A 57,071-nucleotide genomic window follows, 5' to 3' on the forward strand; every position below is an offset into this window, starting at 1 on the left:
CACCGGTCGCCGTCGTCTCCGGCGGCGAGATCGGCGTCGAACTCGCCGACCTGCTCGCCGACCGCCTCGGACTGCCCGGCAACGGCACCGCCCTCAGCGCCGCCCGCCGCGACAAGCACCTCATGGCCGAGACGGTCCGCGGCGCCGGACTGCGCGCCGCCCGCCAGCTGTTCGCCACCGACGCCCGGGAACTCGCCGCCTGGCACCGCGACCTCGGCGGCCGGGTCGTCGTCAAACCCCCGCGCAGCGCCGGCGGCCAGGGCGTCACCTTCTGCGACACCCCCCAGGAGTCGGCCGCCGCCTTCCGCGCCCTCGCCGACGCCGACGACGTCTTCGACCGGCCCAACAACGGGGCGCTCGCCCAGGAGTACCTCGCCGGCACCGAGTACATGGTCAACACCGTCAGCCGCGACGGCCGCCACCACGTGTGCGACGTCTGGCGCACCGGCCGCGCCAGCCGCAACGGAGTCCTCGACCTCTGCGACGCGCTCTCGCTCATCGACTCCGCCAGCCGGGTCGTCCAACCCCTCACCGACTACGCCTTCCGCGTTCTCGATGCCCTCGGCATCCGGCACGGCCCCGCCCACCTGGAGATCCGGATGACCCCGGCCGGGCCCTGCCTGGTCGAGGTCGGCGCCCGGATCGCGGGCGGCGGCATCCCCGCCGCCGCGGGCCTCGGCATCGGCGAGTCCCAACTGGAATGGACCGCCGACGCCTTCCTGCGGCCCGAACGCTTCCACGAGAGAGCCGGCACCCCCTACGAGATCCGCCGCTACGCCGCCATCTACGGCATGGTCTCGCCCGTCGAAGGCGTGCTCCGCGGCTACGAGGGGATCGAGGAGATCGAGCGCCTGGAGGGCCTGCACACCCTGACGGCCCTGGTCCAGCCCGGCCAGAGGATCCGGCGGACCGTCGACGACCTCACCTACCCGGTCATCGTGACGCTGCTGCACGAACTCGACGAGGTCGTGCAGCGCGACCTCAACACCATCCGGCACCTCGACGGCACCGGGTTCTACGCCCTCGACGGGGCCCCGACCGCCGCCTGAGGAACGTTCGACCGCCGCCCCGCCGCAGACGAACGTCACACCGGGGCGGCGGCCGGCTCCATCCGCGTCCACGCCGGACACGGCACCCGGTACACGAAACTGACCGCCGTACGCGGCTGCGATACCGTGGTGTTGGGCGCCGAGCGGTGCAGCACCATGCCGTCGAACATCACGGCCGACCCCGCCTCCAGCGGCACCGCGACCGGACCGGCCGTACGCGGCAGGTGCCCGTCCGCCACGTGCGGCTCCACCGGACCCCGCAGCGGCGCCTCGCCCGGCAGCCGCTCCCGGTCCCCGGTGTGCGGGAACAGCCCCAGGACGTGCGAGCCCGGGATGAACTCCAGACAGCCGTTGCGCCGGGTGGCCGGCTCCAGGGCGACCCAGACCGTCACGATGCCGTCCTGCCCGGCGGCGAACCCGGGCGGTGCGAACGCCATGTCCTGGTGCCAGGGCTTCGCCGAGCCCACCACCGGCGGCTTCGCCCACAGGAACGAGTTGACCAGCGTGCCCGTCGCGCCCGAGGCCGCCCGCACAGGACCCTCCGCCAGACCCAGCGCCCGCTGCACGGCGCCGAACGCCGGCTCGTGCACATGGACGCGGCCCGCCGACCGCAGCACGCCGGGCAGCGCACCGGACCCCTGCTGCCAGGCCGCCCAGCCGCCGATGCCCGGTGCCTCCAGGACGAAGTCCCCGCCCGAGGCCGTACGGTCGCGGGCCAGCTCCTCCAGACGCGCCGCCGCACGACGCAGCCCGGCCAGCTCCGCGCCGCCGGCCAGCCCGGGCAGCCGTACGAACCCGTTCTCCCGCATCCCGCGGGAATAGGTTTCCACCATTCTTCCTCCCCTTTCCTCCGCTTCGAATGGCCGCGAACCTACCCGGACGATTCGAGCGCCGTTCATGTTCAACCACGGACTCTCCTTGGCCGTTGCCGCCCGTTCCGGCGGATCCGTAAGCTCCTCGGCCATGAGGGCGACCGCCCCATGCATTCCCCAGAAGAAGGAGTGACCCATGAGCGACCGTGACTTCATCGAGACCCGCGACGCCCAGCAGGAGACCAGCAAGTGGTAATTCGCTGACCCGGCGAATCACCCACGCGCGGCGCGTACGCGCCGCCCGTACGGAACCCGCTTCCGTACGGGCGGCACGTCGTCCGAGAGAGGTTGACATGGTAGGAAATCGCGTTTCACAGGTCATCGACATTCCCGCCGACATGACGGTGATCGACGACTCCACCGACGACCGCTACTGGGCGTCGGTCGAGCGCGTCATCGCACTGGCCGGCGAGAAGGGCCGCACCGCCGGCGGCATCCCGCTCCTGACGAGCATCGCCGTCTCCCACCCCGAGTGGCCCGTCCGCGCCGGCGCCGTCCGGCTCCTGGCCACGCACCACACGGGCGACGAGGCCGCCGGCGCCGCCGTCGCCGCCGCCACCCACGACACCGTCGACTGGGTCGCGTTCACCGCCCTCAAGGCCATCACCGAGCACCGCATCGCCGCCGCCGTCCCCGACCTCATCCGGATCTCCGGCTGGCCCAGCAACTTCACCCGCCCCGACTGGGCCCGTAAGCCCGTCGGCTGCGGCGCCGCCCTCACCAAACGCGCCCTCATCGCCGTATTCGGCACCAAGGACCCCGCCGAACTGCGCCGCCTGGAGGACGAGTACTTCTCCGAGATGCGGTCCCGGATCGCCGCCGCCCGCCAACGCGTCCGCCGCCACGAGGACGTCGTCCTCGTCCCGGCCGGCCCCGCGATCATCGGCGCCGACGAGCAGCCCGACGCCTTCCGCATGGCCCAGGACGACACCACCCTGCGCGCCGTCGACGTACCCGCGTTCCTCATCGACCGGACCACCGTCACCAACGCCCGCTACCGCGAGTTCCTCCAAAAGACCGGCGAATCAGGCGAGTTCGACCACCCCGACCAGCCGCTGGAGCGCTCGCACCGCCCCGCCCACTGGCACGACCCGCGCTTCAACGCCCCGGACACACCCGTCGTCGGCATCGACTGGTACGACGCATACGCCTTCGCCGCCTGGGCCGGCGGCAGACTGCCCAGCGAGGTCCAGTGGGAGAAGGCCGCCCGAGGCACCGACGGCCGCCGCTTCCCCTGGGGCGATGACTGGGACCCCCAACGCGTCAACGACGTGGCGCGGTCCTTCGGCCGGCCCGTCGCCGACCTGGACTCCCTCGAAGCACTCCTCGTCACCATCGAGCAGGGCGAGAACCCGGCCCACCCCGTACTCGCCGCCGACGCACTGCCCGAGGGAGCCAGCCCCTACGGCGCCCTCCAGATGTCCGGCAACGTCTGGGAACTCACCCGCACCAACTTCTACACCGGCCAGGACATGGACCCCTTCTTCAAAGGCCGCCACCCGCTGGACTTCATGAACCGCAAGGACGCCTTCCACGTACTGCGCGGCGGCACGTTCACCTCCCCGCCGGCCTGTCTCACCACCTTCTACCGCGGCAAGGACCTCATCACCGACCGGCACATGGAGATCGGCTTCCGCTGCGTGTACGAGGCGGCCGGCTGATGCGCCTCACCTCCCTCGGCCACGCCGCAGTCCTCGTCGAGACGGGCCAGGAACGGATCCTCTTCGACCCGTGGCTGACCCAGCGCCTCGACCGCTTCTGGGAGCACCACCCGCCCCTGGAGGACGGCCTCGTCCGCAAGGTCCTCGACGAGGGCGTCGACTACGTGGTCCTGAGCCACCACCACTTCGACCACCACCACTTCCCCTCCCTCGGCCTCCTCGCGGACGGCGCCGACGTCGACTTCGACGACAGCCCCCGCCAGAGCACCGGCGTCACCTGCCTCTACCCGGCCGGCCCCGTGCCGCCGACGCTGACCGGCTCCGGCCTCGGCCACCAGGCGATCTCCTGGACACTGCGCCGTTTCGGCTTCGAGCGGCTGCACCCGGTGACACCCGGAGACACCGTCACCCTCGGCGGGGCAACCCTGCGGACCTTCCCCTCCGCCGTCCCCTTCCCCGAGATGAGCGTGCTCGTCGAGACCGAGGACGCCGCCGTCATGGTGTGCGGCGACGCACTCCTGCACGAGGCGACCACTGAGGCCTTCCAGCGCGAGGACGCACCGCACCTCGACCTCGTGCTCGTCCCCACACACAGCATCTCGCCACCCGGCGTCCTCACCGAGCGCCGCCCGCTCACCGACCCGCAGGGCGTCCGCGCCCGCGCCGTCGCCAACTTCGACCGGTACGTCGACTCCCTGCCGGCCGCCCTGACCGTGCCGTCCTCCTTCGGCTGGCGCGTCAGCGGCGACACCGACCGCGACTACGACTGGTGCAACCGCACGATGTTCCCGTTCACCCCGGCCGAGGCCCTCGCACGCCTCACCGAGCGAGGCCGGGCCGGCCTGCTGTGGGGCCCCGGCCAGGTCCTGGAGACCGGCGGAGGCAAGACCACCCTCGTCGACGGGCCGGTCGCCCCCCACGCATACGACTTCGACGAGATCTACGCCGCCGTCCGGCTCGACCCGAAGACACCGGTCCCGCCCTTCGACGCCTCCCTGGACCGCTACGGCCGGCAGAGCCGGCCCGCCGAGCAGATGCTCCGCGAACTCCTCGGCCTGCTCGTCGCCACCGACTACTGGTACCGGGCGCTCGACGACGGCGCCGGACGGCACATCGTCTCCCTCTACGAGGACACCGGCGACGAGACCTCCTACCTCCTCGACCCGGTCACCGACCGGGTGACGAAGCTCGGCGCGGGCCCCGCACGCTCCCACGTCACCGGCGCCGAAGGCTGGACCGAGACGGCCGCCAGCACCCTGGAGGCCATGCTCGGCGCCGACCTCCTCTTCGGCAGCTCCTTCGGCCTGTGGGCGAGCGACGGCGTCCTGCTCTCCGCCGTCTTCCACCACCCCTCCTACTACACCCGCCACGTCCAGCGGCAGCTCCGGGAGGCGACCCGGCCGTGAGCGACTCCGCCAAGACCGTGGTCTTCGACCACGAGAGCACCTGCCTGCGCGACAACCCGCTGGGCGACCCCCACACACGCCGGGTCGAAGTACACCTCCCACCCGGGTACGACGGCGTCCGCCCCTTCCCCGTCATCTACTGGCTGCCCGGCTTCGGCGCCCACCCCAGCCTCTCCGGCAAGGCCCTCGCCTTCGGCAGCACCGTCGCCGACCGGTTCCGCTCAGCCATGGCCGACGGCCGGGTCCCGCCCGCCCTGATCGTCGTCCCCGACGGCACCACCGCCTACGGCGGCTCCCAGTACATCGACTCCGCCCCCTGCGGCCGCTACGCCGGCTACCTCGCCGAGATCGTCGCCGCCGTCGACCGGCGCTTCACCACCCGGCCCGCACCACGCTGGCGCGCGATCGGCGGCAAGTCCAGCGGCGGCTACGGCGCGCTGATCGCCGGCATGACCTGCGACCTCTTCGGCTCGGTCATCGCCTGCTCGCCCGACGCCGGCTTCGAGCACAGCCACCTGCCGCTCCTGCCACGCACCCTCGACACCGTCCGGGCCGCCGGCGGCATGGACGCACTCCTCGCCCGCCGCGCCACCGGCCCCATCGACGTACCGTTCATGGTCGCCATGAGCATCATCACCCTGGGCATGTGCTACGCCGAGGACCCCCGCACCAGCCCGTCCGACGCACTGCCCTGCGACCCGGAGACCGGCGCCTTCCGCGACGAGGTGTGGCAGCGCTGGCTCACCCACGACCCCGTACGCATGCTGGACGAGCACGCCGAGGCACTCACCCGCCTGGACCACCTCCACCTCGGCGTCGGCGAGCGCGACGAGTACGGCATGCACTGGGGCGCCCGCGCCCTGCACGCCGCCCTCGACGCCCACGGCGTCCCCCACCACTACGCAGAGCACGAGGGCGGCCACCACGGCATCGAGCACGTCTACACCGACGCCCTCGCCGGCCTGCAACACCTCTGGTCCGAAAGGACGGCCGGCACGTGTGCGGTATAGCCGGCTTCATCAGCCTCGACGGCCGACGCGACACCGCCCGGCTCGCCGCCCTCGGCCGCACCATGACCGAAGCGATGGCCCACCGCGGCCAGGACTCCCGCGCCCCCTACGTCTCCGAGTGCGGCACCGTCATGCTGTGCGCCACCCGCCTCGCGGTCCGCGACCGCTCCCACGCGGGCGACCAGCCCATGACCGACCCCACCGGACGGATCGTCCTCGTCCACAACGGCGAGGTGTACGGATCGCGTTCGCCGGCCCCACCGCTCTGGCCCCGCCGCACCACCTGCGACACCGAGTTCGTCCTCCAGCAGATCTGCCGCGAGGACGAACCCGGCCCGGCACTGCGGCCCCTCGACGGCATGTTCGCACTCGCCTGGCACGACACCACCACCGGCCGGGTCGTCCTCGCCCGCGACCACTTCGGCGTCAAGCCGCTCTTCTACGCCCACGCCGACGGCGGCCTGATCTTCGCCTCCGAGCAGGGCGTCCTGCTCCGCACCGGCCTCATCCAGGCCGAGGTGGAACCCGAGGAATTCGTACTGCGCTCCTGGATCCGCATGGACGCGGCCGACGACCACACCTGGCTGCGCGGAGTCCGGTCGCTCCAGCCCGCCGAATACCTGGTCATCGACCGGCCGCAACTGCGCACCCACCGCTACTGGAAGCCGGCCTGCACCGACGAGCCCATCGAGGCCGACGAGATCAGGGCCGCCTTCGACCGGGCGATCGAGCAGCGCTCCGTCTCCGACGTACCACGCGCGGCCGTCCTCAGCGGCGGCGTCGACAGCACCGCGATCGTCGCCGCACTCACCGCGCGAGGCACCCCGCTCGACACCTACGTACTCCGCTACCAGGACGGCATCGGCGGCTCCGGCGACGACGTCACCCACGCCACCGAGGCCGCCGCCCGCCTCGGCGTCCCGCTGACCGTCTGCGACCTCGACCAGAACACGGCCGCCGGACTCGTCCCGCTCCTGCCCACCCGGCTGATGCGCCCACTGCTGCACGGCGCCGAACTCGCCATGCACCACCTGTACGGCACGATCGCCGCCGACGGGAACGTGGTCGTCTACTCCGGACACGGCGCCGACGAGCTCTGGGGCTACCAGGACGGCCACTACTTCCCCATCGTCGACCCGCTCGCCCCCACCTACATCCACGGCCGGCACTACCTCACCCACCGGCTGCACGCCGACGAACGGCCCCTCTGGGCCCAGCTCGTCAGCTGGATGGCCCACGAACTCGACGTCGACATGAACGAGGTCACCGACCGGATCTGGACCCGCACGATGGACGAGTACCGGGCCATCAGAACGGCGTCCCCCCTCAAACGCGGCCGCCACCACCTCATGCGGCGCTTCCTCGTGTACGTCAACGACATGGTCGACGCCACCTCGGCCACCCACACCCTGGAGGACCGGCCCGTCTTCCAGGACGTCACCCTCACCGAACTCGCCTTCCGCTGCCCCGAACACCTGAAGGACACCCACCGGCCCGGCACCCACAAAGGCCTCCTGAAGACCGCCCTCGGCGACCTCCTTCCCCAATCCGTGCGGCACCGCCGCAAGCAGGGCTTCCCCAGCCCCGCCGACCCGGGCTACGTCCGCCGGCTGACCGAACTCGCCGACGACCTGGGAACCCCCTTCGCACTGCCCCCCGTCCCGGCCGGACTCCGCGCCGGACTCGGGGCCGGCGAATGGATGTTCCTGGCCTCCACCTCCGCCTGGCTCAACCACATCGCGCAGTTCAGAACCCGACCGAGGAGTGATGGTGAGCAGTTCCCTCCCGCGCTGGCGCCCGCAGGTCCTGGCGAGCGCGTCCGGCCTTGACCCGGTCCCCCCGGCCATCGAGGAGGAACGGGCCCAGGAATGGTGCCCCTTCGTGCTGTGGCGGCCCACCGCCCTGCCCCGGGACTGCGACACCTCCGTCGGAACACTCCGCCGCGAGGCACCCCCCGGACGCGTCGAGGCCCAGGGCCGCAGCCCCTGGAGCGACGCCAACCCCGCCGGATACCGCACCGAGATCTCCGGCGGCGGACGACGACTGCGCCTCAAGCAGTTCCTGTACGACTGGGCGTTCCCCGCCGCCGACCACCCCTGCCTGTGGGGCAGCGCCACCCGGCCCCACGAGATCGGCGACGGCCGGGTGGCCTGGCTCGGCACCGACTACAAGGCCCACCGGGCCGGCAGCGCCCGCCTCGCCGGCACCACCGTCGAACTCTCCGTACTCGAAGGAGAGTTCACCGACCACGAGCTGATCGCCCTCTACGCCGGACTGCGCCCCGCCGTGCCCGAAGCGGTGCCACGCGTCCTCGCCACACCGTTCTCGGAGCTGAGCTACTGGGCCCGGCACCCGGCCGACATGGTCACGGTACCCACCGGCCCCTACCACTTCCACCGGCGCGGCAAGAAGCACGAGGGCGACTGGATCCCCTCGGACCGGGTCACCGCCTTCCTCACCGCACAGGGCGTCCCCGCCACGGTCGGCTCCTTCCGCGCGAACAGCGCCGCCACCTTCGGCGACGGCGACACCGCCCGCGAACTGGACGTCGTCTACACCACACCGACCGGAGACGAACTGCGCCTCACCGTCCAGAAGACCGGCGGCGGACGTCTGGAGTTCCCCCCGAAGCGCGACAAGCACCCGGCCGCGGACGAACTCCACACCCTCACCGACGGACGCCCGCTCCACCTCGCCCACCTCAGCGCCGCGTACGGCGCCTGCGACGCCCTCTGGCAGCACCCCGACGGCTACGAGCTCCGCCTCCTGGGCAGCGCCGGCACCGGCATGGGCCGCGACCCCGTCCTCGCCCTGGCCGCCGCTCTCGACACGGAACTACGCCTGGCCGGCCACGCGGAAGTGCTGGGATGACGAAGATCCCGGACGCACCCCCCGAACAGGGCCGGGCCCGGCCCGGCCCCGCCACCGGGCAGGAGACCACACACACCGCCCACACCGGCGCGCACGGCGCCGACCGCACCGCACCGCACACCGTCCGCGTCGCCCACCGGCCGGGCCGGTAGCCGTGACGGCCATCGCCCCCGAGCCCGTACCCGACCCCCGGCTCGACTTCCGCAGCGACACCCGCACCGTCCCGGACGAACGGATGCGCGCGGCGAGCGCTCTGGCCGAGGTCGGCGACGACGTCTACGGCGACGACCCCACGGCCGCCGCGCTCGAAGCCCGCACCGCCCAACTCCTGGGCACCGAAGCCGCACTGTTCGTGCCCACCGGCACCATGGCCAACCTCCTGGCACCCCTCGCGGCCTTCCCCGGCCCGGCCGGGCCCCGGCTGATCGTCGGGGCCGACAGCCACATGGGATTCCTGGAGGCCGACGGGCTGCGGCGGTTCGGCGGCCTGGACCCCGTCCTGGCCCAGCAGGACGCCGACGGACTCCTGAACCCCGGCCACCTGGAAGAACTGCTCGCCGCCGGAGCCGGCCACCCCACCGTGGTCTGCCTGGAGAACACGAGCATGATGCGCTCCGGCAACGCCCTGGACGAGGCCGCGACCCGCACGGTCGCCCGCCTCGCCCACCGGTACGGCGCCCACTTCCACCTCGACGGGGCCCGCCTCGCCCACGCCGCCGTCGCCCTCGGCGTCCCGCCCGCGACACTCGTCGCACCCGCCGACAGCGTCACCTTCTCGGTCTCCAAGGCCCTCGGCGCACCCATCGGCGCACTCCTCGGCGGCAGCCGCACCTACGTCGCCCGCGCCCGCACGCTGCGCACCGGGCTCGGCGGCTCCCTGCACCAGACCGGAGTGGTCGCGGCGCCCGCGCTCATCGCCCTCGGACGGCTGCCGGAGCTGGCCGCCGACCACGCCACGGCCGCCGCGCTCGCCGCCGGACTCCGGGCCGTACCCGGTGTCGAGGTGCTCGGTCCGGCGTGCCCGACGAACATGGTGATGGCACGCGTCCCCGGACTCGCCCCGGACACCTGCGCGGCACGCCTCGCCCTGCACGGCGTGCGCGTCCTGCCGCTCCCGAACGGACACGTGCGCTTCGTGACGCACCGAGCACACGACATGATCGGTGTGCGCGAGGCCGTGAGGGCGCTGGCGGCCGTGAGGGCCACCGTGCCCCGTACCGGCCGGACAGCACCAGGAGACAACTCCCCGACCGGGGAGGCTCCCTGACAGCGATGGAGGAACCATGACGGACGCGGCACCGCCCCGGACCCTGGACGAGCGGCTCAAGGACACCCGTACACGCCTGGAGAACGACGTCGACCTGTGGCTGTCGACGACGGGCGCCGACGGCGCCGGGGTCCACCTCATCCCGCTCTCGTTCCTGTGGGACGGCTCCGCGATCCTCGTCTCGACCCCGCGCGACTCGGTCACCGGGCGCAACCTGTTCGCCGACGGCCGGGTGCGGATCGGCATCGGCCCGACCCGCGACGTCGTCATCGTCAACGGCGTCGCGGAGCCGGTCGGCACCGAGGAACTCGGCCACGGGACGGGCGACGCCTTCGCGGCGAAGACCGGCTTCGACCCGCGCGAACAGGACCAGCCCTACCAGTACTTCCGCATCCGCCCGCAGCGCGTGCAGGCCTGGCGCGAGGCGAACGAACTGGCCGGCCGCGGCCTGATGCGCGACGGCACCTGGCTCGGCTGAGACACGGCCCGGCCGCGGCACCTCCCGCGCCCCGACGACACCGCCCCCGGCCGGCCGGGCCACCCCCGGCCGGCCGGGCGGAGACGGAGTCCAGCCGTTCTTGACCGGAGCTGCAGAGCGCCTTGCCAGGCTGCGCGGGCAAGGCATCCGTCATTCCTGGAAGGGCGAACATGGAAGCAATCGAGGTTCCGGTCCTGATCGTCGGCGGTGGCGGATGCGGTCTCTCCGCCTCCGTCCTCCTCTCCGACCAGGGCGTCGACCATCTGCTGGTGGAGCGCCACTCGGACACGTCGAGGATTCCCAAGGCCCACTATCTCAACCAGCGCACGATGGAGATCTTCCGTCAGCACGGGATAGCGGACGACATCCTCGCCGAGGCCGCGCCGCTGGAGCTGTTCGGCAAGGTGCGCTGGATGACCACGCTCGCGGGCGACGGCCCGATGGACCGGCGCCTCATCCACGAGATGGACGCGTTCGGCGGCGGTGAGCTGACACCGGCGTACGCGGCGGTCGGCCCGGTCCTGCCGGCCAAGCTGCCGCAGATGTGGCTCGAGCCGATCCTCAAGCGCCACGCGGAGGAGCGCAACCCGGGCCGCGTCCTCTTCGGCCACGAGGTCACCACCTTCTCCGACGAGGGCGACCACGTCCGTGCCGAGCTGCGGAACGCCGAGACCGGCGAGACCACCACGGTCAGGGCCAAGTACCTCATCGGCGCCGACGGCGGGAAGTTCGTCGGCCCGAAGAGCGGCATCCGCATGGAGGGCCCGCCCGGACTGGTCAACACCACCACCGCGTACTTCTCCGCCGACCTGTCCGAATGGTGGCAGGAAGGCACACTCATCACCCACTTCCTCAGCCCGGAGGACCCCGACCTCTCCAGCAACCTCATCGAGATGGGACCGACCTGGGGCAAGAAGTGCGAGCAGTGGGGCCTCCACTTCGCCCCGGGCCCGCCCGGACGCTGGAACGCCGAGACCGTCATCCCGCGCATCCGCGAACTGCTCCGCATCCCGGACCTGGACATCACCGTGCACAAGGTCACCGACTGGATCGTGGACGCGGTCCTCGCCGACCGCTACCGCGTGGGCCGGGTCCTCATCGCCGGCGACGCCGCCCACAAGCAGCCGCCGGCCGTCGGCCTCGGCCTCAACACCGGCATCCAGGACGCGCACAACCTCGCCTGGAAGCTGGCGGCCGTCCTCAGCGGCCGGGCGCCGGAGAGCTTCCTCGACACCTACGAGGCCGAGCGCCGGCCCATCGGCCGCCAGAACGTCGACTGGGCTGGCGCCGCCGCCCAGCACCACCAGGCGGTCATCGACGCCATCGGCGCCGGCCACAACATCCCGGCGGGCCGCCGCGGCCGGCGGCTGGAGGCGTACTTCGACCCCTCCTGGCTCGGCGAGACCACCCGGGCACGCGCCCTGGAGATCTTCCACACCCACCGCGGCGGCTGCCAGTCACTCGACATGGAGGTCGGCTTCGGCTATGAGACGGGCGCGCTCGTCCCCGACGGCAGCGAGCCGCCGGCCCGCGTCCCGATGCGCAACGAGCACACGCCCACCTCCCGCCCCGGCCACCGGCTGCCCCACGCCTGGCTCGCCAAGGACGGTGAGCGCCTCTCCACTCTCGACCTCACCGGCACCGGCCGCTTCACGCTGATCACCGGAGCCCGGGGCGACGCGTGGACCCGGGCGGCGGCGCGGGCGGCCGAGAAGTTCTCGGTGCCCATCACCACCGTCCGGATCGGCGCGGGCTGCGCGTACGAGGACGTGGACGGCGGCTGGGCGGCCGTGCGCGGGACCGGCGAGGCCGGCGCACTCCTGATCCGCCCCGACCAGCACGTGGCATGGCGCGCCACGGACGGCGCCCAGGACGCGGAGCAGGCACTGACGGAGGTGTTCGCCGCCGTCCTGGACCGCTGACGCCCGACCGTAGGCATGACTGGGTGGCCGTACCCCTCGGGGTACGGCCACCCAGTCATGCGTACCGGCTTCCTGGGACATGAAGAAGCCCGGAACGAGAACCCCGTTCCGGGCGGACCTCCTCAGACGGCTGCCGCGACCGGCCGCGCCTGGTCGCCCTTCTTCGCCAGCCAGGACAGCACCTCGCCGACAGCCTTGCGCGCGGTGGCCATGCAGACACCCACACCCACGCCGTCGTACAGCGCGCCGCACACCGCGAGACCCGGCTGGGTCGCCACGGACTCCCGGATACGGTCCACCCGGTCCAGGTGGCCCACGGTGTACTGCGGCAGGGCGTCCTGCCAACGGCTCACCCGGGACTCGACGGGCACACCTCTCACACCGGTCGCCCCGGCGAGCTCCGCCGCGGCCGCCGCGACGAGCGAGGCGTCGTCCCGCTCCAGCACCCGGTCCTCGCCGAAACGGCCCAGGAAACAGCGGACGATCTCCACCTCGCCGGCCAGATGCGGCCACTTCACCGTGGTGAAGGTGACCTCCTTGACCAGCTTCCCCTCCACCGCCGGCACCCGGTACCCCGAGTAGCCGCGGCCCGAGAGCCCGCCGCCGGGGAAGGCCGACTTCGGGTACGCGAGCGTGACCACGACCACGCCCGCGTACCGCACCTCGTCCAGGGCGGCGACGGCCGCGCCGAGCCCCGGGACGCCGCAGAGCAGGCCGCCCGCCGGCCCCGCCGGGGTGGCGATGACGACCGCATCGGCCTCGATCAGCTCCGGCGACCCGGCCGGGCCGACCGTGATCCGCCAGCCGCCGGCGCAGCGCGCCAGCTCGCGGACCGGGGCACCGGTACGGAAAACGGTGCCGGGGGCCGCGGCGAGCGTCTCCCGCACCACGGCCTCGGGCAGCGAGCCGAAACCGCCCTGGAGGGTCGCCACACTCACCGGCGGCGGCTTCTCGCCCGGGGCGAGGACCGGCACCAGGGCGCCCGCCGCCTCCGCGAGGGAGGCCTGGCGCAGGGAGGCCTTCGCCAGCGGCGCCAGCGTCGCCTCGAAGGACAGGTCCTCGGCGCGGCCGGAGAACACCCCCGCGAGAAAAGGCTCGACGAGGCGGTCCACGGCCTCCTTGCCGAAGCGGCCCCCGACGTAGTCGGCGACCGACACGTCCGCGTCCCGGCCGAAGGAGGGCAGGAACAGGTCCTGCCGGGCGCGCTCGACGCCCTCCTCGGACAGGACACCGGACCGGGCCAGGTCCTCCATGTCACAGGGCACGCCCATGAACTGACGGTCCGGCTGGTTACGGATCACACCCCTGGACCAGATCGCGGAGGCGGTCACCCCGGCCGGCCTGATCCGCTCGCCGAGCCCGGCATCCTTGATCAGACCGGTGGTCCTGCGCCGGTTGGCGTACAGCGACTCCGCACCCTCGTCGACGGCGACGCCCGCCACCTCGGAGACCTTCAGCTTGCCGCCGAACCGGTCCGAGCCCTCCAGGACCGTGACCCGCACCGGCTCGTTCCGCAGATGGAACGCCGCCGAGAGGCCCGCGATCCCCCCTCCGACGACGACCACGTGCGGCGTGCCGGCCACCTGGTCCCGTTCGCTGCCAGCCATTCCACCAGCTCCTTCATGGTTACGGTGTAGTCAGCCGCCCGCGGGCGCCGCGATCGGTGCCCGGGGGCGGCTGTGTCCGCAGTCTCGGTGGCGCTCCCGGAACCCCGGTCGAGACCGGCTGGACCCCCGCTCTACTGCCGCTGGGCGGTGCCGAACCAGCGGGTGAGGGTGTCGGTGAGTTCGTCGGTGGTGCCGGGGGAGGTCCAGGCGACGTAGCCGTCGGGGCGGACGAGGACGGTGTCGAGGCCGGGTTCGTAGTCCTGGTTCCAGGTGCCGGTGACGATGTCGAGGCGGTCGTCGAGTCCCTCGGCGAGGCGGGCGAGGGCGGGGTCGGTGGTGATGAGGAGGCCGTGTCCGGTGCGCAGGAGGCCGCTGACCGGGGTCACGGTGCCGTCGGTGAGGGTGAGTTCACGTCCCGGCGGCATCCGCAGGCCGAGCAGCGGGTGCTCGCCCTCGCCGAGCTCGTAGCGGACACCGAGGTTGCTCACCATCCCCGCCAGGTGCCCGGCGGGGCCCTCGTGGCGCACCAGCTCACCCATGATCTCGCGCACCGGGTCCATGTCCTCCCCGGTGAGCCGCAGTTCGATCGCCGCCCGCGCGTTGCGCGCCAACTGCTCGCCCACCGGCCGCCGTTCCGCGTCGTAGGTGTCGAGCAGCCCCTTGGGGGCCCAGCCCCTGACCGTCGCGGCCAGCTTCCAGCCGAGGTTGACGGCGTCCTGCACGCCCACACTCAGACCCTGCGCCATCGCCGGCGGCTGGATGTGCGCGGCGTCGCCCGCCAGGAGCACCCGGCCGCGCCGGTAGACGGCTGCGGACCGCGAGGCGTCGGTGAAGCAGCCGAGCCACCGGCACTCCCCGTGGTGCAGGGACTCCCCGGTCAGCCGCTGCCAGGCATCCGCCAGATCGGTGTACGCGAGGGAGGCACGGTCGCGCGGCGCCATGCCGGCCTCGTGGACGACGACGCGGGTGACACCGTTCTCCAGGTCCATCGCCATGATCATGCTGCCGCCCGGCAGGTTCTCGCCGATACGCCGCCTGCGGGTCTCGATGCCGGTGACGTCGGCACTGAGGAAGCCGCGCCGGCCCTCGGTGCCGGGAAAACCGATCCCGGCCAGCTTGCGGACCGAGCTGCGCCCGCCGTCGCAGCCGACGAGATACGCGGCGCTCTCCTCGGCCGGGCCGTCCGGGCCGGCCGCAAGGACACGCACGGCCTCGTCGGTCTCCTGGAAGCCGGTCACCTCCTGGCCGCGCCGGATCTCCGTACCGAGCCCGGTCACCCACTCCTCCAGCATCCGCTCGGTGCGGAACTGCGGCACGCCCCGGCGCCCGTGGTGGTCCTCGGCCAGCGGCGCGAGGTCGATCGGCACCCCGCCGAAGTGCGCGTCGGCGGGCTCGGTCGGGCCGAGGCCGCCCAGCAGCCCGCGCTGGTCGAAGCATTCGGCGGTGCGCTTGGTGAGGCTGGCGCCGCGCGACTCGCGCGCGGGGGCAGCCAGGCGTTCGAAGACGACGACGTCCGCGCCGCCGAGCGTCAGCTCGCCCGCCAGCATCAGACCGACCGGGCCCGCTCCGACGACGATGACATCCCTGGGCATGTGTGTGCTCCTTATCGGTTCCTGGGTTCGGCGGGAGGTGCCGGTCACCGCTGGGCGGTGCCGAACCAGCGGGTGAGGGTGTCGGTGAGTTCGTCGGTGGTGCCGGGGGAGGTCCAGGCGACGTAGCCGTCGGGGCGGACGAGGACGGCGTCGAGGCCGGGTTCGTAGTCCTGGTTCCAGGTGCCGGTGACGATGTCGAGGCGGTCGTCGAGTCCCTCGGCGAGGCGGGCGAGGGCGGGGCCGGTGGTGATGAGGAGGCCGTGTCCGGTGCGCAGGAGGCCGCTGACCGGGGTCACGGTGCCGTCGGTGAGGGTGAGTTCACGTCCCGGCGGCATCCGCAGGCCGAGCAGCGGGTGCTCGCCCTTGCCGAGCTCGTAGCGGATGCCGAGACCGCTGACGATCCCCGCGACCTGCTCCGCCGCGTCCTTGTGGGCGAGCAGCTCGCCCATGACCTCGCGGACCGGGTCCATCGCCTCCTCGCCGAGGTAGATTCTTCCGGCGGCACGGGCATTGCGGATCAACTCCCTTCCCACCGGGCGGCGTTCGGCGTCGTACGTGTCCAGGAGCCCCTCGCCGGCCCAGCCCTTGACCGTCGCGGCCAGCTTCCAGCCGAGGTTCGCGGCGTCCTGGAGACCGGCGCTCAGGCCCCAGGCCGCCAGCGGCGGGATCTCGTGGGCGGCGTCGCCCGCCAGGAGGACGCGGCCGCGCCGGAACTCCTCGGCCAGGGCAGCGGAGTTACCGGTGGCCCACAGCCACTGCGGCTCGGCACCGTGGATGGACTCGCCGGTCAGCCGCTGCCAGGCGTCCGCGACCTCGGCGAAGGTCAGCGTCTGCGTGTCCGGGGCCGCGGGCAGCGCGAGGTCGTGGACGACGACCCGGAAGCGGCCCTCACCCACCGGGGTGCACACGACCATGGAGCCGCCGGGAAGGCGCTCACCGATCGGCCGCGGACGCAGGGTGACCCCGGCGATCTCAGCGGTGTACATGCCGCGGGTGGCCGCCCACCCGGGGGCCTCGATGCCGGCGAGCCGCCGTACGGTGCTGCCCGCGCCGTCACAGCCGACGACGTACGCGGCGGACCCCTCGCCCGGACCCCCGGGGCTGTCGTACGCGACGACGACGGCGTCCCCGGTCTCCCGGAGCCCGGTCACCTCACGCCCGCGCAGCACCGGCACACCGAGTTCGGCCAGCCAGCCGGCGAGCGCCTCCTCGGTGCGTGCCTGGGACAGGCCGAGCACTCCGCTGTGGTCCTCGTCGAGCATGCCGAGGTCGAAACGGACCCCGCCGAAGTGGCCCATCGGACCCCAGCGGAAGGCGCCGATCCGGTCGAGCACCCCGCGCTGTCCGAGCGATTCGGCGGCACGCCGGTTGAACCCGAGGGCGCGCGATTCCCCGGAAGGGGCGGGCTCTCTGTCGTAGACGGCCACGTCCACTCCGCCGAGACGGAGTTCTCCGGCCAGCATCAGGCCGACCGGGCCGGCTCCGACGACGATGACGTCAATGTTTTCCATGTGAGGGGAAGCTACCCAGCGGCCTGTTCGGTCGCAATGAAAGGAATGCCCGCGCGGGGGAGGGGCGTTCGACTGCGCAATGCACCTGCTTGAACACCGATATCCAATGGTTGAACGCTGAACCCGATGGCAATGTCGGAGGTGCTCCCGGGTTTTGCCACTTACTACCTTCACTCCATGGGTAATTCGGTCCCCGAGAAAAGGGAGAGAGGCACGGACATGCCGGTCGAGAAGATCGCCCTCATCACGGGCGCCAACAAAGGCATCGGCTTCGCCGTCGCACGGCAGCTCGGCGAGCGGGGGACCCACGTGCTCGTCGGCGCCCGCGACGAGGTCCTCGGCAAGCAGGCCGCCGACGCCCTCACCGCCGACGGCATCACCGCACAGGCAATGGTCCTCGACGTGACCGACCCGGCCTCCGTGGCCGAGGCCGCCGCCACGATCGAGCGGCGCTACGGACGCCTGGACGTCCTGGTGAACAACGCCGGCGTCGCCGGCCGCTTCACCGGCACGGCCCCCGGGGCCACCGCCGCCGACCTCCGCGAGGTCTACGAGACCAACGTCTTCGGCGTGGTCACCGTCACCGGGGCGATGCTGCCGCTGCTGCGCCGATCCCCGGCCGGCCGGATCGTCAACCTGTCGAGCCACGTCGGCTCGCTGACACTCAACGCGGACCCGGACTCCCCGCTGGCCGGCCTCGACATGATCGCCTACCAGTCCTCGAAGACCGCGCTCAACGCCGTCACCGTCGCCTACGCCAAGGCGCTGCGCGACACCCCGATCAAGGTCAACGCCGCCCTCCCCGGAGTGGTGGCCACCGACATCAACCACCACCGCGGCCACCGGACACCCGCCGAGGGCGCCGGGATCGTGGTCCGGCTCGCCCTCCTGGACGAGACCGGCCCGTCGGGCGCCTGCCTGGCGGACGAAGGCCCCGTTCCGTGGTAGCGCGGAACGCCCATCCACACAGAAAGAGGCATGGCCTTGCAGCAGATCACGATCAGTGACCTCCAGACCATCATGCTCCAGTGCGCCGGCGAGGCCGAGGACACGCTCTCGCTCGTGGAGGCACCGGACCGCACTTTCGAGGAGCTGGGCTACGACTCGCTCGCGCTCCTGGAGACATACAGCCGCCTCGAGCGGGACTTCGGCATCGAGCTGTGCGAGGACGAACTCGACGCCATCAACACCGCGCGGCAACTGGTCGACTTCGTCAACTCGCTGCTCCAGCTGAAGGTGCTGTCCGCAGCCTGAACCCGCACCACCCCAACGACGCGCACGACCCGATGTCACGCCGTACGCGGACTCGGCGGACCACAGACATGGAGGCAGACAGTGGCGGTTGAAGAGACGATCATGGTGCTGGGCGGTACCGGCCGGCAGGGCGGGGCGGTGGCCCGCGAACTGCTGCGCCGCGGTCACGCGGTGCGGGCGCTCGTCCGCGACCCGGCCAAGGCCGAGGCCAGGGCCCTCGCACAGGCGGGCGCCGTACTCGTCCGCGGCGACCTCGACGACGAGGCCTCGCTGCCGGCGGCGATGGACGGCGTCCACGGCGTGTTCAGCGTCCAGACCTTCCGCGGCCCCGGCGGCTGCGAGGCGGAGGAGCGCCAGGGCAGAGCGGTGGCCGACGCGGCCGTACGGGCCGGGGTGAAGCACTTCGTCTACAGCTCGGTCGGCGGCGCGGACCGGGACACCCGGGTCCCGCACTTCGAGAGCAAGCTGCGGATCGAGAAGTACCTGAAGTCGCTCGGCCTGCCGCTGACGGTGCTGCGGCCGGTCATGTTCCACGACATCCTGCTGGACATCGCCCCGCGCCGGGTCCAGGACGAACTGGTCCTGGGCATGTGGCTGGACCCGGAGACCTCCGTACAGCTCATCGCGACGAGCGACATCGGCGTCTTCGCCGCGGACGCCTTCGAGGACCCGGAGAGCTGGCTCGGCAGGACGGTGGAGATCGCCGGCGACGACCTGACCGGCCCGCAGATGGCCGCGGCCTTCGAAGCGGTCTGCGGAGTCCCGACCCGCTTCCAGCAGCTGCCCATCGAACCGCTGCGCGTGGCCCGCGAGGACCTCGCCAACATGTTCGACTGGTTCGAGCGGGACGGCTACCGGGCCGACCTGCCCACGCTGCGCGGCAAGCGGCCCGGCCTGGTCTCCCTGGAAAGCTGGCTGGCCGAGAACTGGACGGCTCCGACGGCCGGTGCGCACCACTGACCGGGCCCTCAGAAGAAGAGCGGATCGTGGGTGCGGGTCCGCTTGAGCTCGAAGAAGCCGTCGGTCCCCGCCACGGCGAGGACGCCGTCCCAGAGCCGTACCGCGTCCTCGCCCCGCGGGGCGGGAGTCACCACGGGACCAAAGAACGCCACGTCGCCCACCGCGATGACAGGAGTGCCCACATCCGGGCCGACCCGGCCGACACCCTCGTCGTGCGAGGCGCGCACCGCGTCGTCGAACGCCTCGGACCCGGCCGCATCGGCCAGGCCGGGATCGAGACCTGCGGCGGCCAGCGCCGCCGCGTAGGTGGCCCGCTCCTTGGGCGCCTTGGCCAGGTGGAAACGGGTGCCGAGCTCGGTGTAGAGCCGGCCCAGGACCCCGTGCCCGTACCGCTCGCCGGCGGCGGCACAGACCCGTACGGGTTCCATGCGCAGCGCCAGATCGCGGTGCCAGCGCTCGTCCAGGTCGGCCCGGCCCTCGTTGAGGACCGTCAGGCTCATGACGCGCCAGCGCACATCGAGATGCCGGTGCGCCGCGACCTCCAGGACCCAGCGGGAGGTCAGCCAGGCCCAGGGGCAGCTCGGGTCGAACCAGAAGTCCACCGGGGTCGGAATGGTGTGCGGCACGTCGGCCTCCTTGATGTCTCTGCCGCCTCGGCGGATGCGGTCAGAAGTTGCCGAGGCCGCCGCAGACGTTGAGCGCCTGCGAGGTGATGGAGGCGGCGGTGTCCGAGGCCAGGTAGCCGACGAGACCCGCGACCTCCTCCGGCGTGGAGTAGCGGCCGAGCGGGATCTTGGCCCGGAACTTCTCCAGGACGGCGCCCTCGGAGGTGTCGTACGCGGCCGCGTAGCCCTGGCGGACGCGCTGGGCCATCGGCGTCTCGACGTACCCCGGGCAGACGGCGTTGACCGTGATGCCGGTGGGGGCGAGCTCGTTGCCGAGAGCCTTGGTGAAGCCGACGACACCGTGCTTGGAGGCCGAGTACGGGGCACCGAGGACGACGCCCTGCTTCCCGGCCGTGGAGGCGATGTTGATGATCCGGCCGCTCCGCCTCTCGCGCATGCCGCCGGCGGTGAGGACGGCACGGGTCACCAGGAAGACACTGGTGAGATTGGTGTTGATCACGTCGTACCAGAGCTCGTCGGTGATCTCCGCGGTCACACCGCCGCCGCTGCGGCCGGCGTTGTTGACCAGGATGTCGATGCCGCCGTAGCGCGCGACGGCCGCATCGACGAGACGGGTGACGTCCTCCGGCTTGCTGACGTCGGCGGCCGCACCGTCGGCCTCGTAACCCTCCGCGCGCAGCTTGCCGACCGTCTCGGTGACGCTCCCGGCGTTCCGCGAGCAGATGAAGACGCTGTGGCCCCGGCGCGCGAAGTCCTCGGCGACGGCCAGGCCGATGCCGCTCGTGCCGCCGGTGATCAGCGCTACCTGCTGTCCCTTGTCCGCCATTCCGCCTGCTCCTTCTCGGGGTGTTGTGGTGCCGGGGCAGCCTGACAAGAAAGGCCGGATTCCCGGTCGAGACAGGGTGGAGGTAGCGGCGTCCGGCACATTCGCGCAGAAGGACCCCCACCCGCCAGCCACCTGCCGCACCATCAGATAACGAACCCGGCCGCAACCTTCCGAACCAATACCGTTCAACCGCCCGAATTCTCCGGTCGAACGTTCAAGTCAACAAATTCAAAAAAGCATGGTTGCGAGACCGAGAAGGGCAGACCTATCGTCCAGGAATCCACGGAAGAAGCACTTCGAAAGGAAAATACATGTCCGCGACGCCAGAGATCCGCGACCAGTCCGACTCCTACGCGCTGCTCAATCTCATCCAGGGTGCGGTGATCACCCAGGCCCTTTCCGTCGCGGCCAAGCTCGGCATCGCGGATGTCCTGGCCGACGGCCCGCTCACGGTCCAGGAGATCGCCAAGCGCGTCGGCACCGACGCCAAGTCGACCCGCCGCGTGCTGCGCGCCCTCGCCGGCCACCGCGTCTTCGCGGTCCGCGAGGACGGCTCCTTCGAGAACACCGCGCTCTCCGACAAGCTCCGCGAGGACGCCCCGGACACCATGCGCGGCTTCGCCGTACTCATGAACCACCCGGTCCTGCACGAGGAGTGGGGCCACCTCCTCACGGCCGTCGAGACCGGCGAGCCGAACCTGCCCAAGCTGCGCGGCATGGGCGCCCTGGACTTCTTCCACGCCAACCCCGAGTACGCGCAGGTCTTCTTCCACGCGTTCGGCGGCCTCTCCGAGTCCGAGACGGCCCCGCTCGTGGAGGCGTACGACTTCTCGCAGTTCAACACCGTCGTCGACGTCGTCGCGGGCCGCGGCAACCTGCTCGCCGGCATCCTCCAGAAGGAGCCGGACCTCAAGGGCGTCCTGTACGACTCCGAGGTCGCGACCGCCGACTCCCAGGCGTACTTCGAGGCCGCCGGTGTCGCGGACCGCTTCACCATCGAGCACGGCGGCTACCTCGACAAGCTGCCCCCGGGCGGCGACGCCTACCTCATCAAGCACATCATCCACGACTTCTCCGAGGAAGACGCCATAACGGCGCTGAAGAACGCCCGTGAGGCGATGGGCCCCGAGGGCAAGCTGCTCGTCATGGAGTACGTCCTGCCCGAGGGCAACGACCACCACCTCGGCCAGGCCATCGACCTCTGGCTGATGCTGATGCTGGGCGCCCAGGAGCGCACGCTCACCGAGTACCGCGAACTGTTCGCGAAGGCCGGCTTCACCCTCACCCGTGTCGTCCCCACCTCCGCACCGATCTCCATCATCGAGGCCGTTCCGACCGCCTGAGGCCGATCCGCCCGGACGCGACGCCCGCTCCCCTCCCATCGCAGAAGCCGAGGACCAGGACAGGAAGCAATGAATACCGATGTCATAGTTATCGGGGCAGGGCCCGCAGGCCTGACGCTCGCGGCCGAGCTCCGCCTCGGCGGCGCCGACGTCGTCATCTTCGAGCAGCGGACCGAGCGGAGCTGGGAGTCGCGCGGAATCGGCTTCACCGCCCGCGCCACCGAGATGTTCGAGCAGCGCGGCATCCTCGGACGCCTGGAGAACATCGAGATCACCCGCCAGGGCCACTTCGGTGGCATCCCGATCGACTACGGGATCCTGGAGGGCTCACACTTCGGCGTCCGCGGCACCCCCCAGTACAAGATCGAGGAGATGCTGGAGGACCGGGCCGCCGAACTCGGCGCACTCCTGCGCCGCGGCTACGAGTTCACCGGCCTGGCCGAGAACACCGACGGCGTGACCGTGACCGTGAACGGCCCGGAGGGGCCCGAGGAGCACACCGCCCGATACCTGGTGGGCTGCGACGGCAGCCGCAGCACCGTCCGGCACCTGGCGGGCTTCGAGTTCGCCGGCTCCGACGCCACCCGCGCGATGTACCTCGCGGACGTCAAGGGCGCCGACATCAAACCCCGCATGATCGGCGAACTCCTCCCCGACGGCATGGTCATGGCCGCGCCACTGGAGGAGGGCTACACCCGGATCATCGTCTGTGAGAACGACACCCCGCCGGACCGCGGCGAGGTCACCTTCGCACAGGTCGCGGACGCCTGGCAGCGGCTCACCGGCGACTCCATCCACCACGGTCAGACGCGCTGGGTGAGCAGCTTCACCGACGCCACCCGCCAGGCCACCGAGTACCGGCGCGGCCGGGTACTGCTCGCCGGCGACGCCGCGCACATCCACCTGCCGGCCGGAGGCCAGGGCCTCAGCATCGGAGTCCAGGACGCCTGCAACCTCGGCTGGAAACTGGCGGCGACGATCGCGGGCCGCGCCCCCGACGGACTCCTCGACACCTACCACTCCGAGCGGCACCCGGTCGGCGCCCGCGTCCTGCGGGGCACACTCGCCCAGGGCACGCTCAACCTCACCGGCAGCTCGGTGCAGCCGCTGCGGACCGTCATGGCCGAGCTCCTCGCCATCCCGGCGGCGGCCCGGCACATATCCGGCATGGTCAGCGGCTTCGACCTCGCGTACGAGGTCGGCGACGGCGCCGAGAGCGCCGGCCACCCGCTGCTCGGCGGCCGGATGGCCGACCGCGAGCTGGAACTCGCCGACGGCGGCACCGACCGGATCGCCAGGCTGCTGCACCCGGCCCGCGGCGTCCTGATCACGGCGGACGCGACCGGCGCCACCGCCGCGACGGCCGCCGGCTGGTCCGACCGGGTCGACGTGGTCCACGTCCGGACCTTCCCCGCCGGACCGGAGGAGGGCGGGGCCACGACCGAGTCGGTACTCGTCCGCCCGGACGGCTACATCGCCTGGACCGCACCGGCCGGAGGCGGCCTGGAGGCCGCGCTGCAGCGCTGGTTCGGCGAGACCACCGCCGCCTGAGGCCGGCCACGGGCCGCCCCGCTACTTCTGAGGAGACACACGTGAGCGAGCACGTCATCCACCGCACCGAGCACACGATCGACGTCGACGCCCCCGCCGAACGGGTCTACGCACTGGTTGCCGACGTCACCCGCTGGCCCGAGACCTTCCCGCCCACCGTCCACGCCGAGGTCATCGAACGCACGGGCGACTTTGAACTGATCCGGCTCTGGGCGACCGCCAACGGCACCGCCAAGACCTGGACCTCCCGCCGCGAACACGACCCCGGAAAGCTCACCGTGACGTTCCGCCAGGAACACTCGCAGCACCCCGTCGGCGGCATGGGCGGCGCCTGGACGGTCGAGCCCCTCACCGAGACCACCTCCCGGGTCCGCCTCCTGCACGACTTCCACGCCGCCACCGACGACCCCGCCGACCTCGCATGGATCCAGCAGGCCGTCGACCGCAACAGCGACTTCGAACTCCAGGCCCTCAAGACCAGCGCCCAGGCCACCGGCCCCGACCGGCCCATCACCTTCGAGGACACCGTCCACGTCGACGGCCAGGGCAAGGACGTCTACGACTTCCTCAACGAGGCCCAGCTCTGGCAGGAGCGCCTGCCGCACGTCGGCCGCGTCCAGCTGGACGAGGACGCGCCCGGCCTCCAGATCCTGGAGATGGACACCCGCGCCAAGGACGGCAGCACCCACACGACCCGCTCCGTCCGCGTCTGCACACCGGCCACAACGATCGTCTACAAACAAATCGTCCTGCCCGCCCTCATGACCCTGCACACCGGCCGCTGGCTCATCGAGGAACGCGACAGCGGCGGCGTCACCGTCACCTCCCGCCACACCGTGCGCATCAACACCGAGAACATCACCAAGGTCCTCGGCGCCGACGCCACGCCCGAGACCGCCGCCGCGTTCGTCCAGAGCGCACTCAGCACCAACAGCCTCGCCACCCTCGGCCTCGCCAAGACCCACGCCGAAACCCTCACCGGCCGGAGCGGGGGCGCGCAGTCGTGACCCCGGCCCGGGCGGACGTACCGGTCCTCATCGTCGGCGCGGGCCCCGTCGGGCTCCTGCTCGCCTGCGGGCTGGGACGAGCCCGGGTCCCGGTGGTCCTCGTGGAGAAGCTGGCCCGGCCGATGACCGAGTCACGCGCCACCCAACTCTCCACCCGGACCGCCGAACTGCTCCACGAGCACGGCTTCGACGCCCTCCTTGCCGAAGCCGCCCACGAACCCCGAACGCACTTCGGCGGCCTCGGCTTCGCCCTGACCCCGGTCGACAGCCCGCACGCCGGGAACTGGAAAGTCCCCCAGTACCGCACCGAAGCCGCCCTCGGCGCCCGCGCCACGGAACTGGGCGCCCAGACACTCCGCTCCCACCGACTGACCGGACTCACCGAACAGCCCGACCACCTCCTGTGCCGGATCCAGGGCCCCGAAGGACCGCTTGAGCTCCGCGCGGCATACGTGGTCGGCTGCGACGGAGCCCACAGCACCGTCCGCCGGCTCGCCGCCATCCCGGTGACCGCCACCCCGGCCACCAAGGAACTGCTCCGCGCCGACATCCGCGGACTCACCGTCCGCGACCGGCGCTTCGAGCGGCTCACCAACGGCTTCGCCGTGGCCAACACCCGCGACGGCATCACCCGGATCATGGTCCACGCCTTCGGCACAACCCTGCCCACCCGCACCGGCCCACCCCGCTTCACCGAGATCACCGACACCTGGCGGCACGTCACGGGAGAGGACATCTCCGCCGGCACCCCGCTCTGGCTCGACGCCTTCGACAACGCCAAGGGACAGGCCGACAGCTACCGCCGCGGCCGGATCCTGCTGGCCGGCGACGCCGCCCACTGGCACCCGCCGGTCGGCGGCCAGGCCCTCAACACCGGACTCCAGGACGCGGCCGACCTGGGCCCGAAACTCGCCGGGACCGTACACGGCACAGCCGCGCCCGGACTCCTCGACAGCTACCACGAGGCCCGGCACCCCGCCGCCGCCCGGGTCCTCGACCACGTCGCGGCCCAGGAACGACTGATGCTCGACGGACCGGAGACCGAACCACTGCGCGCGGTCCTCTCCGAGCTGATCGGCCTCGACGCGGTCCGCGCCCATCTGACCTCGATGGCGAGCAACCCCAACGACCGGCTCCCGGCAGCAAAGACACCCATGGAAGGAAGGAACGACAGTGCAGGACTTTGACACCGACGTGATCATCGTGGGGGCCGGCCCCACCGGACTCATGCTCGCCGGCGAACTCCGCCTCGCCGGCATCGAGACCCTCGTCCTGGAGCGGCTCGCCCAGCCGATGCGCCAGTCACGCGCCCTCGGCTTCTCCGCCCGCACCATGGAGGAGCTCGGCCAGCGCGGCCTCCTGGAGTCCTTCGGCGAGATGGGCGTCATCCCGATCGGCCACTTCGGCGGCATACCACTCGACTACACCGTCCTCCCCGGCGGCCACTTCGGCGTACGCGGCGTCCCGCAGGCCTTCACCGAGGCCAACCTCACCACGTGGGCCACCGGCCTCAGCGCCGAGATCCGCCGCGGCTGGGAGGTCACCGGCCTCGCCGACGACGCCGAAGGCGTCGAAGTCACCGCCGACACCCCCGAAGGCCCGCGCACCCTGCGAGCCCGCTACCTGGTCGGCGCCGACGGCTCCCGCAGCATCGTCCGCAAGCTGTCCGGCATCGACTTCCCCGGCACCGCGGCCACCATCGAGATGCTGATGGCCGACGTCACCGACGTCCAGGTGCGGCTGCGCCCCACCGGCGAGCTGGGTGACGCCGGCATGGTCGTCGTCCTGCCGGTCGGCCCCCACACCACACGCGTCGTCTGCTTCGAGCGCGACGCAGGCGTCCGCCCGACCTCCGAACCGCCGACCTTCCAGGAGGTCGCCGACTCCTTCAAGCGGGTCACCGGCGACGACATCTCCGGCGGCAAAGCCGTCTGGCTCAGCTACTTCACCGACTCAAGCCGCCAGGCCGCCGCCTACCGCAAGGGCCGCGTCTTCCTCGCCGGCGACTCGGCGCACATCCACATGCCGATCGGCGCCCAGGGCATCAGCGCCGGCCTCGGCGATGCCGTCAACCTCGGCTGGAAGCTCGCCGCCACCCTCAAGGGCCACGCCCCCCAGGGGCTGCTCGACACGTACGACACCGAGCGCCGCACGGTCGCCGCCCGCATCATCGCCAACACACTCGCCCAGCGCAGCCTGTACCTCGGCGGCCCCGAGATGGACCCGATGCGCGCCGTCTTCGCCGAGCTCCTCGCCTACGAGGACGTCCGCAAACACCTCGTCGGCCTCGTCACCGGCCTCGACATCACCTACGACGCCGGCGCCGGCGAGCACCCACTGCTCGGCCGCCGCCTGCCCGACTTCGCGTTCACCCGCGAGAACGGCGAGACGACCGCCTACAAGACCCTGCACACCGGGCGCCCGGTCCTGCTCGACCTGACCGCAGACCCCGCCGTCGCCGACGCCGCCGCACCGTGGGCCGACCGCGTCGATGTCGTCACCGCCCAGGCCCGCCCCCAGGGCCCGCTCGCCGAGGTGGACACGGTCCTCGTCCGCCCCGACGGCTACACCGCCTGGATCGGCGCCGGCCAGGCCGGCGCCGAGGGCCTCGCCGACGCACTGAACCGCTGGTTCGGTCCCGCCTCCCAGAACTGAGCGACATCCGGTGCCCCGCACCCTCCGCGGGGCACCGCCCCCTCACCCGTACACCACATGCCCAAGGAGCAGCGATGCCGTTCATCAGCCCCGAGGCCGGCCACCTGACCGTCCTCAACCTCTTCAAGACCGCCTCCCGCGACCGGGTCGACACCCTCGTCGACGAGATGAAGAAGATCGTGGACGTCGCCGCCTACCCGGGCTGGATCTCCAGCACCGTCCACCGCGGCCGGCAGAACCCGGGCACCGCCAACTTCATCCAGTGGCGCGGCATGGACGACCTGGAGTCCCGCTACAACGACTCCGAGTTCAAGCACCACACGGTGCCGGTCTTCCGCGAGATCACCACCTACGTCCGCCTGATGCAGACCGAAGTGGCCCTGAGCCAGCGCCACCCCGAGTACGGCGATGTCACCGAGGTCTCGCCCGAGCGCGACGACTACACGGTCATCGAGATCCTCGGTGTGAAGCCGAACCAGCAGGGCACCCTGGTCGACACCCTCGGGGCCGCCCACGAATGGCTCGTGGACGTCCCCGGCTACCGCTCGCAGAGCATCATGCGCGGCATCCGCTCCCGCAACCTGGACGGCGGCGAGGGCACCCTGGCCACCGTCGGCACCGACCAGGACTTCGTCGTCGTCTACTCGCAGTGGGAGGGCAAAGTGTTCTACGACTCCTTCCGCAACCAGCCCGAGGCCCAGTGGATCCGGGCCCGCGACGCCTACCAGGAGAAGCGCTACGCCCTGACCACCAGTGCGGACTGGAACGGCTACCGCGCGGTCCACACCCGCTCCGCCGAGCAGCCGGTGGCCGGGGCCGCCGCGGCCTGACCCCCCCCAACCCCCCACAGACGTAGGGCCCCTGGCGAAAGCCAGGGGCCCTACGCGGTGTTCGCGCCGCGTCACTCGGCGATCGTGGCCCAGTGCCACCGCGAGTCGAAGGCGGTGACCTCGATGTCCGTGCCCCCGGCGACCAGCGCCGCCGCCAGACCCGTGGCCCCCGCGATGAACGCGGACGCACGGTCGGCGGCCAGCAGATCCTGCTCGTCGAAGGGAAGCCCCTCGCAGCGCAGCAGCCGCAGGTCCATGAAGCCGTTGAAGCGCCGGCCCAGGACCTCCACCGCCTGCGGGCTGCGGACGGTGAACCGCACCCGGGCCGCGACATGCCCGTTGTGGTGCTGGTCGGAGTAGTACGCGATGTCCGGGATCGCCGGCGGCACGAAATGGTCGCGCGCCGCGATCTCGGGCACCTTCGGCAGGTTGCCGACCAGGAAGTGCCAGGAGTTGTACTGCATCCGCGAGGAGATCGCCCACGTGGTGTCCGCCAGCCGGGACGCCGAACCGCCGAAGAGCCGCTTCGACTCCTTCGAGGGCACCACACAGCAGAAGAAGTGCGGGATCTCCCACCCGGCGATCCTCGGATACGCCTTCGCGCGCAGCGCCTCGATCAGCGCCGGCAGCGACCGCATACCGCGGCTCATCGCGAAGTCCGCGTCGAAGACAGCGGTGGCGGCCGCCACCACCTCGTACACCAGCGACTCCAGCCCGGAACCGAAGCCGCCGTGCGGCTCCGCCAGCCAGCCGGGGGAGCCCTCCAGAGAGGCGGACAGCTCCGCGAACGTGGCGCCGCGGACCGGCAGCCGCTCGATCAGCCGGGCGCACAGCGCGGCCTCCAGACGCGCCGCGTCGTCCTTCACCGGACCCGCGACCCGCTCGATCTTGTGCATCAGCGGTCCGTGGATCTCCCGGTAGAGCCGCACCGAGGAACCCGTCAGCTCACGGCGCCGGACGGCCAGCGCGTCGGCCAGCCCCCCCAGCGCGAGGACGCCGTGCGCGGCCGGGGCCGGCACCGCGGGCAGCCCGGGCGCCGCGGCGTTGTACGCGGCGCGCGTGCGCTCCAGGAGGAGCGCCACGTGATCGAGCGTCAGCTGCGTCCCGTTGGCCTCCTCGATGCGGGCGTACCCGGCCGAACGCACCAGCAGCGTCAGACAGGTGACGAACAGGACGTCACTGTCCGCCCACAGCTCCAGCGGGGTCGTGCGCAGGCTGCTCAGCACACAGTCGGGGTGCCCCGGGCGCAGCGTCTTGCCGGTGAGGTTGTTCTGGTCGCGGAAGTTCGTGTACTGCCGCTCACCGGCGTACAGGACGAACGGCGCCGTCCGCAGAGCCGCCTCCGTCAGCTGCTCCAGGATCTCGCGCCGCCCCTCGTCCTCGGCCGCGAGCAGCCAGGTGCGGCAGTCGCGCACACCGGCGTGCCAGCGGCCGGCGGCGAGGGCCAGCTCGACCTGGTAGTCGGCGAGGTCCTCGGCGGACCACGGCACCCTCAGGACACCGTCGACCAGGTTGGCCCCGCCGCTCAGCGAGCCCTTCGACGGGACCCGGACGAGGACGCGGCCGCTGCGGTCGAGGCCGATCTCGCCGAGGAACGCGGTGCCCGCGTCCTCGGGCCGGTCGGTGGCCCGCCCGTCCTTCCACCAGCTCCGGCCGACCAGCACCTTGAGCGCGGCCTCCGCCTCCACAGGCAGCGCCCGCAGCTGGATGTCGGCCGGAACGTGCCCGGCGAGCGTGAGGAGCGTGTCGACGGCCGTGCCGAGGTCGGGGGCGTCGGCCGCCCGCTGCCAGGTCTGCCGGAGCAGCGCCGGGAACCCGGCGTCCTTCTCGGTCAGGTAGTCGGGCTCCCCGGCGGCCCCGGCGGCCCTGCCGAGCCTGCTCGGGCGGCGGCTCTGCCGGGCCCTGGCCATCGCGGTCCGCCGGTCGAGCGCCCGGTCCGGCTCGGTGGGGATGCTCATGCGGTTCCTCCGGTGGTCAGTTCGATGTGGTCCCACATGCGGGCCTCGGTGGCGCTCCAGTCCTCGTCGACGTAGATGCAGTCGACGGGGCAGACCATCACGCACTTCGGGCAGCCGGAGCAGAGCTCGGGCACGATCACGACGTTGAGCCCGTTGTCGAAGATCGCCCCGAACTCGGGCGGGCAGCCGCGCAGGCAGGTGTCGCACGTGATGCACTCCGACGTCTCGATGCGGCGTGGGGGCTTCTTCCAGTTCTCGTCGCGGGAGCGCTCGGCGATCCGCACGGCGCGAGCGGCGGCTTTGGACGGAGTCTCTTGCGGCATGGTGTGCTCACCCTCCTTCTCTCTGGCGGGGCACCCGGGTGCGGGTGGGGGGAACGGCGGTTCAGAAGGCACCGAAGTACTCGCGGTGCTCCCATTCGGTGACGGCGCCGGCGAGGGCCTCGGGCGGGGCGGTGGCGGACCAGGCGTCGAACCGGTCGGCCTCGCACTCCTTCAGCTTGGTCAGGCAGGCCTTGAGAGGGGCGCCGAGCAGCCGCTCTGCGCTCTCGCTCGCACGAAAGGCGTCGAGCGCCTCGCGCAGCGACCGGGGCAGCCGGGGACGTGGGGCAAGGGCGTCCGGGAGCCCGGCGAGCAGCCCCTCGAGGCCCGCGTGCAACTGGGAGGCGATGAGGAGGTACGGGTTGGCGCAGGGCTCCCCGATGCGGTTCTCGACATGGGTGGCGCTGCCGCCGCTGAGCACCCGGACCATGGCGCTGCGGTTCTCGAACTGCCAGTCGACGGTGGTGGGCGCGAGCGTGAACTCGGGGGCGAGCCGACGGTATCCGTTGACGGTCGGCACGGAGAGCAGGCAGAACTCCCGGGCGCGGGAGAGCAGTCCCTCGATGTACGCCTGGCCCTCGGCGGAGACCGCGTCCTGGAGGCCGTCGCCCTCGGCGAAGACGTTCCGTTGCGTCTTGGTGCTGTTGACGGACTGGTGGAGGTGCCAGCCGCTGGCGTCGAAGCTCTCCAGGCGCGGCAGCGTCATGAACGACGCGTGGTGGCCGACACGCCGGCACTCCTGCTTGAGCTGGGTGCGCAGCAGCAGCATCGCGTCGGCGGCGTCGGGCGCCCGCATCGGGTTGAAGGTGGTCTCCAGCTGGCCGGGGCCCGACTCGTGCTCGAAGGAGCGCAGCGGCAGGCCGAGGCGCATCAGCATCGCGGCGAGGGGGTCGGCGATGTCGGCGACGGAGTCGTAGGCGCCGTCGAGGTTGAACTGGTAGCCGGGGTTGACGGCCACCACCTCGGGGGCCGGTCCCTGGGCGCCGAAGCCGTTGCCCTCGTTGCCGACGGGGCCGCTGGTCAGCCGGGTCAGATACCACTCGACCTCCAGGCCGATGACCGGCGACAGGTCGTGGAGGGCGTACTCGGCCAGGACCCGGCGCAGCACACCGCGCGAGGAGAGGGGGTGCGGGGTGCCGTCGCGGAGGTACTCGTCGCCGAGCACCCAGGCGGTGCGCGCGCCGCTGGCCCGGGGCAGCACCTGGAACGTACGGGGGTCGGGGACGAGCACGAAGTCGCCCGCGCCCAGGAGTTCGCCGACACCGACCCCGGCGTCCGCGAGGAAGTCGACGGCGACGGCGTGACCGGTGTCGAAGAGGAACGGCCCGGCGCTGAAGTCCATGCCGTTGCGGAGCACCGAGCGGAACACGCCGGCCGGGACCGTCTTGGAGCGGGCGAGCCCGTGCGGGTCGCAGAACACGACCCGCACGAGGTCGACCTCGTCCAGCTGGAGCTCGACCTGCTCGGCCGCCGCGATCTGGCGTTCGTCCCAGAGCCCGAACTCGGCGATGAAGCAGGGGCGTCCGACACCGCTGTCCTCACCGAGCGTGGCCCACGACCTGGAGACCATGTTCACTTTCCTTCCGTGGAGAGGTGGGGGCGCGCCGGGGTGACGCAGGGGACCCCCGCGCGGACTCCGCCGGCCCGGAACGCGAAGCCGCCGCCGGTCCCGCCGCCCATGTGCCCGGCGGCGTACGGGGGACCTCCCGTGCCGCCTTCTTCGCGGTTCGGGAACCACGACACGAAGACCATGATCATTTTCCTTCCGTCGGGAGACCGGGGGGAGCCAGGGAGAGGCCGAGAGCCGACTCGACGAGCCCGGCGGCCTGGAGCACGAGGCCGTCGTCACCGACGCGGCCCACGAGTTGGAGCCCGACCGGCAGCCCGGCCGGCGTGAGGCCGACGGGCAGCGACAGAGCGGGCTGCCCGGTGAGGTTGAAGGGGTACGTGGCGGGCGACCACGACAGCCAGCGCAGCTCGGCCGGGTCCGCTGCCCACGGCGGGGCGATCGCCCCGGCCGCGAACGGCTCGATCGGTACGGTCGCCATCACCAGGAGGTCGTAGGACCCCATCACCGCGGCGAGCCGGGCCCGCAGCGCGAGCCGGGTGCTCTCGGCGCGCGCCACCGCGGCAGCGCCGAGCGAGCGCCCGTACCGCACGACCGCGAGCCGCCCCTGGTCGCACCAGGCATCGTCCCCGGGAGCGGTCCCGTGCGCGTCGGCGGCGGCCAGGATGTCCACGAGCGCGTCGTACGGATCGGGGAAGGGCACCTCGACCCGCTCGACCCGGTGGCCCAGCGCGGTGAGAACCGGCATCACGCCCTCCGTGACGTCACGGACCGGAGCCGACGTACCGGGGAACTCGATCCAGCCGATCCGCAGCGGTCCCGCCGCCCGCCCGGACACCGGGGGCACCCCGGCCGAGTCCGGGTCGCGGACGTCGGGACCCGCGAGGACCTCCATGAGCGCCGCGACGTCCGCCACGCTCCGCGCCAGCGGCCCCACATGGGACAGCCGCTCCGGGCACGGCGGGACGTACGGCACATGCCCGTACGAGGGCTTGAAACCGACCACACCGCAGAAGGCGGCGGGGATACGGACCGAGCCGGCGCCGTCGGTGCCGAGCGAGGCGGTGCACAGACCCGCCGCCACGGCCGCCGCCGACCCGCCGCTGGACCCGCCGGCGGTCCGGTCGAGTGCCCAGGGATTGCGGGTGGGGGAGGAGACCCGGCCGACCGTGCTCGCGCTCCACCCGTACTCGGACGTGGTCGTCTTGCCCACGACGATCGCGCCCGCCGCGCGCAGCCGCGCCACGGACGGCGCGTCGGCCGGCTCACGGCGGTTGGGCAGCAGCGATCCGCGCCGGGTCGTGAGGGACTCGGTCTGGATGAGGTCCTTCACCGACACGGTGACGCCGAGCAGCGGCCGGCCGCGGAAGACGGCCGGGCCCAGGGCGGCGAGCAACCGGTCGGCCGCCTCGGCCTCACGCAGCGCACGGTCCCCGGAGACCTCGACGTACGCGCCGAACCCCGGGTCCGCCGCACGGATCGCACCGAGCACGTCGAGGACGTGACCGGTGACCGTGGAATGACCGCCGAGAAGAATTTCCCGTGTTTCGTGAATGCCGCGGCAGACCGGCTGCCTACTCTTCGTCGTTGTGGAATCTGACACGGGACCACTACAAGTCATCGCCCGAATTACATGCAACTTACGGATCGCGGGCGAGCGTTACAGCTGCTTCCCATCCGCAGTTGAACGGGATTCCTTGCGAATGTGACAGCGGCCGGAGCAGCATGTTTCCCAGGTAATTCCCCCATACATATCGCACAGGAGAAGAAACCCGATGACTCCACGGATGGACAACCCCTCCCTGGTCGTTCCCGGTGCCCTGCAGCCCCTGCTCGACCTGTCCGAGGTCATCGGCAGGGTCGGCATCCCGCAGGCGACCCTCGACCTGATCCGCCTGCGCGTCAGCGAGATCAACGGCCGCGACTGGACCCTCGTGGACCGGGACGGCGTGGCGAACGGCGCCGACGACCGCCTTCCGCTCGTCGCCACCTGGCGCACCGAGACCGCCTTCTCGCCCGCCGAGCGCTCCGCCCTCGCCATGGCCGAGGCCGTCACCCGCATGACGGACCCGCAGGACATGGCCTTTGACGAGGTGTGGGAGGAGTGCGCCAAGTACTTCGACGACAAGCAGCTCGGCGCCCTCCTCATGCACGTCGGCCTGGTCAACATGTGGAACCGGGTCAACGTCGCCTCCAACCAGGCCCCCGCGGCCTGGCGCTGACGAAAGGGGACGCGTACCCGTGAAGCTCATCAACGCCGGCCTGGGCAGGACCGGCACGACCTCGCTGAAGGTGGCCCTGGGCCGGCTGGGCCTGGGACCCTCCTTCCACATGTTCGACATCGTGGGCGACCAAGAGCGCCTGGAGCAGTGGGAGAGGATCGTCTGCGACGGTGAGGAACCCGACTGGCAGGCACTGTTCGCCGGATACTCCTCCGCGGTCGACGGCCCCTGCACCGTCTACTACCAGCAGCTCGCCGAGGCCTTCCCCCAGGCCAAGGTCATCGTCACCGTCCGGGACGCCGAGGGCTGGTACCGGAGCACGTACGACACGCTCTACCAGTTCGTCCTGCGCAGCAAGGAACACCCGCCGGAGCCCGGCTCCCACCAGGAGCGGCTGCTCCGCGTCGTCAGCACCATGGTCTGGGACGGCATCTTCGAGGGCCGCTTCGAGGACAAGGACCACGCCGTCGCGGCGTACCACCGGCACAACGAGGACGTCGTGCGCGCCCTCGGCTCCGACAACGTCCTCGTCTACGACGTGCGGCAGGGCTGGGAGCCGCTGTGCGCCTTCCTCGGGGCCGACGTCCCCGACGAGGAGTTCCCGCACGCCAACGACTCCGCCGCCATGCGGCAGCGGATCGCTCAGGCGGCCGGCGCCCCGGAGACAACCCCGGTCGCGACCGGCTGAGTCAGCGAGGAGCTAATTCTGTGTTGATCACGGAAATGACGGTCCCGGGCGCCTACCGCGTCGAACCGGAACCGCTGAGCGACCGGCGGGGACATTTCTTCGAATCGGTACGCGCCAGCGCGATCCAGGCCGAGAGCGGCTGGGACTTCTCGGTCCGCCAGGTCAATTACTCGGTGTCCAAGAAGAACACACTGCGAGGAATTCACGGCACCAAGGTCCCACCCGGTCAGGCGAAATTCGTGAGCTGTGTACGGGGCAGCGCACTCGATATCGCGGTCGACCTCCGGGTCGGCTCCCCGACATTCGGGCAGTACGACGTCACGTACCAGAGCCCGGAGACGGGCACGGCCGTGTACCTGCCCGACGGCATCGGCCACGCCTTCCTGGCCCTGACCGACGACACCTGCATGAGCTACCTCTGCTCGCAGGAGTACGTGCCCGGCACGATGATCGACGTCGACGCGCTCGACCCGGAGATCGGCCTGCCGTGGGGCCTGGAGGAACCACCGGTCCGCTCGGACAAGGACGCCGCGGCGCCCACCCTCGCCCGGGCGGCCGCGATGGGCCTCCTGCCCACGTACGAGCAGTGCCTGCCGCGTCCCTTCGGAGTCCTCCGGAACGGCTGACCTCCGCGGGTGCGCCCACACGGGAACGGCAGCCGGTGTCCTCGGACACCGGCTGCCGTTCTCCGCGTCCCGCCACGAGGCCGGCCTCACCCGGCGTGGGCGCGGATCCGGGCCATCAGACCGGCCTGCCGCACCAGTTCCCGGTGATGTGCCGGACGAGCCGACACGTCCCGGATCGCCGCGTGGAAGGCGCCGAAGACACCGAGGAACTGGTCCGAGGCCGGCGCGATGATCCGCGTCTCCCGGTCCCGCTGCTCAAGACGCAGCACGGGACGGGCGTCGCGCGAGGGCGTGAAGGCCCACTCGAGCGTCAGCCGCCCCTCGCTGCCCCAGAGGTCGTACGTCGAGCGGTAGCTGTGCGAGAGGCCGAAGGAACAGTTCGCGCTCACACCGGCACCGTCGCGCAGCAGCACCACACCGGACACGTCCACGCCCGGCTTCGCGTCGAACTCCAGCGCCGCGCCCAGGACTTCGGTCGCCTCGCCCAGATACTCCTGGGCCGCCCGCACGGGATAGCAGCCGACCTCCCACAGGGCCCCTCCGCCGAGCTCCGCCTGGTACTTGATACCGGTCGGATCGGTCGGCGGAATACCGAACACACCGTTGAAGGAACGCAGTTCACCGATCGCCCCCTCGGCGAGCAGATCCTGCGCCCGGTCGTGCTGCGGGTGCCGCAGGAACGCGAAGTTCTCCATGACGAGCAGCCCGCGCTCCTCGGCGAGTTCGACGAGCCCCCGGGCGGCCCCGGCGCTCTGCACCGCCGGCTTCTCGATGAGGACGTGCTTGCCCGCCTCCAGCGCCCGGCGCGCCCACTCGGCGTGCTCGCTGTTCGGCAGCGGTACGTACACGGCGTCGACGCCCGGCATCCGGAGAAGGGCCTCGTACCCCTCGACGGCCGCGCAGCCCGTGCCGGCGGCGACGGACTCGGCCTTCGCCAGAGAACGGCTCGCGACCGCCACGAGATCGAACGGAGACTGCCGAATCGCGGGGATCGCCCGGCGCACGGCGATGTCGGCGCACCCGATGATGCCGATACCGGCCCTCCGCTCGGATTCCTGGCCGGGTGTCAGATCTTCGATGTTCACAGGTCCACCTAAAGGACAAGAGGAATTCGCATGCCTGAATCGGGATGAGGTCAGAGTGGATAGGCGGCACTTTGTTTGTCAACACCTTCCGGCATCATGGCCGGTACGCCCTCGAACACAACTTTCGGCCGCCCGCTCTCCCGCTATAAAGTGCGGACATTCGCTCACACCGGCATGAAATACACGGAGGAGGCGCGACGGTGAAGGGCATCATCCTGGCCGGCGGCAATGGCACGAGGCTCTATCCGATCACGCTGGGTGTCTCGAAGCAAATGCTCCCGGTTTACGACAAGCCGATGATTTATTACCCGCTGTCGGCGCTGATGCTGGCAGGAATCCGCGACATCGAGATCATCACGACCCCCGAGGACCAGGAGATGTTCCGCCGGCTCCTGGGCGACGGCTCCTGGCTCGGCATCAACCTGACCTACGCGGAGCAGGACAAGCCCCGCGGTCTCGCCGACGCCTTCCTGGTATCCGCCGACCACATCGGCGACGACTCCGTCGCCCTCGTCCTCGGCGACAACATCTTCCACGGCTACGAGTTCGGCCCCATGCTCCAGCGCGTCGGCCAGGACATCGAGGGCTGCGTCCTCTTCGGCTACCCGGTCCGCGACCCCGAGCGCTACGGCGTCGGCACACTCGACGACCGGGGCCGCCTGATCGCCCTGGAGGAGAAGCCCGCCAAGCCGCAGACGAACATGGCCGTCACCGGGCTCTACCTCTACGACAACAAGGTCGTCGACTACGCCCGCGAGCTGAAGCCCTCCGAGCGCGGCGAGCTGGAGATCACCGACCTCAACCGGGTCTACCTGGAGCGCGGCGAGGCCCAGCTCATCCCCCTCGGCCGCGGTTTCGTCTGGCTCGACACCGGAACCCACGACGCCCTCATGGAGGCCGGCGACTACGTCCAGGTCCTGGAACACCGCCAGGGCGTGCGCATCGCCTGTCTGGAGGAGATCGCCTGGCGCATGGGCTTCATCGACCGCGACGCCTGCTACCGCCTCGGCAGCCGCCTCGCCAAATCGGCCTACGGCCAATACATCATGGAGATGGCCCTGGCCGGCTGAATCCGCCTGTATCCGCACACCGCGCCGCACGGCGCGGAACCCAGGAAGACACCCCACTCACCGGAAGAAGCCCCTCGTCATGAAGATCCTGTTCACCGTCGGCGGGAGCCAGGCGGCCGTCTTCGGCGTCGCCCCGCTCGCCGCCGCCGCCCGGAACGCCGGTCACCAGATCATGCTCGCCGCCGACGAGCCGCTCATGGCCGCCGCGGCCTCCGTCGGACTCCCCGCGGTCTGCATCACCTCCGAACGCATGCGCTACGGCCAGGAGGCGATGACCGCCACCACCCGCCTCGACGCCCTCCTGGAGCTCACCGCGAACTGGACCCCCGACCTCGTCGTCGGCGGCCTCTCCCACGTACCGCGCGTCCTCGCGGCCCGCCTTGGGATCCCCTACGTCCGGCACATCTGGTACATCGCGCCGATGGCCCGCCGCGACCGCGCGGCCGTCGCCGAACTCCGCCCCGAACTGGAGCGCCTGGGCGTGGACGAGCTTCCCGAGCCCGACCTCTTCATCGACCTGTGCCCGCCGCCGATACGCCCCGAGGGCGCCCCCGCCGCCCAAGCGATGCGCTGGGTCCCGCGGGTCAGCCAGCAGCGGGTCGAGCCCTGGATGTACACCCGCCCCGAGGGCCGCCCCCGCGCCCTCATCACCGCCGGCACCCGCAACCTCATGCTCGACACCCCCGGCGGCTCGCTGCGCAAGCTGGTCGACGAACTGACCGCGACGGGCGCCGAGGTGCTCATCGCCGCGCTCCCCGAGGCCGCCGAGAAGTACGGCGCGGAGCTCGGCGACGTACGCATCGGCTGGATCCCGCTCGACGTGGTCGCCCCCACCTGCGACCTGGCCGTCCACCACGGCGGCGCCACCACCGCGATGACGCTGGTGAACTCGGGTGTGCCGCAGCTGATCATCCCCGACAACGGCTACGGCAAGGCCGTCGCCGAGGCCGTCGCCTCCGCCGGGGCGGCCATCGTGGTCGACAGGCACCGCCCGCCGGAGGGCCGCGACCCCGACGAGGTGATCGCCGCCGGCTGCCGGGAGATCCTCGCCGACCCCGCGTACGCGGCGCGGACCCGGGCGCTGGCCGCCGAGGCCGCCACACTGCCGACGCCCGGCGAGGTCCTGCGCGAGCTGGAAGCCCTCGTCGCCTCCTGACCCCCACACCTGAGGCCGGCCGGTTCCCCACCGGCCGGCCTCAGGCGTTCCCGCACGACCGGTCACCCGCGCCACCGACCCCCGTACGACACGCGGCACACGACCACGTGCATCGCCCCGAGACCGCCGGTCTCGGGGCGATGCACGTGGTCCGGGAGGGCGTACCCGCCGGGTGCGCGGCGCCGCACCAAGCAGCGTTCGCCCTGCCGACGACGGCGCGCGGGCGCCGGCCGTCGGCAGGGCGGTTTCGCCGGCTGACGCAGCGGCGGATCATGCCGCCCTTGACGCCCGCCTCCGCGTTCGGCCCACAGCCGACCCGGGTGCGGCATCAGACCGAGGGGTCCGAACCCGTCCGTGCGGAAGACGGCTCCGGGCTCGCCGTCCTCGGGCACGCCCTCCCCGCCGGTCATCGCACGGAGGCGCTCGACGCGGGCCTTGCCGGCCGCGGAGTCCGGACCGCGGGAGGTCTTCCAGGTCTTCAGGCGTCGAAAGGAGACGCCTTCCTCGCGGACCTGCACTCCTGTCGCCACCCCGTCAGGCGGACCGGCACACGCCGCCCGGCACAGCACCCGGACGGCGTGTCACATCACAAGCAGGGCAGACGTTGCCCGACCCGGCACCTAGCCGTGGAGCAGGGCCTCCAGCCGGGGCACGATGTCCTGCGGCGTCGGGAGCGTGGAGATCTCCTTGGCCAGGAACTGCGTCCGCTCGGTGTAGCTCGGCTCCTCCAGGAGCTCACGGCAGGCGGCGGCGATGGTTTCGCCCGGCGCCTTGTCCGGCGCCTGGGCCACCGGCCACAGGGTCTTGCCGGCGCCGAAGTCACTGATGGCCTTGGCGATGGCCTCGCGGTGGTAGTTCGGCGGGAACTCCGGCGGGTTCTCCGGAATGATCAGCTGCGGCACGCCGTTCGTCATCAGCGTCGTGGCCGTGGTCGCGCCGCCGTGGTGGACGGCCAGGTCACAGGTGGCCGCCGCCACGTCCATGGGGATCCAGCCCACGTGGGCATCGCCCAGATCCGAGCCGAAGCGCTCGGCCGCACCCGGGGAAGCGGCGATCAGGACCTCGGCGTTCTGCTTGTTCAGCTCACTGACCAGCAACGGCATGGACCAGCCCGGGTCGCGGAACATCAGGCTGCGGAAGCCCGAGGTGATCAGGACACGGCGACGGCCCTCGGGGCGGGTGTACATCCACCGCTCCAGGCGACGCTGCGGATTGCTGGGGATCCAGCGCAGCGACTGCGCGTCCGGGTCGTGCGCCGGGCGCAGCGACGGCGGGGTGGAGTCGAGAAGCAGGTCGGGCTTGAGCAGCCCGTCCACGCCCAGACGCTCCAGCTCGGGGCGCAGCTCGGCCTCGGCGCCCGGGTCGATACCCGTGAGCGGGATGCCCAGGTACTCGACATGACGGACGTACGGGATCTTGAGGTGGGCGGCGAGCAGCATCGCCGCGTAGCTCTGTGAGCTGCCCACGACCACGTCGGGCGTCCAGTCCTTGGCGAGCTCGAGCAGGGACTCGACGCCGGCGAGGCCCATCTGGGCGAAGCCGCGGCCCTGGCCGAACATCTCCTCGTCCCCGAGCTCACGGGGGAACCGCAGGCCGCGGCCCGGGTTCGTCACCCGCATGAAGTGGCGGATCGGGTCGGCCGTGAAGCAGAACGTGGGGATTCCGATGGCTTCAGCCGTTTCCACCCACGGCTCGTGGGCGGCCAGCATGACCTGGTGCCCCGCGTTCCGCGCGGCCGTCGCCAGCGGCGCGGCGGCATAGTAGGTGGCCTGGCTGCCTGTGGTGACGAACAGGATTTTCATGGCACTCCGGATGCTTTTCGTGAGTCGCGGCCTGACGTATACGAGAACAGCTTCGATATTCCACAGCACGCAGTTTTTCTGTCAAACACTGCGAATTCGCAGAGCCGTGTTCGAATGAGCATTCCACGCAGTTGAACGCATTGAACACCGCACCCGGCTCACCGGCCCGTCCGCCGTGGCAACATGTCGTGCGGCGAAAACAGTCCTCAGCACACAGCGGACATGGAAAGACGGTGGCTCTTATGAATAACCTCATCTACAACGCCCGTATGGCTCTCCGGGACATCATGGAAGTCAACATCTTCACGCAGGGCAACGACAAAGTGCACCTGACCGTCTTCCCCGACCTCGTCTGGGAGGGCACCGCGCAGACGCAGACCGACAAGGTCATCCGGGAGGTCCTCGGCCGCCTGAACGACATGGACATGGACATCGTCGGCGGCGACACCGGCATCAGCACCCTGCTGGACGGCGGTTCCGTGGAGATCGTCCGCAAGGCCGCCTGAGAACCGCTGCCGTGCCGTCGCGCCCGGCAGGGTGCCGACAGCCCACGCCCGAGGAGGTAGGACGCCTGTGATAGCCCGATACTCACTGCCCGAGATGGCGGAACTCTGGTCCGACCAGGCCCGCTACACCACCTGGGCCGAGGTGGAGGTCCTGGCCTCCGAGGCTCAGGTACTGCTCGGCAGGGTTCCCGAGGCCGCCCTCACGGACATCCGGAGCGCCCGGGTGCCGGCGGCGGCGCGCGTCGCGGAGCTGGAGCGTGAGCGCGACCACGAGATCCTCTCCTTCCTCGCGGCCTTCTGCGAGGACATGCCGCAGGACTCCGCCCGCTGGGTACACCTCGGCATGACGAGCTACGACCTCGTGGACACCGCTCTCGGGCACACCCTCGCCCGCGCCTGCGACCTGCTCTCCGGCGCCGCGCGCCGGCTGCGCACGGCGCTGGTCGAGAAGGCCGTCGCGCACTGGGACACGGTGTGCATCGGCCGCACCCACGGCATGCACGCCGAACCCACCACCTTCGGCCACAAACTGGCCGGGTTCGCCTTCGCGATCGACCGCTCGGTACGGAGGCTGGAGGAGGCCCGCGAGCAGGTCGCCGTCGGCACGGTCTCCGGCTCCGTCGGCACGTACGCACTGATCGACCCCTTCGTCGAGAAGCACGTCTGCGAGACCCTCGGCCTCGGCGCGGAGCCGGCGCCGAGCCAGGTCGTGGCCCGCGACCGGCACGCCCAGCTCGTGCAGGCGATCGCCACGCTCGGCGCCTGCGTCGAGCAGATCGCCGTCGAGGTCCGGCTGCTCTCCCGCAGCGAGGTCCGCGAGGTCGAAGAGCCCCGCACGGCCGCGTACCAGGGGTCGAGCGCCATGCCGCACAAACGGAACCCGACGACCAGCGAGCGGCTCACCGGCCTCGCCCGGCTGCTGCGCGGCTACGCGGGAACGATGCTGGAGAACGTGGCGCTCTGGCACGAGCGCGACCTCTCCCACTCCTCCGTCGAACGGATCGTCCTGCCCGACGCCTTCACGGTCGCCCACTACCAGGTGACCTCGGCCACCGAACTCATCCGGGACCTCGACGTGCACCCCGACCGGATGCGCGCCGCGATCGACCACACCGGCGGGCTCGCCTACAGCTCGGCGGTCCTCGCCGACCTGCTGGAGAGCGGGCACGAACGCGAGCGGACCTACCGGATGATCCAGGACGCCGCGAACGGGGAGGACTTCTTCACACTGCTCAGGACCGAGGGCGTACGGACCGATCCGCTGGGCCCCGAGCGTTTCCTGCTGCACCACGACGTCATCTACAAGCGATTGGAGCGCCTTCGTGAGCTGGACCATTGAGCGCGAGAACGGCCCCGACCTCAGCCTCGACGAGGTACTGAGGGTCTACCGGGAGTCCGGCCTCGGCGAGCGCCGGCCCGTCGACGAGACCGAGCGCATGGCCGCGATGGTCCGCAACGCCAACCTGGTCGTCACGGCACGGGCCGACGGCGAACTCGTCGGCATCGCCCGCAGCGTCTCCGACTTCGCCTACGTCACGTACCTCTCCGACATCGCCGTGGTCCGCGCCCACCAGCGCTCCGGCATCGGCCGCGACCTGATCGACGCCACCCGCAAGGAGGCGCCGCAGGCCAAGATCGTCCTGCTGTCGGCGCCGGCCGCGGCCGCGTACTACCCGCACATCGGCTTCGCCGCCCACAACTCCGCCTGGGTCCTGAACCCCTGAGCGGAAACCACGAGTGCCCGCGCCGTACATCCCCCGGCGGCGCGGGCACTTCGTGTTTCCCGCCGCCCGGTCAGCGCTGACCGGGCGGCGTGCAGATGCACGGCCCGGCTCACCACCAGCGGGCGCATCATGTGCTGCTCGTGCTCCAGCATGTGACCCCTCGAAGGCCACCGGCCGGCTCGTGCCCCGGGGCCACCCGGTCGAAGCCGGTCACGTCGTCATGCTCGCGCGCGAGCACCTGGAGTGGCCCAGATACATGTGCACGGGGTGCGGGACGCCGGTGAGACTGAGGTAGTCCCAGATCTCCACGCTGCCATGCCCGACGGCGCACGTGCGCCCCCCGTCGTACGCGTACGGCGTCCCGTGCGGCGACCGCAGCTTCCCCCGCACATCCCGGACCTGCACGACACCGGTCGCCGGGAAGGCGAGACCGGCCGGGGCCGGCCCCCTCCAGCACCTGCGGGTTCCATGCGGCCGACGGCAGGCACACCCGGTCACAGGACCCTCGACTTCCGCCCCACCGGAACGGAAACGACGGCACCGCCGGCCGGAGCGCCGACGGTGCCGTCGTACGGAAGCGGAGAACGGGAAGGGATCAGGCCGCGGCGGCCAGCTCCTGCGCGTCCCGGTTCACGAGCGCCGCGTAGTCCCCGCCCAGGGCGAGCAACTCCTCGTGCGTGCCCCGCTCCACGACCCGGCCCCGCTCCAGGACCACGATCTCGTCCGCGTCCCGGATCGTCGAGAGCCGGTGGGCCACCGTGATCGTGGTCCGGCCCGCGCTCGCCGCGTCGACGGCCGCCTGCACAGCCTTCTCCGTCCGCGTGTCCAGCGCACTCGTGGCCTCGTCGAGAACCAGGACCGGCGGATCCCGCAGGACCGCGCGGGCGATCGCGAGCCGCTGCTTCTCCCCGCCCGAGAACCGGTAGCCGCGCTCGCCGACCACCGTGTCGTACCCCTCGGGCAGCGACATCAGATAGTCGTGGATGTGCGCGATCCGCGCCGCCGCCACCAGCTCCCCGTCGGTCGCCTCCGGCTTCGCGAAGCGCAGGTTCTCCGCGACCGAGGCATGGAACAGGTACGTCTCCTGCGAAACCACGCCCACCGTCGCCGCCAGCGTCCCGAAGGACAGGTCCCGCACATCGATCCCATCGATCGTCACCACACCCGACGTCGGGTCGTACAGACGCGGGATCAGATAGCTCAGCGTCGTCTTGCCCGAACCGGTCCCCCCGACGATCGCCAGACTCCGCCCGGCCGGCACCCTCACGTCTATTCCGTCCAGCGTGGGCCGCTCCGCCCCCGCGTACGCGAAGCCCACCCCGTGCAGACACACCTCGCCGCGCACCTCCCCGGGCTTCACCGGGTGCTCCGGCTCGGCGATGTCCACCGGCAGGTCCAGGTACTCGAAGATGCGGGCGAACAGCTCCAGCGAGCTCTGGATGTCGATCCCGATCGTCAGGAGCCGCTGCGCCGGACGGAACAGGGCCTGCTGAAGCGTGGTGAACGCGACGAGCGAGCCGATCGAGACGGCCATGCGCCCGCCACTCGCCGTCAGCCCCGCCACCCAGTAGATGACCGCGGGCATCGACGCCATGACCACCCAGATCGTCGACTGGTACCAGAGCCCCGCCGTGGTCGCCCGCACCTCGATCGCGGTCAGCCTGCGCGACTGCTCCGCGAACGTGTCCGTGAGCGAACGCGCCCGGCCCATCGTGTGGCCCAGCATGATCCCGCTGACCGACAACGACTCCTGCACGTTCGCCGACAGCTCGGCGAACTGTTTCTGCCGGTCCCGGACGATGATCCGGCGCTCGTCCCCGACGTGCCGGCTCACCCACACGAACCCCGGCAGCATCAGCAGCGAGGCCAGCGTCAGCCGCCAGTCGATCAGCACCATCGCCGACGTCGTCGCGACGACGGTCGTCAGATCCGCCACCAGCGCGGTCGTGGTCGTCGTCACCGTGACCTGCATCCCGCCGATGTCATGGGCGATGCGCGACTGCACCTCGCCCGTCCGCGTCCGGGTGAAGAACGCCAGCGACATCCGCTGGAGGTGCGAGTAGACGGCCGTCCGCAGATCGTGCATGACCGACTGGCCGACCTTCGCCGACGCATGGGTCTGCCACACATTGAACGAACTCGTCGCGACCGACACCACGACCATGCCGAGCGCGAGCACCGACAACAGCCCCGTCCGCCCCTGCGGCAGCGCCGTGTCCATGACCTCCCGGATCAGGAACGGGTTCACGAGGGAGACCAGGGAAGAGCCCGCGACCAGGAGCGCCACGAACAGCAGACTCCTCCGGTACGGGCGGAACAGCCTGACGATGCGACGCTTCTGTACGGGGGGACGATCGCTTGCCGACCCGGTGGTGCCCACCCTGGTCTCCTTCTCTTCGATCAGTTCCAGTCGACGGAGCGCAGGACGACGGCGGAGTTGAACCCGCCGTGGCCACGGGCGAGGACGAGCGCCGTGGACACCGGGGTCTCCCGGACCGCGGTGACCAGGTCGAGGTCGTAGTCGGGCGAGAGCGTGACGTTCGCCGTCGGCGGGATCACCCCGTGGCGCATGGCGAGCAGCGCGGTCGCGACATCCAGCGGCGCCGCGCCCGAACCCAGCCGGCCCGTCATCGTCTTCGGCACGGTGACCGCGACCCCCCGCGGCCCGAAGACCTCGGTGAGCGCCGTCGCCTCGATCCGGTCGAGCTCCGGCACACCGGACGCGTCCGCGAAGACCACGTCGATGTCGCCGGCCTCCAGACCCGCGTCCGCGAGCGCGATCTCGATCGCCTTCCGCAGCGTCGGCTCACGGCCGCTGCCCGGAGCCGGGTCGAAGGTCGATCCGTAACCGCAGATCTCCCCGTACACCTCGCTCACCCCGCGCCGCCGGGCCGCCTCTGCGTCCTCCAGGATCAGCAGCGCACCGCCCTCGCCGGGCACATACCCGCAAGCAGCCTCATCGAAGGGCAGATAGGCGCGGTCGGGCCGCTCCTGCGTGCTCATCCTCCCCGTAGCCAGCTGCGCCACCCAGCCCCACGGGCAGATCGCCGCGTCGACGCCACCCGACAGGATCAGATCGCTGCCCCTACGGATCAGACGGCGCGCGTGCGCCAGCGCGTCCAGACCGCCGGCCTGGTCGCTGACAACCACACCGCTGGGGCCGCGCAGCCCGTGCCGGATGGAGATCTGGCCGGTGTTCACCGCGTAGAACCAGGCGAAGGACTGGTACGCGGAGACGTACTGACTGCCCTTGCTCCACAGGTTCTGCAACTGCTCCTGGCCGAACTCGAAGCCGCCCGAGGAACTGGCGGTCATCACGCCCATGCCGTACTCGTCGGCCTCCTCCACGCTCACCCCGGCGTCCGCCAGGGCGTGCTCGGCGCCGACGAGCGCGAGCTGCGTCATACGGTCCGTCTGCGGCACCAGCCGGCTCGGCAGATGCTCCTTGACGACGAAGCCGCCGATCTCACCGGCGAGCTTCGAGGGGTACTGCTCCGGGTCGAAACGCTCGATACGGCCGATGCCGCTCTTCGACGCGCGCGTCGCCTCCCAGTACTCCCTCACGCCGAAACCGTTGGGCGACACGACACCGATGCCGGTCACCACGACCTTGGTCGAGCTCATGCCACTGTCCTGTCCGGTCGGGCGAGAACCATCGCGCTCTGGAATCCGCCGAATCCGCTGCCGGCCGTCAGCACCGCGTCCGTGCGCCAGTCGCGCGCGGTCAGCGGCACGTAGTCGAGATCGCACTCGGGGTCGGGCGTGTGCAGGTTCGCGGTAGGGGGCACCACGTTGTTCTCCATGGCCAGGACGGAGGCGGCGATCTCGATCGAGCCGATCGCGCCGAGCGAGTGGCCGACCATCGACTTGATCGAGCTCACGGGGATCCGGTAGGCGTGCTCGCCGAGGCTGCGCTTGAAGGCGCTGGTCTCGTGCCGGTCGTTCTGCTTCGTGCCCGAGCCATGGGCGTTGATGTAGTCCACGGCCTGCGGGGCGAGCCTCGCCTCGTCCAGCGCGGAGCGGATGGCCTCGGCCATCTCCCGCCCGTCGGGCCGCAGTCCGGTCATGTGGAAGGCGTTGCAACGGCTGGCGTAACCGGCGATCTCGGCGTAGATGTGGGCGCCGCGCCGGCGGGCCGACTCCAGCTCCTCCAGGACGAACATCGCCGCACCCTCGCCGAGGACGAACCCGTTGCGGGTCAGATCGAAGGGCCGGGAGGCGTGCTCGGCGTCGTCGTTGCGCGAGGTCGTCGCCTTGATCGCGTCGAAGCACGCCACCGTGATCGGCGAGATCGGCGCGTCCGAGGCACCGGTGACCATCACATCGGCGGAGCCGTCGCGGATCAGCTCGGCCGCGTAACCGACCGAGTCGATGCCCGACGTACAGCCGGTGGAGACCACCGTCGAGGGCCCCTCGGCACCGACCGCCCAGGCCACCTCGGCCGCGAACGAACTGGGCACGAAGTAGTTGTAGAGGTGCGGGACGGCGTACTCGTGGTCCACCAGGTCCAGCCGGCCGCCGTCACTGACGACCCGGTACTCCTCGTCGAGCCCCATCGTCGCGCCGACCGCACTGCCGACCGCCACACCGATCCGGTGCGGCGCGTGCACACCCACGTCGAGCCCGCTGTCCGCCATCGCCTCGCGCGCCGTGACCAGCGCGAACTGCGCCGCCCTGTCGGTGCGCCGGATCTCCTGCTGGCCGAGCCCGTGCTCCTCCGGGGCGAAGTCGATCTCGGCCGCGACACGGGAGCGGAACGGCGCAGGATCGAAGAAGGTGATCCCCCGCGTCGCCGTTCGGCCCTCGCTCAGCAGGCTCCAGAAGTTCTTGGTCCCGATCCCGCCCGGGGCGGCCACGCCGACCCCGGTGATCACCACACGCCTGCCGGTCACCGGGACTCCCAGCAGTAGAAACGCTTCGCCATCGCGTCCGCGGGGGAGCGCCAGGTCGCCGGGTCAAAGGCCTCGATGAACGGCTTCAGGTCCTGGCTGATCCGCACGAACCGCGGGTCGGCCTTCGCCTCCTCGATCAGCTCTCCGCCGTTCTCGCCGTCGAAGTCCTGAAGATGGAAATACAGACCATTGAACATGAACAGCTGACGTCGCCGCGTTCCCATGCGGTGCGGCATATCGGTATCGTCGAAAGCGCCGAAGAGCCGCGCCACCTCGTCACTCGAGCGGGAGTCCATTCGGGCCACTATCAGATTGCTGTGCATTCGACCGCCTCCTCGGGGGGTGTGCTGCGCCTCTACCGCAGTTTCTTGACCAGTACCGACCATGTGGCGAGCTCCTCTTCCGACAACGGCGGCAGACAGGGCTGGTCGGCAGGGCTGAGCGGGGGCCGGAAGTCCTGCCATTCCAGAGGTGGATACATTCCGTTCCACGCAAAACCCATCCACATCAGGCCCTTGCCGAACTGCTTCCACATGGATCGCATGGCGGACCTGAGCTTTGAGCCCATGTCGATCTCCATTCGCCGGGAACCACCCAGTGCCCACCTTGGGCGACCTCTCTCGAGCCGGGGTCGGGGGCCTGTCGAACTCCGGTGGAGCGTTCGGGAATTGGCGGGATCCGGGGGTACGGGAAAGAGGCGGCTCCGGTGGTACCGAAAACCGCCCCTGGGGTGGGCGCCGACGCGGTCAGCGTCCGGCGGTGAGCAGCCCCCGGGACCGCAGCACCCGGCGCTCCAGCGGGCCGAAGCACAGCAGGTCGACGGCGACACCGACGACGAGGATCAGGACGATCCCGAGGAGCACGCCGGGCATGTCGGAGTACTCCCGCTGGTTCTCCAGATAGCGCCCGAGGCCGAGCCCGAGTTCGGGCGAGGAAGTGATCAGCTCGGCGGCCATCAGGGAGCGCCAGGAGAACGCCCAGCCCTGCTTGAGCCCGGCCAGGTAGCCGGGCAGGGCGGCCGGCAGCAGGACATACCGGGCGCCGAGCGGGCCGGTCGCGCCGAGCGTCCGTCCGGCCCGCAGGAAGAGCGGCGGAACCTGGTCGATCCCGGAGATCAGCCCGTTGGCGACCGACGGCACCGCGCCGAGCAGGATCACCGCGTACATCGCCGAGTCGTCGATACCGAGCCAGATCACGGTGGCCGGCACCCAGGCCACCGACGGCAGCGACTGGAGCCCGGTGAGGAGGGGGCCGGCGGCGGCCCGAACCGGACGGACCCGGGCCACGAGCAGACCGATCGGGGTGCCGATCGCGACGGCGAGCAGGAAGCCCGAGCCCCCGCGCCACAGGCTGGTCCAGATGATCGAGAACAGTGTGCCCTCGTACCAGAGGTCGGTGAGCGCGACCCACACCTCGGCCGGCGCCGGCAGCTTGTCGGGGGCCGTCAGGCGCAGGCTGTGGGCGAGCTGCCAGACGCCGAGCACCAGGACGACGCCGAGGAGCGGCGGCAGCGCCTTCTGCCGCAGTATCCGGCCCAGCGGGACGCGCTCCGTGGGCACGGTCTCCAGCGCGTCGAGCCCGGCCCCGACCCCGGCGGACTCGTCGGCGTGCGGGCGCAGGTCAGTGCTGGACGACATGGCGGCGGATCTCCCCACGCAGGTGCTCGGTGATCTCGCAGGACAGCGCCGTGACACCGGCGGATTCGGCGCGGCGCGGCTGCGGCAGGTCGACGCTCCACTCCCGGGCGATCCGGCCGGGCCGCGACGACAGGAGCACGACGCGCCCGCCGAGCCGCACGGCCTCGCTCACGTTGTGCGTGACGAACAGGACGGTGAGCCCGCGCTCGGCCCAGATCCGGGTCAGCTCGTCGTGCAGGACGTCCCGGGTGATGGCGTCCAGCGCCGCGAACGGCTCGTCCATCAGGAGCACGCCCGCGCCCTGGGCCAGGGCGCGGGCCAGGGCGACGCGCTGGCGCATACCGCCGGACAGCTCGTGCACCCGCTTGCCGTGGGCGCCGCCGAGCCGGACCAGGCCGAGGAGCCGCTCGGCCTCGGCCCGGCGCCGCTCGCGCGGCACCCCGGCCAGGCGCAGCGCCAGCTCGACGTTGCCGCCGGCGGTCAGCCACGGGAACAGCGCGTGGTCCTGGAACATCAGGGCCGGCCGGGGCCCGGGCACCTCGATGGTCCCGGAGTCGGGCGCGTCGAGCCCCGCCACCAGGTTCAGCAGCGTGGACTTGCCGCAGCCCGAGGCGCCGACCAGCGTGACGAACTCGCCCGGGGCGACGTCCAGGTCGATGCCGTCGAGCACGGGCGCTCCCGCGCCGGGGCGCCCGAAGGCCTTGGAGACCCGTGCGAGCCGCACGGCGGGGGGCGGCGCCGGGGCGGCGGCCCCGGTATGGAGGGTGTCCTTCTGGGGGGTCAGTGCCGTGGTCACGGGCAACCTCCTGAGGGAGTGGTCGGGCAGGACGGAGTGCGGCCGCGCGGCGTTCGAGGTACGGCGGCGGGGTGCGGCCGTGCGGCGTCAGGGGACGACACCGAGTCCGGCGTCCGGCACGGGGGGCCGCCCGGCCGCCGCCAGTACCCGGTTCAGCGGGCGCAGGTCGTAGACACCGCTGAGGTCGGCCTCCTTCAGGAGACCCGCGGCGACCGCGTGGCCGGCCTGGGTGCGCAGGGTGGCGGCCAGCGGATCGTCGAGGAAGTCGATGCCGCGCCAGGCCCGGTCCAGGACGGCGGGTTCGAGCCGGCCGCCGGTCAGCCGTTCGGCGTGGGCGGCGGCGTCGGCCCGCGCTCGCTCCGGAGCCGCGGCGATGGCCGCGTTGGCGGCCACCGAGCCCCGCAGCATGGCCTCGACGACATCCGGATGCGCGGCCAGGAAGGGCTGCGCGACGACGAGGTGGGTGATGACGAACATGCCGCCGGGCCAGCGGGACCGCTCGTCGAGGAGGACCTTCGCGCCGAGTGAGACCATCTGGGCGGCGGCCGGCTCGGGCACCCAGGCGCCGTCGACGGATCCCGAACGGTAGGCGCCCGGGAGGACCTTGTTGTCCGTGCGGACGACGCTGACCTCGCCGGCGCCGGTGGCGGGGTCCACCTCGTACCCCTGCTCCGCGAGATACGTGAGGAGGGCGACGTCCTGGGTGTTGCCGAGCTGGGGGGAGGCGATCCGGGCGCCCCGGAGGTCGGCGGCGGTCCTGATCCGTGCCGGGTTCACCACGAACCGGACGCCGCCGGAGGCCGCACCGGCGACGATCCGCAAAGACGTACCGCGCGACCGTACCCAGCTGTTGACCGTGGGGGAGGGGCCGATCCAGGCGAGGTCGAGGGCCCCGGTGTTGAGGGCCTCGACCGCGGTGGGACCGGCATCGAAGACCTGCGTCCTGAGCCGGGTGCCGCCCAGCTCCTTCTGGAACAGGCCCCGGCGCAGTCCGACGAGCGCGGTGCCGTGCGTCAGGTTCGCGAAGTGGCCGACACGTACGGTGCCGACGGAGAGCCGCGGCCCCGTACCCGCGGTGAGGGCCGCCGGGTCGCCACCGGCCCGGTCGGCGGCCCGGGAGCCGTAGCCGCAGGAGGCGAGGAGACCGGTGGCGGCCAGCGCCGCCCCGCCCCGCAGAGCCGCCCGCCGGGCCGGTTCGCCGGGCGTGCGGCGCGGGGCCATCAGACCCACCGCCCGTCGTCCGCCGCCGGCCCGGCGGTGCGGGCGGAGCCGAAGGGCTCGCCCGTCATGCCGGCCGCGAGCGTCGTACCGTCGGCGGGGTCGATCAGCAGGAAGGACCCGGTCCCGCGGTTGTCGGCGTACGCGTCCAGGGCCAGCGGCTCCGCCGTGCGCAGTACCACCCGGCCGATGTCGTTGATGTGCAACTCCCGCACACCGCGCCGCTTTTCGAGCGTGCCGATGTCGATCTGGTACGTCAGCTCGCGGACCACGGCGCGCACGGTCCGGGTGGTGTGCTTGAGCAGCACCTTGGCGCCGACGCGCAGCGCACGCTCGTCGAGGTGGCAGAGCCCGGCCTCCACGTCCCGCGTCGGCACGGGCACCGGACCGGCGGCGATCAGGTCGCCGCGCGAGACGTCGATGTCGTCGGCGAGCCGCACGGCGACCGACTGCGGGGCCCGGGCGAGGCCGACCGGCTCCCCGAAGGCGTCGATCCCGGCGACGGTGGTGGTGCGGCCGGAGGGCAGCACGGTCACCGGGTCCCCGACGGCCAGCACACCGGAGGCCAACTGGCCGGCGTAGCCACGGTAGTCGGGGTGTTCGGCGGTCTGCGGCCGGATCACGTACTGGACGGGGAACCGGGCCGGCTCGCCGCTCGGGTCACTGCCGACCGGGACGGTCTCCAGGTGTTCGAGCAGCGTCGGGCCGCCGTACCAGTTCATGTGCGCGGAGGGCTCCACGACGTTGTCCCCGGCGAGCGCGGAGAGCGGGACCGCCACGACGTCCCGGACACCGAGCTCGGTGGCGTACGCCGTGAACTCCTCGGCGATGGCGGCGAAGACGGGCTCCGCGTAGCCGGCCAGGTCCATCTTGTTCACGGCCAGGACCACGTGCGGGACCCGGAGCAGGGCGGCGACGGCGAGATGGCGGCGGGTCTGCTCGACGACGCCGTTGCGGGCGTCGACCAGGACGACCGCGAGATCGGCCGTCGAGGCGCCGGTGACCATGTTCCGGGTGTACTGCACATGGCCCGGGGTGTCGGCGAGGATGAACCGGCGCCGGGGCGTGGCGAAGTAGCGGTAGGCGACGTCGATGGTGATGCCCTGCTCGCGCTCGGCCCGCAGCCCGTCCGTGAGGAGGGCGAGGTCCAGGGTGCCCTGGCCGCGGTTGCGGGAGGCGTGCTCGACGGCCTCCAGCTGGTCGGCGAGGACCGACTTGGAGTCGTGGAGGAGCCGCCCGACCAGGGTGGACTTGCCGTCGTCGACGGAGCCCGCGGTGGCCAGGCGCAGCAGCGAGGCGGCGGAGCCCGCCTCGGGTGCCGCGGGCTCGGGTGCCGCGTCGTGCTGCGTGGCGGTGGCTTCCTGTGCGGTGGTCATGGCTAGAAGTACCCTTCGCGTTTGCGGTCCTCCATGGCGGCCTCGGACAGCTTGTCGTCGGCGCGGGTGGCCCCGCGCTCGGTGAGCCGGGAAGCGGAGATCTCGGTGATGATGTCCGCGTCGGTGGCGGCGGCGGAGTCGACGGCGCCGGTGCAGGACATGTCACCGACCGTGCGGTAGCGGACGAGCCGCTTCTCCACGGTCTCGGACTCCTTCGGGCCGCCCCAGTGCCCGGCCGTCAGCCACATGCCGTCGCGCGCGAACACCTCGCGCTCGTGGGCGTAGTAGATCTGCGGGAGCTCGATGCCCTCGCGCTGGATGTACTGCCAGACGTCCAGCTCCGTCCAGTTGGAGAGCGGGAACACCCGGACGTGCTCGCCGGGGGAGTGCCGGCCGTTGTAGAGCGCCCACAGCTCGGGGCGCTGCCGGCGCGGGTCCCAGGCACCGAACTCGTCACGCAGCGAGAAGACGCGCTCCTTCGCGCGGGCCTTCTCCTCGTCACGGCGGCCACCGCCGAAGACCGCGTCGAAACGCCGGGTCTCGATGGCGTCGAGCAGCGGCACCGTCTGGAGCGGGTTGCGGGTGCCGTCCGGGCGCTCGCGCAGCCGTCCCGCGTCGATGAACTCCTGTACGGAGGCGACGTGCAGCCGCAGCCCGTGCCGGGCCACGACCCGGTCCCGGTAGGCGATGACCTCGGGGAAGTTGTGCCCGGTGTCCACGTGCAGCAGCGCGAAGGGCACCGGCGCGGGCGCGAACGCCTTCAGCGCCAGATGCAGCATGACGATCGAGTCCTTGCCGCCGGAGAAGAGGATCACCGGCCGCTCGAACTCGCCCGCCACCTCGCGGAAGATGTGGACGGACTCCGATTCCAGAGCGTCCAGGTGCGACAGCGCGAAGGGGTCCCCCGCGGCCTCGATCGGACCGCGGGTCCCGGCCGGCATGCTCACAGCAGGCCCCTCCCGGTCAGGAACGCGTGCAGCTCGGCCGTGCACTCGGCCACGGACCGGCCCCGGGTCCTGATACGCAGCTCGGGGTCGGCCGGGATCTCGTACGGGTCGTCCACACCGGTCAGACCGGTGAGCTCCCCGGCAGCCTGCCGCGCGTACAGACCCTTCACGTCGCGCGCCGAGCACACCTCGACGGGCGTGGCCACATGGACTTCGAGGAACGCCGTGCCACGCCCGGCGTGGCGCTCCCGCACGGCGGCTCGCGAGGCGGCGTACGGGGCGATGACCGGCGCGAGGACGGTGACGCCGTGCGCGGCGAGCCGCTCCGCCACGAAACCGATCCGGGTCACGTTGGTGTGCCGGTCCTCCCGGCTGAACCCGAGCCCCGCCGACAGATGGGCGCGGACCTCGTCACCGTCGAGCACCTCGACCGGGTGCCCCTCGGAGCGCAGCCGCCCGGCGAGGGCGCGGGCCAGAGTGGTCTTCCCCGCACTGGGCAGCCCGGTCAGCCATACAGTGGCGCCGCGCGGCCGCAGGGGGGCCGCCGGGGTCGCCCCGGGGGCCGGGGCGCCCACGGCGGCGAGGATGGGAGCAGTGGTCACGGTGATGCTCTCCTGCACGTGAGTCGGCTTCGGTGGGGCCGGTTTGCTCAGGCGGTGGCGAACTCGGCGAGGGTGCGGCCCAGGACATCCATGTCGATCCGGTGCCAGGAGCCCGGCAGTTCGAGACCGCGCCCGTTCGGGAGGGCGTCGGCGGTGGCCCGCGCGGCGGCGCGCAGCCACTCGCTCGTCCCGCTGCTGTTGAGGACCAGACTCTCCGTCCCGTACGCGGCGAGCCGCCCGGCCGGCACCTCGTGGTCGCCGCAGATCGCGATGTCGTACAGCAGGGTGTGGGCGTTCGTCTCGTTGACCGCCCAGATCGGACCGCGGCGCCACTCGGCGACGTTGTCGGGCGTGAGACCCAGGAAAGAGCCGAGGAAGTACTCGACGGCCTCGTGGCGCCGGTCCTCGGAGAGCAGCACGCGCGTCGTCTTCGCCACGTTCCACGGGGGCTTCGGGAAGCCGTCGACCCGGTAGAACGGCTCGTGCAGCGCCAGCTTGGTGATCGGCAGGCCGGCGAGCGCCGCCTCGATCGCCAGATTGGCGCCCGAGGAACCGGCGAACACCACGGCCTTGCCGCCGGCGGCCCCGATCACCGCGGCGAGGTCCTCGATTTCACGCTCGACGGCGTACTCGGGCGCGTCGCCGCTCTCGCCGCGCCCGCGCCGGTCGTACACGTACGTGGTGCAGTGCGGCGCCAGCTCGGGGACGAGGGCGTCGAAGATCGTGTGATCACGGAACGAGCCGTTCAGCAGCACGATCGCAGGGCCGTCCCCCGACTTCTCGTAGGCGATCGTCGTGCCGTCCCGGGAAACGACCTTGCGCATCACGCACTCCTCACGCCGCACGGGAGGTGCTCTCACCTCGCTGGATGTCGGCATCCTGGAGCGCACTGGTGGACAGCCGGTCGAGGACTGGTCGCGGGTGCTCCCGCGCTGGTCAGGAGAGCCAGCCGGCCTCGGTGGCGATCCGGACGGCATCGATCCGATTGCGCGCGTTGAGCTTCATCACCGTGGTCGTCAGGTAGTTGCGCACCGTGCCGAGAGACAGGTGCAGTTTCACCGCGATCTCCCGTGGCTCGTCCCCCTGCCCGGCCATGCGCAGCACCTCGGTCTCGCGTTCGGACAGCGGATTCTCACCGATGTCCCAGGCACTCATCACTAACTGAGGGTTGATCACGCGCCGGCCTGCCGCGACCTCCCGGACCGCCTGCGCGAGTGCTTCGGCAGGGGAGTCCTTCAGCAGGAACCCCGATACCTTCGCGGACATCGCGCGCCGCAGCAGACCCGGACGCCCGAGCCCGGTCATGATCAGCGTGCGACACTCCGGCAGCTTGTCGTGCAACGTCTCGGCCGCGGTGAGACCGTCCATCCCGGGCAGATCGACGTCCATGATCGCCACGTCGGGCCGACAGCTCAGGGCGGCGGGGACGATCAGGTCCCCCCTGTCCACCACGGCGACGACTTCCAGGTCCGGTTCCAGTTCGAGCAGCGCGACCAGCGCACCCCGCACCATGTGCATGTCCTCGGCCAGGAGAATTCTGAGTCGCCGATTCCCCACGTTGTCCCCCTTTTTTTGGCTTCCCGCCAATGAGAAATGGGCATCCAATGTTCCGGATGCCCATCAAATATCAGATGGCAGCGTCCTCATGGTGCAGTGTGAAGGGTCGTTCCTCCGGCAGGGAAGCGCCGGGGTCCGCATCATGGGACCGCCGATGTTCCGGCGTCTCCTGCGCGCAGGACCGGGCACGGTATCCACGTGCCACGAGCCGTACGTCCGCGAGGGACTGGCGGGAGAGACCGAGCACGGTGGTCAGCTCGTCCTGGGCGGGCCCCGGGGCACCGGGCAGCAGCCGGTGGACGAGCGCGCACTTCATGGTGATCGCGGAAAGGCTGGACCCGAGCACCTCGTGCAGCTCGCGTTCCACGAGCAGCCGCTCCCGGTCGACGGCCAGCCGAGCCAGCGCGCCACGGGCCTCGTGAAGAGCGATCACCAGCCGGTACAGCGCCGTGAACCCGTACAGGACGAGTCCCGCGACGAGCGAGGAATCCGTCAAGTAGACGACGTCGTACACAGAAACCCCGGCCACGACAGCCAGGGGCGCGACGACACCGACCGCCGCTCCGTACAGCCAGAGCCGCAGGGTGCCGGCGGTGGTGATGAGAAGCGAGCCGGCGAAGAACCCGGCCATCGAGCCCCAGGGAGCACCGAGCCACAGGAGCGGCGCATACGTGGCGAGGGCCTGGAGCACGAGGGTGAGCGCGCGGGTACGGGCCGGCCAGGTGCGCGGGCGGCGCAGCGAGTGGAGGAACTGGAGCGCGACGACGACGGCGAAGCAGCCGAGGAAGCCCAGCAGTTCGAGGCCGGACCCCGCGCCGCCGGCGGCATTGATGACGACGATCAGGACGTAGCCGACGAGGACGGCGATGAGCATGCCGCGGGCCATCCGGACCGCCCAGTGCAAGGCGGCCGGCTCGTGCTCCTCGGCGCCGGCCCCGTCCGTCCGGTCCCCGCCCCCGCCGGTGTCCTTGCCTGCCTCAGGGCCCCTCACCGGCTCCACCGGCGCGTGGGCGAGGACCTCGAA

54 protein-coding genes and 1 pseudogene (1 of these 55 only partly in view) are annotated in these 57,071 nt (G+C 71.7%); 27 read left to right on the forward strand and 28 right to left on the reverse strand.

From position 1 onward, the window contains the following. Positions 1–1,049 (forward strand): ATP-grasp domain-containing protein (locus tag ACIQM0_RS34205; protein ID WP_401294338.1); only part of this gene is annotated, 1,049 nt, incomplete at its 5' end. Between the two features lie 35 nt (positions 1,050–1,084). Here the strand turns inward: ACIQM0_RS34205 and ACIQM0_RS34210 are convergent. Next, positions 1,085–1,882 carry a phytanoyl-CoA dioxygenase family protein gene (locus tag ACIQM0_RS34210; protein ID WP_401294340.1) on the reverse strand — a complete coding sequence of 266 codons (798 nt, stop codon included), beginning with the start codon at positions 1,880–1,882 and terminating at the stop codon, positions 1,085–1,087. Positions 1,883–2,259: 377 nt separating this feature from the next. Here ACIQM0_RS34210 and ACIQM0_RS34215 point away from each other — a divergent pair, with 377 nt between their 5' ends. The 9 genes from ACIQM0_RS34215 to ACIQM0_RS34255 all read left to right on the forward strand — a co-directional run bounded on the left by ACIQM0_RS34215 (position 2,260) and on the right by ACIQM0_RS34255 (position 12,536). Continuing rightward, positions 2,260–3,582, forward strand: a complete 1,323-nt coding sequence (locus ACIQM0_RS34215) for a formylglycine-generating enzyme family protein (RefSeq protein ID WP_401294342.1) — start codon at positions 2,260–2,262, stop codon at positions 3,580–3,582. Beyond that, a complete protein-coding gene (locus ACIQM0_RS34220) occupies positions 3,582–4,988 on the forward strand; it encodes an MBL fold metallo-hydrolase (RefSeq protein ID WP_401294344.1) in 1,407 nt (468 codons plus the stop codon). Before ACIQM0_RS34215 ends, ACIQM0_RS34220 begins: the two co-directional genes overlap by 1 nt. Then, on the forward strand, positions 4,985–5,998 hold the full coding sequence (locus ACIQM0_RS34225) for an alpha/beta hydrolase (RefSeq protein WP_401294346.1): 1,014 nt from the start codon (positions 4,985–4,987) through the stop codon (positions 5,996–5,998). The genes ACIQM0_RS34220 and ACIQM0_RS34225 overlap by 4 nt, the downstream gene beginning before the upstream one ends. Next, a complete protein-coding gene (locus ACIQM0_RS34230) occupies positions 5,986–7,827 on the forward strand; it encodes an asparagine synthetase B family protein (protein WP_401294348.1) in 1,842 nt (613 codons plus the stop codon). Before ACIQM0_RS34225 ends, ACIQM0_RS34230 begins: the two co-directional genes overlap by 13 nt. Further along, on the forward strand, positions 7,769–8,869 hold the full coding sequence (locus ACIQM0_RS34235; protein WP_401294350.1) for a hypothetical protein: 1,101 nt from the start codon (positions 7,769–7,771) through the stop codon (positions 8,867–8,869). Before ACIQM0_RS34230 ends, ACIQM0_RS34235 begins: the two co-directional genes overlap by 59 nt. Further along, a complete protein-coding gene (locus ACIQM0_RS34240; RefSeq protein ID WP_401294352.1) occupies positions 8,866–9,021 on the forward strand; it encodes a hypothetical protein in 156 nt (51 codons plus the stop codon). The genes ACIQM0_RS34235 and ACIQM0_RS34240 overlap by 4 nt, the downstream gene beginning before the upstream one ends. 2 nt (positions 9,022–9,023) lie before the next feature. Then, positions 9,024–10,136, forward strand: coding sequence for a threonine aldolase family protein (locus ACIQM0_RS34245; RefSeq protein ID WP_401294354.1), 1,113 nt, complete (start codon positions 9,024–9,026; stop codon positions 10,134–10,136). A gap of 16 nt (positions 10,137–10,152) precedes the next feature. Then, positions 10,153–10,614, forward strand: coding sequence for a pyridoxamine 5'-phosphate oxidase family protein (locus ACIQM0_RS34250; RefSeq protein WP_401294356.1), 462 nt, complete (start codon positions 10,153–10,155; stop codon positions 10,612–10,614). 170 nt (positions 10,615–10,784) lie between these two features. Beyond that, positions 10,785–12,536 (forward strand): FAD-dependent monooxygenase, encoded by a 1,752-nt coding sequence (locus ACIQM0_RS34255; protein ID WP_401294358.1) that lies wholly within the window; start codon positions 10,785–10,787, stop codon positions 12,534–12,536. A 122-nt stretch (positions 12,537–12,658) separates the two neighbouring features. Here ACIQM0_RS34255 and hemG read toward each other — a convergent pair whose 3' ends face one another. From hemG to ACIQM0_RS34270, 3 genes are all read right to left on the reverse strand, one after another. After that, entirely contained in the window at positions 12,659–14,143 is a 1,485-nt protein-coding gene (gene hemG / locus ACIQM0_RS34260) for a protoporphyrinogen oxidase (protein WP_401294360.1), read from the reverse strand. A 131-nt stretch (positions 14,144–14,274) separates the two neighbouring features. Next, entirely contained in the window at positions 14,275–15,735 is a 1,461-nt protein-coding gene (locus ACIQM0_RS34265) for an FAD-dependent monooxygenase (RefSeq protein WP_401294362.1), read from the reverse strand. A gap of 44 nt (positions 15,736–15,779) precedes the next feature. Further along, the gene (locus ACIQM0_RS34270; protein WP_401294364.1) at positions 15,780–17,246 is read right to left on the reverse strand and encodes an FAD-dependent monooxygenase; all 1,467 of its coding nucleotides are present in this window, start codon (positions 17,244–17,246) and stop codon (positions 15,780–15,782) included. 219 nt (positions 17,247–17,465) lie between these two features. On the opposite strand from ACIQM0_RS34270, the gene ACIQM0_RS34275 reads away from it, so the two are divergent. The 3 genes from ACIQM0_RS34275 to ACIQM0_RS34285 all read left to right on the forward strand — a co-directional run bounded on the left by ACIQM0_RS34275 (position 17,466) and on the right by ACIQM0_RS34285 (position 19,460). Further along, entirely contained in the window at positions 17,466–18,194 is a 729-nt protein-coding gene (locus ACIQM0_RS34275; protein ID WP_401294366.1) for an SDR family oxidoreductase, read from the forward strand. Positions 18,195–18,224: 30 nt separating this feature from the next. Next, on the forward strand, positions 18,225–18,500 hold the full coding sequence (locus ACIQM0_RS34280) for an acyl carrier protein (RefSeq protein WP_401294368.1): 276 nt from the start codon (positions 18,225–18,227) through the stop codon (positions 18,498–18,500). Between the two features lie 81 nt (positions 18,501–18,581). Further along, a complete protein-coding gene (locus tag ACIQM0_RS34285) occupies positions 18,582–19,460 on the forward strand; it encodes an NmrA/HSCARG family protein (protein WP_401294370.1) in 879 nt (292 codons plus the stop codon). 8 nt (positions 19,461–19,468) lie between these two features. On the opposite strand, the gene ACIQM0_RS34290 is transcribed toward ACIQM0_RS34285, so the two are convergent. Next, the gene (locus tag ACIQM0_RS34290; protein WP_401294372.1) at positions 19,469–20,086 is read right to left on the reverse strand and encodes a DsbA family protein; all 618 of its coding nucleotides are present in this window, start codon (positions 20,084–20,086) and stop codon (positions 19,469–19,471) included. Between the two features lie 40 nt (positions 20,087–20,126). Continuing rightward, a complete protein-coding gene (gene fabG / locus ACIQM0_RS34295; protein WP_401294373.1) occupies positions 20,127–20,912 on the reverse strand; it encodes a 3-oxoacyl-ACP reductase FabG in 786 nt (261 codons plus the stop codon). Positions 20,913–21,223: 311 nt separating this feature from the next. Between fabG and ACIQM0_RS34300 the strand changes: the two genes are divergently transcribed. The 6 genes from ACIQM0_RS34300 to ACIQM0_RS34325 all read left to right on the forward strand — a co-directional run bounded on the left by ACIQM0_RS34300 (position 21,224) and on the right by ACIQM0_RS34325 (position 28,298). Beyond that, positions 21,224–22,255: a methyltransferase gene (locus ACIQM0_RS34300; RefSeq protein ID WP_401294375.1), complete on the forward strand. Its 1,032-nt coding sequence runs from the start codon at positions 21,224–21,226 to the stop codon at positions 22,253–22,255. A gap of 69 nt (positions 22,256–22,324) precedes the next feature. Next, positions 22,325–23,806 carry an FAD-dependent monooxygenase gene (locus ACIQM0_RS34305; RefSeq protein WP_401294377.1) on the forward strand — a complete coding sequence of 494 codons (1,482 nt, stop codon included), beginning with the start codon at positions 22,325–22,327 and terminating at the stop codon, positions 23,804–23,806. A gap of 41 nt (positions 23,807–23,847) precedes the next feature. Then, positions 23,848–24,813, forward strand: coding sequence for an aromatase/cyclase (locus ACIQM0_RS34310; RefSeq protein WP_401294379.1), 966 nt, complete (start codon positions 23,848–23,850; stop codon positions 24,811–24,813). Next, positions 24,810–26,000, forward strand: coding sequence for an FAD-dependent monooxygenase (locus ACIQM0_RS34315; protein ID WP_401294381.1), 1,191 nt, complete (start codon positions 24,810–24,812; stop codon positions 25,998–26,000). The genes ACIQM0_RS34310 and ACIQM0_RS34315 overlap by 4 nt, the downstream gene beginning before the upstream one ends. Then, on the forward strand, positions 25,987–27,468 hold the full coding sequence (locus ACIQM0_RS34320) for an FAD-dependent monooxygenase (protein ID WP_401294383.1): 1,482 nt from the start codon (positions 25,987–25,989) through the stop codon (positions 27,466–27,468). The genes ACIQM0_RS34315 and ACIQM0_RS34320 overlap by 14 nt, the downstream gene beginning before the upstream one ends. Before the next feature lie 74 nt (positions 27,469–27,542). Beyond that, positions 27,543–28,298, forward strand: a complete 756-nt coding sequence (locus ACIQM0_RS34325; protein WP_401294385.1) for an antibiotic biosynthesis monooxygenase — start codon at positions 27,543–27,545, stop codon at positions 28,296–28,298. Between the two features lie 71 nt (positions 28,299–28,369). Here the strand turns inward: ACIQM0_RS34325 and ACIQM0_RS34330 are convergent, their stop codons facing one another. The 5 genes from ACIQM0_RS34330 to ACIQM0_RS34350 all read right to left on the reverse strand — a co-directional run bounded on the left by ACIQM0_RS34330 (position 28,370) and on the right by ACIQM0_RS34350 (position 33,746). Next, positions 28,370–30,256: a hypothetical protein gene (locus ACIQM0_RS34330; protein ID WP_401294387.1), complete on the reverse strand. Its 1,887-nt coding sequence runs from the start codon at positions 30,254–30,256 to the stop codon at positions 28,370–28,372. Beyond that, positions 30,253–30,579 (reverse strand): 4Fe-4S dicluster-binding protein, encoded by a 327-nt coding sequence (locus ACIQM0_RS34335; RefSeq protein WP_363030898.1) that lies wholly within the window; start codon positions 30,577–30,579, stop codon positions 30,253–30,255. Before ACIQM0_RS34335 ends, ACIQM0_RS34330 begins: the two co-directional genes overlap by 4 nt. Positions 30,580–30,640: 61 nt before the next feature. Next, positions 30,641–32,146 carry a glutamine synthetase family protein gene (locus tag ACIQM0_RS34340; RefSeq protein WP_401294389.1) on the reverse strand — a complete coding sequence of 502 codons (1,506 nt, stop codon included), beginning with the start codon at positions 32,144–32,146 and terminating at the stop codon, positions 30,641–30,643. Between the two features lie 2 nt (positions 32,147–32,148). Next, a complete protein-coding gene (locus tag ACIQM0_RS34345; protein ID WP_401294391.1) occupies positions 32,149–32,328 on the reverse strand; it encodes a hypothetical protein in 180 nt (59 codons plus the stop codon). Between the two features lie 2 nt (positions 32,329–32,330). Then, positions 32,331–33,746, reverse strand: coding sequence for an amidase (locus ACIQM0_RS34350; protein ID WP_401294393.1), 1,416 nt, complete (start codon positions 33,744–33,746; stop codon positions 32,331–32,333). A gap of 172 nt (positions 33,747–33,918) precedes the next feature. Between ACIQM0_RS34350 and ACIQM0_RS34355 the strand changes: the two genes are divergently transcribed. Genes ACIQM0_RS34355 through ACIQM0_RS34365 form a run of 3 tightly spaced genes read left to right on the forward strand, consistent with a single transcriptional unit; the run spans position 33,919 to position 35,679 of the window. After that, positions 33,919–34,365: a carboxymuconolactone decarboxylase family protein gene (locus ACIQM0_RS34355; protein WP_401294394.1), complete on the forward strand. Its 447-nt coding sequence runs from the start codon at positions 33,919–33,921 to the stop codon at positions 34,363–34,365. Positions 34,366–34,384: 19 nt separating this feature from the next. Then, a complete protein-coding gene (locus tag ACIQM0_RS34360; protein ID WP_401294396.1) occupies positions 34,385–35,053 on the forward strand; it encodes a sulfotransferase family protein in 669 nt (222 codons plus the stop codon). Between the two features lie 20 nt (positions 35,054–35,073). Next, a complete protein-coding gene (locus ACIQM0_RS34365; RefSeq protein ID WP_401294398.1) occupies positions 35,074–35,679 on the forward strand; it encodes a dTDP-4-dehydrorhamnose 3,5-epimerase family protein in 606 nt (201 codons plus the stop codon). A gap of 86 nt (positions 35,680–35,765) precedes the next feature. Here the strand turns inward: ACIQM0_RS34365 and ACIQM0_RS34370 are convergent, their stop codons facing one another. After that, the gene (locus ACIQM0_RS34370; protein WP_401294400.1) at positions 35,766–36,764 is read right to left on the reverse strand and encodes a Gfo/Idh/MocA family protein; all 999 of its coding nucleotides are present in this window, start codon (positions 36,762–36,764) and stop codon (positions 35,766–35,768) included. A 200-nt stretch (positions 36,765–36,964) separates the two neighbouring features. Between ACIQM0_RS34370 and rfbA the strand changes: the two genes are divergently transcribed. Then, positions 36,965–37,834: a glucose-1-phosphate thymidylyltransferase RfbA gene (gene rfbA, locus ACIQM0_RS34375; RefSeq protein WP_401294402.1), complete on the forward strand. Its 870-nt coding sequence runs from the start codon at positions 36,965–36,967 to the stop codon at positions 37,832–37,834. A 79-nt stretch (positions 37,835–37,913) separates the two neighbouring features. Then, positions 37,914–38,990: a nucleotide disphospho-sugar-binding domain-containing protein gene (locus tag ACIQM0_RS34380; RefSeq protein ID WP_401294404.1), complete on the forward strand. Its 1,077-nt coding sequence runs from the start codon at positions 37,914–37,916 to the stop codon at positions 38,988–38,990. A 251-nt stretch (positions 38,991–39,241) separates the two neighbouring features. Here the strand turns inward: ACIQM0_RS34380 and ACIQM0_RS34385 are convergent. Then, positions 39,242–39,508, reverse strand: a pseudogene (locus tag ACIQM0_RS34385) (IS630 family transposase); the annotation flags it as partial. 102 nt (positions 39,509–39,610) lie between these two features. Beyond that, positions 39,611–40,792, reverse strand: a complete 1,182-nt coding sequence (locus ACIQM0_RS34390) for a glycosyltransferase (RefSeq protein WP_401294406.1) — start codon at positions 40,790–40,792, stop codon at positions 39,611–39,613. Between the two features lie 242 nt (positions 40,793–41,034). Here ACIQM0_RS34390 and ACIQM0_RS34395 point away from each other — a divergent pair, with 242 nt between their 5' ends. The 3 genes from ACIQM0_RS34395 to ACIQM0_RS34405 all read left to right on the forward strand — a co-directional run bounded on the left by ACIQM0_RS34395 (position 41,035) and on the right by ACIQM0_RS34405 (position 43,022). After that, positions 41,035–41,298: a hypothetical protein gene (locus tag ACIQM0_RS34395; RefSeq protein WP_363030888.1), complete on the forward strand. Its 264-nt coding sequence runs from the start codon at positions 41,035–41,037 to the stop codon at positions 41,296–41,298. A gap of 67 nt (positions 41,299–41,365) precedes the next feature. Then, positions 41,366–42,637: an adenylosuccinate lyase gene (gene purB / locus ACIQM0_RS34400; RefSeq protein ID WP_401294408.1), complete on the forward strand. Its 1,272-nt coding sequence runs from the start codon at positions 41,366–41,368 to the stop codon at positions 42,635–42,637. Further along, positions 42,621–43,022 carry a GNAT family N-acetyltransferase gene (locus ACIQM0_RS34405; RefSeq protein WP_401294410.1) on the forward strand — a complete coding sequence of 134 codons (402 nt, stop codon included), beginning with the start codon at positions 42,621–42,623 and terminating at the stop codon, positions 43,020–43,022. The genes purB and ACIQM0_RS34405 overlap by 17 nt, the downstream gene beginning before the upstream one ends. Before the next feature lie 595 nt (positions 43,023–43,617). On the opposite strand, the gene ACIQM0_RS34410 is transcribed toward ACIQM0_RS34405, so the two are convergent. The 14 genes from ACIQM0_RS34410 to ACIQM0_RS34475 all read right to left on the reverse strand — a co-directional run. Continuing rightward, positions 43,618–45,402: an ABC transporter ATP-binding protein gene (locus ACIQM0_RS34410; protein ID WP_401294412.1), complete on the reverse strand. Its 1,785-nt coding sequence runs from the start codon at positions 45,400–45,402 to the stop codon at positions 43,618–43,620. 20 nt (positions 45,403–45,422) lie between these two features. Continuing rightward, positions 45,423–46,646, reverse strand: coding sequence for a ketosynthase chain-length factor (locus tag ACIQM0_RS34415; RefSeq protein WP_401294414.1), 1,224 nt, complete (start codon positions 46,644–46,646; stop codon positions 45,423–45,425). After that, complete coding sequence (locus tag ACIQM0_RS34420; RefSeq protein WP_401294416.1) at positions 46,643–47,914, reverse strand: beta-ketoacyl-[acyl-carrier-protein] synthase family protein; 1,272 nt, start codon at positions 47,912–47,914, stop codon at positions 46,643–46,645. Before ACIQM0_RS34420 ends, ACIQM0_RS34415 begins: the two co-directional genes overlap by 4 nt. After that, positions 47,911–48,237, reverse strand: coding sequence for a TcmI family type II polyketide cyclase (locus tag ACIQM0_RS34425; RefSeq protein WP_401294418.1), 327 nt, complete (start codon positions 48,235–48,237; stop codon positions 47,911–47,913). Before ACIQM0_RS34425 ends, ACIQM0_RS34420 begins: the two co-directional genes overlap by 4 nt. Positions 48,238–48,269: 32 nt before the next feature. Next, positions 48,270–48,494, reverse strand: coding sequence for a hypothetical protein (locus tag ACIQM0_RS34430; protein ID WP_363030880.1), 225 nt, complete (start codon positions 48,492–48,494; stop codon positions 48,270–48,272). Between the two features lie 166 nt (positions 48,495–48,660). Next, positions 48,661–49,551, reverse strand: coding sequence for an ABC transporter permease (locus tag ACIQM0_RS34435; RefSeq protein WP_401294420.1), 891 nt, complete (start codon positions 49,549–49,551; stop codon positions 48,661–48,663). Further along, the gene (locus ACIQM0_RS34440; protein ID WP_401294422.1) at positions 49,535–50,347 is read right to left on the reverse strand and encodes an ABC transporter ATP-binding protein; all 813 of its coding nucleotides are present in this window, start codon (positions 50,345–50,347) and stop codon (positions 49,535–49,537) included. The genes ACIQM0_RS34435 and ACIQM0_RS34440 overlap by 17 nt, the downstream gene beginning before the upstream one ends. Positions 50,348–50,434: 87 nt before the next feature. After that, the gene (locus tag ACIQM0_RS34445; RefSeq protein WP_401294424.1) at positions 50,435–51,568 is read right to left on the reverse strand and encodes an ABC transporter substrate-binding protein; all 1,134 of its coding nucleotides are present in this window, start codon (positions 51,566–51,568) and stop codon (positions 50,435–50,437) included. Continuing rightward, positions 51,568–52,941 carry a sulfate adenylyltransferase subunit 1 gene (locus ACIQM0_RS34450; RefSeq protein ID WP_401294426.1) on the reverse strand — a complete coding sequence of 458 codons (1,374 nt, stop codon included), beginning with the start codon at positions 52,939–52,941 and terminating at the stop codon, positions 51,568–51,570. The genes ACIQM0_RS34445 and ACIQM0_RS34450 overlap by 1 nt, the downstream gene beginning before the upstream one ends. A 2-nt stretch (positions 52,942–52,943) precedes the next feature. After that, positions 52,944–53,882, reverse strand: coding sequence for a sulfate adenylyltransferase subunit CysD (gene cysD / locus ACIQM0_RS34455; protein ID WP_401294463.1), 939 nt, complete (start codon positions 53,880–53,882; stop codon positions 52,944–52,946). 2 nt (positions 53,883–53,884) lie between these two features. Next, entirely contained in the window at positions 53,885–54,490 is a 606-nt protein-coding gene (cysC, locus tag ACIQM0_RS34460) for an adenylyl-sulfate kinase (RefSeq protein WP_401294428.1), read from the reverse strand. A gap of 47 nt (positions 54,491–54,537) precedes the next feature. After that, on the reverse strand, positions 54,538–55,314 hold the full coding sequence (locus ACIQM0_RS34465) for an alpha/beta hydrolase (RefSeq protein ID WP_401294430.1): 777 nt from the start codon (positions 55,312–55,314) through the stop codon (positions 54,538–54,540). 112 nt (positions 55,315–55,426) lie between these two features. After that, positions 55,427–56,047, reverse strand: a complete 621-nt coding sequence (locus tag ACIQM0_RS34470) for a response regulator transcription factor (RefSeq protein WP_363030913.1) — start codon at positions 56,045–56,047, stop codon at positions 55,427–55,429. A gap of 70 nt (positions 56,048–56,117) precedes the next feature. Next, positions 56,118–57,071 carry the final stretch of a histidine kinase gene (locus ACIQM0_RS34475; RefSeq protein ID WP_401294432.1) on the reverse strand. Its footprint extends 1,107 nt past the window's final position, so the window shows 954 of its 2,061 coding nt (coding positions 1,108–2,061); its start codon lies off the right edge, out of view; it ends in the stop codon at positions 56,118–56,120.

Origin of the sequence: Streptomyces sp. NPDC091387 (assembly GCF_044756945.1) — a bacterium.
GTDB lineage: Bacteria > Actinomycetota > Actinomycetes > Streptomycetales > Streptomycetaceae > Streptomyces.

Bases quoted from the DNA above. Each gene is read 5' to 3' on its own strand.
- ACIQM0_RS34330 (WP_401294387.1), bottom strand. From the start codon at position 30,256: ATGAGCATCCCCACCGAGCCGGACCGGGCGCTCGACCGGCGGACCGCG.
- ACIQM0_RS34390 (WP_401294406.1), bottom strand. From the start codon at position 40,792: ATGAAAATCCTGTTCGTCACCACAGGCAGCCAGGCCACCTACTATGCC.
- ACIQM0_RS34250 (WP_401294356.1), top strand. From the start codon at position 10,153: ATGACGGACGCGGCACCGCCCCGGACCCTGGACGAGCGGCTCAAGGAC.
- ACIQM0_RS34210 (WP_401294340.1), bottom strand. From the start codon at position 1,882: ATGGTGGAAACCTATTCCCGCGGGATGCGGGAGAACGGGTTCGTACGG.
- ACIQM0_RS34255 (WP_401294358.1), top strand. From the start codon at position 10,785: ATGGAAGCAATCGAGGTTCCGGTCCTGATCGTCGGCGGTGGCGGATGC.
- ACIQM0_RS34430 (WP_363030880.1), bottom strand. From the start codon at position 48,494: ATGGAGATCGACATGGGCTCAAAGCTCAGGTCCGCCATGCGATCCATG.
- ACIQM0_RS34340 (WP_401294389.1), bottom strand. From the start codon at position 32,146: ATGGTCTCCAGGTCGTGGGCCACGCTCGGTGAGGACAGCGGTGTCGGA.
- ACIQM0_RS34280 (WP_401294368.1), top strand. From the start codon at position 18,225: ATGGCCTTGCAGCAGATCACGATCAGTGACCTCCAGACCATCATGCTC.
- ACIQM0_RS34435 (WP_401294420.1), bottom strand. From the start codon at position 49,551: ATGTCGTCCAGCACTGACCTGCGCCCGCACGCCGACGAGTCCGCCGGG.
- ACIQM0_RS34300 (WP_401294375.1), top strand. From the start codon at position 21,224: ATGTCCGCGACGCCAGAGATCCGCGACCAGTCCGACTCCTACGCGCTG.
- ACIQM0_RS34305 (WP_401294377.1), top strand. From the start codon at position 22,325: ATGAATACCGATGTCATAGTTATCGGGGCAGGGCCCGCAGGCCTGACG.
- ACIQM0_RS34445 (WP_401294424.1), bottom strand. From the start codon at position 51,568: ATGGCCCCGCGCCGCACGCCCGGCGAACCGGCCCGGCGGGCGGCTCTG.
- cysD (WP_401294463.1), bottom strand. From the start codon at position 53,882: ATGCCGGCCGGGACCCGCGGTCCGATCGAGGCCGCGGGGGACCCCTTC.
- ACIQM0_RS34265 (WP_401294362.1), bottom strand. From the start codon at position 15,735: ATGCCCAGGGATGTCATCGTCGTCGGAGCGGGCCCGGTCGGTCTGATG.
- fabG (WP_401294373.1), bottom strand. From the start codon at position 20,912: ATGGCGGACAAGGGACAGCAGGTAGCGCTGATCACCGGCGGCACGAGC.
- ACIQM0_RS34325 (WP_401294385.1), top strand. From the start codon at position 27,543: ATGCCGTTCATCAGCCCCGAGGCCGGCCACCTGACCGTCCTCAACCTC.
- ACIQM0_RS34335 (WP_363030898.1), bottom strand. From the start codon at position 30,579: ATGCCGCAAGAGACTCCGTCCAAAGCCGCCGCTCGCGCCGTGCGGATC.
- ACIQM0_RS34240 (WP_401294352.1), top strand. From the start codon at position 8,866: ATGACGAAGATCCCGGACGCACCCCCCGAACAGGGCCGGGCCCGGCCC.
- ACIQM0_RS34345 (WP_401294391.1), bottom strand. From the start codon at position 32,328: ATGGTCTTCGTGTCGTGGTTCCCGAACCGCGAAGAAGGCGGCACGGGA.
- ACIQM0_RS34355 (WP_401294394.1), top strand. From the start codon at position 33,919: ATGACTCCACGGATGGACAACCCCTCCCTGGTCGTTCCCGGTGCCCTG.
- ACIQM0_RS34220 (WP_401294344.1), top strand. From the start codon at position 3,582: ATGCGCCTCACCTCCCTCGGCCACGCCGCAGTCCTCGTCGAGACGGGC.
- ACIQM0_RS34380 (WP_401294404.1), top strand. From the start codon at position 37,914: ATGAAGATCCTGTTCACCGTCGGCGGGAGCCAGGCGGCCGTCTTCGGC.
- ACIQM0_RS34450 (WP_401294426.1), bottom strand. From the start codon at position 52,941: ATGACCACCGCACAGGAAGCCACCGCCACGCAGCACGACGCGGCACCC.
- ACIQM0_RS34425 (WP_401294418.1), bottom strand. From the start codon at position 48,237: ATGCACAGCAATCTGATAGTGGCCCGAATGGACTCCCGCTCGAGTGAC.
- ACIQM0_RS34465 (WP_401294430.1), bottom strand. From the start codon at position 55,314: ATGCGCAAGGTCGTTTCCCGGGACGGCACGACGATCGCCTACGAGAAG.
- ACIQM0_RS34395 (WP_363030888.1), top strand. From the start codon at position 41,035: ATGAATAACCTCATCTACAACGCCCGTATGGCTCTCCGGGACATCATG.
- ACIQM0_RS34275 (WP_401294366.1), top strand. From the start codon at position 17,466: ATGCCGGTCGAGAAGATCGCCCTCATCACGGGCGCCAACAAAGGCATC.
- ACIQM0_RS34215 (WP_401294342.1), top strand. From the start codon at position 2,260: ATGACGGTGATCGACGACTCCACCGACGACCGCTACTGGGCGTCGGTC.
- hemG (WP_401294360.1), bottom strand. From the start codon at position 14,143: ATGGCTGGCAGCGAACGGGACCAGGTGGCCGGCACGCCGCACGTGGTC.
- ACIQM0_RS34415 (WP_401294414.1), bottom strand. From the start codon at position 46,646: ATGAGCTCGACCAAGGTCGTGGTGACCGGCATCGGTGTCGTGTCGCCC.
- ACIQM0_RS34270 (WP_401294364.1), bottom strand. From the start codon at position 17,246: ATGGAAAACATTGACGTCATCGTCGTCGGAGCCGGCCCGGTCGGCCTG.